The organism is Nocardia sp. NPDC046763 (assembly GCF_040645495.1).
Taxonomy (GTDB): Bacteria; Actinomycetota; Actinomycetes; order Mycobacteriales; family Mycobacteriaceae; genus Nocardia.
Genome location: NZ_JBEYYI010000045.1, coordinates 1 through 43,889, shown reverse-complemented (window position 1 = coordinate 43,889; position 43,889 = coordinate 1). Strand labels below are relative to the sequence as shown.

Below are 43,889 nucleotides of genomic sequence, written 5' to 3'. Positions count from 1 at the left end.
GTCCGAGTGGGATCGAACTTGCCGGCGCTGTCGCCGTAGATCTTGGGGTCCCGGTTGGCGCCGGCGGGGCACGAGAGTATTGGATCGCCTTCGGTGATCGTCACGTCGCCGAGCACGAAATCCTTCACCGCGTAGCGCAGCGGGGCATGCGCGATCGACGGCTCGAACCGCAACACTTCCTCGATCACATCCGCCCAGGGCAGACTGCCGTCGAGCGCCGCAGCCAGGTGGTCCGGGTTGGTGAGCAACAGATATATCGACTGGTCGATCAGGTCCACCGTCGTCTCGTGCCCGGCGTTGATCGTCAGATAGAGCGTCCCGACGAGTTCCTCGGCGCTGAAATCCTTTGCGGGATCGTCGGCGTCGGCGATGAGGGTGCTGGTCATGTCCTCAGCGGGGTTCTTGCGACGATACGCGACGAGGTCCTGCAGGAGCCCGATCATCGCCTCGTAGTTGGCTACGGCTTCCTCTTCGCTCGAGGCGATGTCGAAGATGCCGTCCACGCATTTCCGCAGTGGCCCGATCAGGTGCTCGGGAACTCCTACCAGCTCGTTGATCACACGCAGAGGCAGCGGGTAGGCGAAATGCTCGCGGATGTCGACAGGGTGGCTCTGCGGCGCGGCATCCAGACCCGTCACCAGTTCATCGGCGATCAGCTGGATGCGGGGCTCCAGCGCTGCGGTGCGCCTGTTGGTGAACGCCGGTGCCACGAAGTTGCGGAGCCGACGGTGTTCTGGTCCGTAGGCGGTGAACATCGACCGCGTATTCACCCAGTTGAGGAGCGGGAAGTCCTTGCCGATCTCGCCGTTCCGGAACGCCGGCCAGTGCTGGCGTGGGTCCTTGGAAACCTCTGAGCTGGAGAGAATCTCCTTGAGCATGGCCGCGTCGGTCACCGACCAGGCGGGCACTCCGCCCGGGAGCACGACCTTGGTGACCGGTCCCCGCTCGCGGATGCGGGCGATCTCACCCTGAATATCGGGACCTTCGGGATCGATGACGATGGGGTCGGTGTGGTTGTCCATGGCGAACTCCATTCTGACCGTAAACCGACAGGCGGGGGCTTGTGTTCAGTCCCCCTTGACCTCTGAGGCCCTGATTAACGTAGCCGTCAATACCGTTGGGCATCAACCATTTTCGGCAAAGCTGTGACGTATCAGCACGAATCGACACTCTCTTTGCCGTACGTCGGCCGCCTTGATGAAAGCAGGCCAGTGTCGGCGGGCATCCTTGGATACGCGTGGATCGAGCAGCAGTGTGCGTAGTATCCCCTGGTTGGTGACCGACCAGGCATGAAGTCCGCCGGGCAGGTCGGCCAGGGTGACCGGCCGCGGTCGTTGATCCGCTTCCACTGCCACCCAGACCAGGGCCGGTGAGGTGGACAGAACGCGGGGATAGCAGGCGGCCGTGAAGGTTTCGTCGGCCATGAGCCGGCCAGCGAGAACCAGTCCGTGTACGGCTACGGGTTGTCGGCGTCGATTTCGACCAGGCGGCTCGCGGATTGGGGAGCAGCGCGGAGCGCGATATTCACCGCGACAAGCGGTGTTCCTGCGGCGAAATTCCGTGTGCCGCAGAGCGGATCGATCAACCAGGTGCGGTCCGAGGGGTCGCCGGTGGTGCCTGACTCCTCGGCGAGGAAACGGTCGCCAGGGCGGGCGGCCCGAAGAATGTCGTGAATGGTCAGCTCGGCGGCGAGATCGGCCTGGGTGGCGAAGCCATCATCCTCTTTGTCAAAGCGGGTGATCGGGTCACGGAACTGATCCCGGACTACTCCGGGCGTGGCTTCCGCGGCTCGAATGGCAAGGGCGACATCGGATTCCTCCATGCCTCGTACCCTGCTAGGCTCGAATTTGAAATGGTTCAATGTCTGAAAACTGTTGTATCACTATGGAATTCGGCTACGCTCGCGATCATGTGAGCGGTAGAATTAGTACATGGATTCGAAGGGGGAAACACTCGACACGTGCGGCATCGCCGACCTGGCAGCCGCCGTCGAGACCTTGTCGAATTCCGTCCTGCACGGCAATCTGAACCCGTTTTCCGATGCTGATGTCGTGGAGTTGATGCAGCGCCTGGAAACCTGCAAACGTCAACTGTCGTCGCTGGATTCACGTCTGATCATCGAGGCGTGTAATCGTTCGCTGCCCGAAGGTGGTGGGGCGAAGGATGTGGTGCCGTTCCTGCGTCGGACGTTGGGGTTGTCGAGGTATGACGCGTCGGTGCGGGTGAAGATCACCCGCTGGTGCGGTGAATTCTTCGAACCCTCCGGTCACCTGCGCCCGCCCACGTTGGCGGCGACCGCGGAAGCCTTTGGGGCGGGCGCTATCTCGCGTGATCATGTCCGCAACATTGTCGACGTGATGACCCACCTGCCCGCGAACATTCCCGCCGAGTCCCGCGCCGAGGCCGAGGGCATCTTGGTGGGTCACTCTCGTGTCGGGTGGCCTGATGATCTGCCCAAGATCGGTCGCGAGATCCTGGCTCGTGTCGACCCGGACGGCACGGTTGTCTCCGACGCCGACCGCCGTCGCCGCCGGGGCCTGATCCTGGGTCGTCCCGGGGTGGATGGGATGTCGTGGGTCGAGGGCTGGATCACTCCTGAGTTGCGGGCGCTGCTCGATGCCGTCTTCGTCAAGCTGGCACGCCCGGGCATGTGCAACATCGACGATGCCGACAGTGTTGCCGCCACGGTCAAGGTCGTCGACTCGACGGTGTTGGAGGCGGCGGCGCGTCGTGACCGTCGCGATGCCGGTCAGCGCACCCACGACGCGTTGTTCGCGTTGCTGCAGCCCGGCCTCGACCCCGCCAAGCTGGGTTTGCACCGGGGTTTGCCGGTGCAGACCGTCCTGACCATGTCCGTCGCCGATCTCGAGCGTGGGGCCGGGGTCGCGACGACCGCTTCGGGTGGCCACGTGAGCATCAGCGAGGCGTTGAAGCTGGCCGAGGGCACCCGCCCGGTGCTGGCGGTCCTCGACGCGGACGGGTTGCCGCTGTTTCTGGGTCGCTGCCAGCGGCTGGCGACTCCGGCTCAGCGGTTGGCGTTGATCGCCCGCGACAAGGGTTGCACCCGCCCGGGATGTGACGCACCCGCGAGTATGTGCGCGGTGCACCACATCACCGACTGGGCCAAAGGCGGCCCCACCGATCTGAGCAACCTGACGTTGGTGTGCGATCGCTGCCACGCACTCGTGAACGACACCGCCGAGGGCTGGAAAACCGTTGTCATGGACAAGGATTCCCCCTATCGGGGGCGTACCGGTTGGATTGCCCCGAAACGTCTCGACCCCACCGGCACCCCGCGCGTGAACGACAGACATCACGTAGGGCAGTGGGTCGCGGCTGCGATCGAATCCAGTCGCCGGAGGTGGGGTTCACGGGCGGCGTGATTCCCGGACCGTTCATGTCGGGCTGGCATGCGCAGGGCACGGGGAGGTGTGGTTACGTCGCCTGCCCTGCCGGACTTGGGCTGACGCCGGGTTAGGAGCCGTAACCCGCCGATCCCGGCCCACGGACTGCACGCATCACCTTTTACAGACAAAGCACCGCAAACTCACAACTGGCCTGCGAATTCGGTCGACCGTCGACGATCTGCACGGCACCGCCGACCACCACCGGCACCCGCTGTCGGTAATGGCCCCCCGACCCCTCGGCCGGTCGGCCATCCCCGAATCTCGAACGCCTGCCCCGAAATTCCCGCCACCACCGCACCCGCCGACCGCGAGTAGGGCACCGCTGCCGCGTTTGCTGCCTCTGGGGTGGCTGCAGCTCCCGTGACTGCCACAGCGGCTTCATGCGCCAGGTCCCTCAGGCGGTAGGCGTTCTCTCTGCGAGCGGGCTCTTGCTGCCGTTGCTGCCGCGCCTCGCGTCACCGCTACCGTGTCTGCTGCTGCCGCTGCAAATGGGGTCCGACGCCGCGACTGTCAACGCCGCCGCGCCAGCCGTTGCCGCGATTGCCATTGTGCCGTGACTGTCACCGCCGCCACCGCTATCGCATTCCCGGCTTCATGCGCCAGGTCCCGCAGCGAGTAGCGTTCTCGCCCCAGGTGGGTGTTGCTGCCGCGACCGCCATCGCCTTTGACTGCTGCTGTCGGCGCTCCCCATGTGGCGACATCAACCCATGGAGCTTATGGAATACCTCTGCAACAACCCCACATGCGGCTTCGAAGACATCCCAAGTGAGAGGGCTGGTTGGTGGAGGTGCGTTCGTGAGCCCGCCCCCTCCCTTCTCCAGGCGTCGTCTTCTGGCTCTTTGTTTTCGGGGCCGCCGGAGGGTGACGAGTCTGCCGACGTGGAGGAGTCCGGTGATTCTGCCGAGCACCAAACCGTTCGAATCCAATGTTGGCCTGGGTCACCGGAACCGGCGGTCCGGGTGAAGGGGTGGGATTATGCGGCGGGCCGGATGATCGAATCCTGAACTCGCCCTGACAGTTTGATGGCGGTCAGTGTGCGAAGTGCCAGCGGGTGGCGCCATGGGGGTCGGTCAGGGCCACGCCTACTGCGGTGTGGATGGTGAGGCGGTAGAGGTGCCAGGGGGCGGGTCCGGCGCTCTGGGCGCTGTAGGGCGCGGTGACCGCGTCGCCGGATCGTTCTGCGGGCCAACCGCCGGCGCGGTACACGGCGGTGACGCGATCGAGTTCGGCGGGATCGATGATCCGATGGGCTTCTCCGGACAGCACGAGGTCTACGTCCGGGAATCGGATGGACAGTGTGCAGAACGGGTTGGCGGCCAGGTTGCGTGACTTCTTGCTGGCGGGCCCGCTGGTGAAGTAGATGTGGCCGTCGGCTTCGATGCCCCCGATCCCTGCTGAGCTCGGTTTGCCGGATGGGCTGACGGTGCCGAGGAACTGTGGCGTCTCGGGCAGCCCGATCCCCGCGTCGACTGCCTTCTGGACGCGGTCCCAGGGCAGCTCGGCCTTGCCATAGATGTTCAGGTCCTCTGCCGATACCGGATCTGCGAGCATCGTTCCTCCTCGGTGGGCTGATACGAGTCGAGACGGGCCGAGACCGTCGGAATCATCGGCCCGGGGCGATCAGGATGCGACGCGGCGGAGCTGGCCGATGGCCCGGGTGTCGTGGTCGACGGAGAACCAGAGGTTGAGGGCGTCGGGCGCGCGGATGGTGCGGATGTCCAACGTTTCGCCGTAGCGGATGGGCTTGTTGTATTCGAGGATGAATCGATGCGGACCCTGGACGAGATCAGTTGCGTCGGAGGTGAATTCGTGGACGGCGTGCCAGTAGGCCGTGTTGGTGATGTGCTGGAAGTGGTCGATGTCGGTGCGGCGCAGGGGGAATCGGGTGGCGGGCGTGGGCGGCTGGGGTTCGTCGAGCCATTGCCGCCAGCGCAGCCGGTGGTTGTCGGTGGTGGTGCACATGAGCTCGAAGAATTCGTCGGCCAGCCGTGACGGGCTCATCGTCTCCTTGTTCATGTGGATCCAGAAGCCTTCGGTTTCGACCAGGCCGCCGGTGTCGGAGTCGATACGGACCCGCATGGCGCACCAGCGCGGGGAGATGCCCGAGCACCAGCGGCGGATGCGCAGCTGGGTGGGCCAGGCGATGGGGCGCAGTACGTCGATGACGGTGCGGCGGACGATCCAGTGCGGGTGAGAGTCGAGGGCGCCGACGTGCACGAGATGGTCGACGCCGGCGTCCTGCAGATGGCGGGCGGTGCCGTCGATGCGCAGGTACTGGTTCTCGTCCATGTCGACGGTGCCGAGGCGGCGGGTGACGTCGAAGATGTGCCCGGAGCCGGGAACGGGGACGAGCGGCGTGGCCGACGGGTGTGCCGCGGTCAGGGTGGGATCGGCGACCTGGTTCATCATCGGCAGAACCTCCGGATCTTCCATCCGAGTGGCGGAGCGGGAGTGCACGGAACAACTGCGGCGGCGACGCTGCACCGGAATGTTTCCGAGCGTAGTGCAGAACCCGTAAAGACGGCGGCTGCGCGATTCGGCGTGCCCGCGTGGTGGGTAACGTCGTGATAGATCGATGTGGACGCATCGGAGCGGAAGAGGCGAGCGCAGATGGAATTGACGCCGGAGCAGGCCGACCGGGCCGCCGGGGTACTGCTGGGGACCGCGGCCGGAGACGCGTTGGGGGCGGGCTACGAGTTCACCGTGCCGGGTCCGGACGCGGAGATCCGGATGCGGGGCGGCGGCGCGTTCGGGTGGGCGCCGGGTGAGTGGACCGACGACACGGCCATGGCGGTCGCGGTGGCGCGGGCGGCCGCGCGGGTGGGGGACCTCTGCAGCCCGGAGGGGCTGGACGCCGTCGCGGCCGAATTCGTGGCCTGGTGGGATTCCGGACCCAAGGACATCGGCAACCAGACCCGTGAGGTGCTGGAGTGGCGTGATCGGACCGGGCGCGCCATGCAGATGCGCGCCCACGATCTGACCGGCCTGACGGCGGGCAATGGTTCGCTCATGCGTACCGCTCCGGTCGCTCTCGCCTATCTCGACGACGCCGAGAAGTGCGGCAAGGCAGCCAAACTCGTCAGTTCACTGACCCATTACGACATGCAGGCCATGCAGGCGTGCAAGCTCTGGACCCTGGCCATCCGCCACGCCATCCTGTTCGGCACCTATGACGGCCTGCGTGAGGCGCTGTCCCAGGTGGATACGGGTTTCTGGGAACCGTTGCTGGACAAGGCCGAAACCGGCAGCCCCGTCGACTTCCCCAAGAACGGCTGGGTGGTGCACGCCCTGCAGACGGCCTGGTGGGCCATCACCCACGCCGAAACCCTGCCCGCCGCACTGGAACTCGCGGTGCGCGCGGGCGGCGACACCGACACTACGGCGGCCATCGCGGGCGGCCTGCTCGGTGCTCGCTGGGGCGCCTCGGCCGTCCCCACCGAATGGCTGGAGCTGCTGCACGGCTACCCCGGCTACCGCACCACGGACCTGCACGCTCTCACCCGGCAGGTCACCGAGCGCTGAATTGCTCAGTCCGGCAGGCGGACTACGCCGTCGAGGTAGCGGCGGCAGCGGCCGGTGAGCCGCACCCGGTCGCCGGTGAGGGCGCAGTGCATGGCACCGCCGCGCCGGGAGAGCTGGCGGGCGGTGAGGCTGGTGCGCCCGAGTTCGCGACTCCACAGCGGGGTGAGCTGGGCGTGCGCCGACCCGGTGACCGGGTCCTCGGGAATGCCCTGGCCGGGCGCGAAGACCCGGGACACGAAGTCGACCTCGTCGCCGGTCGCGGTGAGGATGGCGGCGCGGTTCAACTCGGGAAAGGCCGAGAAGTTCGGACGGGATTCGCGCACTTCGTGTTCGGCGGTCACGACCAGCACCACATCGGTCCCGTCGAAAGCGCGCAGCGGCCGCACCCCCAGCGCCTGCGCCAGCTGATGCGGAAGTTCCTCGTGCACATCGATTTCCACCGACGACACCGACGGCAGGTCGAGCACCAGATCGTCCCGGTCCCGATCCACCCGCAACCACCCGCTGCGCGTATAGAAGTGGACCCGATCCGCCCCCGGATGCATGTCCTCCAGGATCTGCGAGGCCGCGGCCATGGTGGCGTGCCCGCACAGGTCCACCTCCACCGTCGGCGTGAACCACCGCAGATGGAAGGCGGGCGAGTTGTCCGGCGGCGCACCCGCTTCCGCCGGCAGCGCCGAGGTGTAGAAGGCCGTCTCGGCGAGATTGTTCTCCTCGGCCAGCCGCTGCAGCAGTTCGTCCGGCAGCCAGGACAGCAGCGGCATGACCGCGGCGGGATTGCCCGAGAACGGCGCGTCGGCGAATGCGTCGAGCTGATGCAGCAAGACCTCCATGGCGCTCAAGGTACCTGCGAATTCAATTACTGCCCAGGACGGCACCGCCCCGGCGAGCCGAATCATGCGACCAATTGGACCGTCATCGCAGGTCAACGCCGCTGGGATGGCCGCAATCCGGAACCGCCCCAACGTTTTCCCGGGCTGCGTCGCGGACGGCGGGTCGCACGATGCGATTCCCGATCAGGCCGTGGCTACCGTCCATTCGGCGGAGGGCACGACGGGCGATGTCCGGATCGTCGATATCGCGTCGGGTGCGGTCACGGCTGTCATCCCGGTCGATCCCATCACCCATCGCATCTACGCCCTCGCGGATGAGACGCTCCACATGCTCTCGCGCTGAACATGATTCGAGCCGGGGTCGCGGCACGGCCCCGGCTCGAAACGGCTTCTGGATCACGCGTCTTCGTCCGCCGGTACCCGCGTGTGGGGCGATTCGCCGAGGTACTTGGCGCTGAGCCACCAGGCAACCTCGACCAGGACGATGCCGATTCCGCCGCACAGGACGGCCAAACTCGTCAGCGCGACATTCGACGGGTCGAGTTTGAAGAAGTGGCGGGTGAACGGGACCGCGAACAGGATCAGGTATCCGGCGATGGAACCCGCCACCAGCAGGACCTTCCACCAGCTCCACGGGCGGGCGACGATGGCCAGCACCCACACCGCGATGATCAGCAGCGTGATCAGGGCGGTGGTGCCGGCCTGGATCTTCGCGGTCTCGCTGACGTCGGGCCCCTTGTAGGCGATCAGGTACGAGATGAAGGTCATCACGCCGATCACGACACCTGACGGGACCGCCAATCGCATGACGCGGCCGACGAATCCGGTGCGGGCACGCTCGTTGTTGGGCGCCAGCGAGAGGATGAAGGCGGGGATGCCGATGGTGAACCAGGCGGCGATCGTCACGTGGCGGGGCAGGAACGGGTAGCCGATGGCCTTGTAGCTGAAGATCTGCGACCCGATGCCCGCGATGCCGACCAGGAAGGCCAGCACCACCGAGTAGACGGTCTTGGTGAGGAACAGGTTGGAGACCCGCTCGATATTGCCGATCACCCGGCGGCCCTCGCCAACGACATAGGGCAGGGTCGCGAACTTGTTGTCCAGCAGCACGATCTGCGCCACCGAGCGGGTCGCCGGGCTGCCCGAGCCCATGGCGACGCCGATATCGGCGTCCTTCAGGGCGAGTACGTCGTTGACGCCGTCGCCGGTCATGGCGACGGTGTGGCCGCGCGACTGCAGCGCACCGACCATGGCGCGCTTCTGATCCGGGCGGACGCGGCCGAACACGGTCTTGTGCTCGAGCACGTCCGCCAGTTCGTTCTGATCGGTCGGAAGTTTGCGAGCGTCGACCGGGTCGTTGCCCCCGGGCAACCCCAGTGAGGACGCCACCGCGCCGACCGACACCGCATTGTCGCCGGAGATGACCTTGGTCGAGACATGCTGGGAGGCGAAGTATTCCAGCGTCCCCTTGGCGTCGGGCCGCACCTTCTGCTCGAGCACCACCAGCGCCGCCGGGGTGACCCGCCCGGGCGCGTCGTGCGCATCCACCGGCCGGTCGCTGCGGGCCAGCAGCAGGACGCGCAGCCCCTTGGCCCCGATGTCCTGTGCGGTGTCGGCGATCTCGGAGGCCGGGTCCAGCAGCACGTCCGGCGCACCCATCAGCCAGTTGCCGTGCTCGCCGTAGGACATGCCGCTCCACTTCTTGGCGGAGGAGAACGGCGCGACCCCGGTGGATTCCCAGCCGGGCGCGTCCGGCAGAGCCTCCTTGATGGCCAGCACGCTGGCATTGGGCCGCGGGTCGTCCGCGGCCAGCGCGGCGAGTACCTCACGTAGTGTCGCCTCCGGAATGTCGTTCACGGGTCGGACTTCCGCGAGCCGCATGCCGTTCTCGGTGAGGGTGCCGGTCTTGTCCGCGCACACCACGTCCACCCGGGCCAGCCCCTCGATGGCGGGCAGCTCCTGCACGAGGCACTTGCGCGCACCGAGCCGGACCACGCCGACCGCGAAGGCGATCGAGGTCATCAGCACCAGACCCTCGGGCACCATGGGCACCAGCGCGGCCACCATGCCGCTGACGGCGGGCCGCCAGGATTCCTTGGAGGAGAACAGCTGGTTGTAGATGGACAGCAGGCCCGCCGGAATCAGCAGGTAGGTAATGACTTTCAGAATGGTGTCGATGCCGCTGCGCAACTCCGACTTGACCAGCGTGAACTTGCTGGCCTCGTCGGCGAGCTTGGCGGCGTAGGCGTCCTTGCCGACCTTCGTGGCCCGGTAGGCGCCGCTGCCCGATACCACGAAGCTGCCCGACATGATCTGCGCGCCAAGGGTTTTGTCGATGGGGTCGGCCTCACCGGTGAGCAGCGACTCGTCGACCTCGAGCAGTTCGGTCTCGATCACCTCGCCGTCGACGACGATCTGGTCGCCGGGCCCGAGCTCGATGATGTCGTCGAGCACGATCTCCTGCGGCGCGACGGCGCCGGCGATGCCCTCGCGGCGCACCATGGGCTTGGCCTGCCCGACGATGGCCAGCTTGTCGAGGGTGTTCTTGGCCCGGACCTCCTGGATGATGCCGACCGCGCTGTTGGCGATGATCAGCAGCCCGAACATGCCGTCGATGAGCGAGCCGGTGGCCAGCACCAGGATGAACAGCACACCGAGGATCGCATTGATCCGGGTGAACACATTCGCCTTGACGATGTCCTTGACGGATCGGCTGGCCCGCTCCGGCACGTCGTTGGTCAGCCCGCCCCGCCGCCGCTGCTCCACCTCGGCGAAGGTGAGCCCGAGCGCGGGTGGGCTGGGTGGACTAGCTGCCTGCGCAGTAATCGACATGCCCTCCACAGTAAAGGGCGACCAAAGAAACTAGCCCGTAGCTGCCCGTCACGCACCGGACCGGCATGTGAGGATCATCCTATGTATTCGCTGTCGTGACGTTTGTTGCGCAGGCTAACGTAATCAGGTGGCCGAAGGACCGGGGAACGCAGACGCAGCGGTCGATACGACTCGGCGGGATCGGCCGGCGGGACACGAGGGCGCCCGGGACGCCGGCATCGCCTTCGGCATCGGGGCGTATTTCATCTGGGGACTGTTTCCAGCGTTCTTCGGACTGCTGTCCTTCGCGAGCGCGGGGGAGGTGCTGGCCGAGCGGATCCTCTGGACGCTGGTGGTCTCGCTGCTGGTGATGACGCTCGCCGGGCGGCTGGGGGAGCTGCGGCGAATCGATGCGCGGACCTGGCGGTTGGCGGCCGTGGCGTCGGCGGCGATCTCGATGAACTGGGGCGCGTACGTCTACGGCGTGATCTCGCATCACGTGGTGGAGTGTGCGCTGGGGTATTTCATCAATCCGCTGGTGACGGTGGCATTCGGTGTCATCGTCTTCCGGGAGCGGCTGCGGGCTCCGCAGTGGGTCGCGCTGGGGCTGGGCGCCACGGCGGTGATCGTGCTGACCATCGATTACGGTCGGCCCCCGTGGATCGCGTTGATCCTGGCCTGTTCCTTCGCTACCTATGGGCTGGTCAAGAAGGTGATTCGGCTCGACGCGCTACCCGGCTTGGCGGCAGAGGGATTGGCGGCCGCGCCGTTCGCGCTGATCGCGGTGATCGTGATCGCGGCGACCGGCAACGCGACCTTCGGTTCCTCGGTTCCGCATACGGGATTGCTCATGCTGACCGGCCCGGTCACCCTCGTGCCACTGGTGTTCTTCGCGCTGGCGGCTCCCCGAGTGCCGTTGTCCACCATGGGAATTCTGCAGTACCTCACGCCCGGACTGCAGCTGGCCTGGGGGGTGGCGGTGGGGCACGAGCCCATGCCCGCGTCCCGCTGGGCGGGGTTCGCGCTGATCTGGCTGGCACTGGTCATCTTCACCGTCGACGCCCTGCGCCGCTCCCGCCGCACGGTGGTCGCCGTCCCGGAATAGCGCGAAACCGCGCACCCCTCAATCGATGTGCGGTTTCATGTGGGCCGGTCAGGGTTTGCGAGCGCCCCGGGCCTTCTCCACGAACTCGTTGGTGCAGGTCACATCGAAGTCGATGCGGTCCTGCGTCGGTGCGACATTGCGCGAGTACTGGCCGAGAATGCGCAGGATGTTCTGCGCGCCTTCGGGTTTCATCAAGCCGTCGCCGCACCGCGGGCGACTGGACGCCGAGCCGCCCCGACTTTTGGGGGCCACTGCGCGCTGTGACGGTTTGCACAGGGCGCTTGGCGAAATCGGCGGCGGGTGGTTACCGTCGAGGGCGTGGCGATGCTCCTGTCGGCCGACTTGTACCGGTCCAGGGTCGGGATCGTCACGAACACAGGAGAATTCCTATCACTATCCAGTTCAACCACACCATTGTCGCGTGCAACGACAATCGGGTCTCCGCCGAATTCTGGGCGGACATCCTCGGGGTGGAGGTGGGCAAGCCGTACGGTCCGTTCATTCCAATTACCGTCGGGAACGGCGTCACCTTCGATTTCGCCAATCTGCCACCGGGTTTCGAGGGCGAGCCGCAACCGCAGCATTACGCCTTCCTGGTTTCCGAGGACGAATTCGACGCGGCCTACGACAAGATCAAGCGGTACGGCCTGACCTTCTGGGCCGATCCGCGTCAGCAGGGCGTCAACGAGATCAACCACAATGACGGCGGCCGGGGAATCTATTTCCTCGACCCCGTCGGGCACTACATGGAACTGATCACCGTCCCGTACGGCGGCTGGCCGCAGTAGCTCGCACGCGGATCACCGCGGTAACTGCTCACACGGCTACCGCGGTGCCCAATGCGAGTGCGACCCAGGGCTTCGGCCCCTGCTGGTAATACAGATCGATTTCGCGGATTTCGAAGCCCGCGGTCTCGATCAACCCGCGAATATCGCGGTCGAGGTGGCAGCCACCGGCCAGCGCCTTTTGCATCGGGTTGAACCGGTGCTGCCATTTCTGGACACCGGGATCCGGTGCGAGACCGTGCTCGACGAAATGAAAAGTGCCGCCGGGCGCCAACACCCGGCGCACCTCGGCGAGCGCGGCCTCGACATCCGGGATGGTGCACAGCGTCCACGTCGACAGCGCGGAATCGAAGCTGTCGTCCTCGAACGGCAGCGCCTGCCCGTCCAGGCCTGCGCGTTCCACCGGAACCGTCGCCGCCGCCAGCCGTCCGGCGGCCAGCCGCCACCCCAGGTCAGCGGGTTCGACGGCGCTCACCGATGTCACCGAGCCGGGGTAGAACGGCACATTGCGCCCGGATCCGAACCCGATCTCGACCACCCGCCCGTGCAGCCCGGCGCAGACCCGCTGCCGCTCGGGGTTCATCTGCTTCGAACCACAGCACAGGTCGACCAGCCTGGGCAGCACCCGATCTTCGTAGATTCCCACGACACCACTCTGGCAACCGGATCGCACGCACGCCACTACTTCGGGCGATGTGTACGAATCGGTCAGTGTGCGGTGGGGAATCGCTGCGTCAGCCAATCCGTCACGAAGGTCAGCACCTGCGGATCGATCGTCGTCTCGATCTTGGCGTACTCGTCGGGCGTGCCCTTGCCGGCGGGCTGCATGAGGTGATTGAGCCCGTCGAAGACGTGCACGGTCGCATCCGGATCGGCGGCCAGCAGCGTGCGCGCCGGGCCCTCGTTCTGGGCCGCGGGCACCTGGAGATCCTTGCTGCCGTAGAAGGCCAGCACCGGCACCCGCAGCGCCGACAGCGCCGGGGCCGGGTCGTAGCCGACCAGCGCCGCCATGTACGGCGTCACCAGTCTGTCGATTTCCGCGTCGGACAGCTTCTTGTCGGCGGGCAGGCTGTCGTTGTGCTGTCGCACAAAGGTCTTGGCGGCCTCCGGATCCCCGGAGCGCAGCAGGGTCGACAGGGTGGAGTTGAACGCCACCTGCTGATCGACCTGCTCCGCGGTGGCCCCTTGCGCGGTGAGGATCAGACGACTCTGTTCCACCAGCACATCCGAGCCCGGCACCGCTGGCCCCGCCATCATGATCACGAACGCCACCCCGCTGTCCGGCCGCATGGTGTACAGCGGCGCGAGATACCCGCCCTCGCTGTGCCCGAGCAGCCCGATCCGCTTGGCATCGATCTCTGGACGCCCGTGCAGGAAGGCCATTCCGGCGCCGATGTCGTCGGTCAGATCCCGGTAGCTCGAGGTGTCCAGGTGCCCGCCGGTCTTGCCGACGCCGCGCTTGTCGGTGCGCAGCACCGCGTACCCCGCACGGGTCAGGGTGTCGGCCAGCAGCAGGAACGGCTTGTGGCCCAGCAGCTCCTCATTGCGGTCGTTGGCTCCGCTGCCATTGATCAGCACGACCGTCGGGAACGGCCCGCCGACGTTCGGCTCGGTGAGCGTCCCGGCGATGGTGATGTTCCCGCTGGGGAAGCTGACATCCTCGGACTTGTACGGGAACGGCGGCTTCGGCTCCTGCGGCCGCGGCGGGCCCTCGACCTTGCCGCGCGTCAGGTTCAGCGGAAACGTCCTACCGGACTGGCTGAACTGTCCTTGGATGCTGTCGGCGCCCTTGTCGTACTTGCCCTGGAACGACGGGTTGCCCGGAATCTTGGTGATGGTCCAGGCCACGCCGCCGGCATCGTTCTTCACCCCGCTCAACGGCGCGGCATCGATACCCTGGGCCGGAATGTCGATGGTGGCCTTGTCCGTGCCGGTGAAGCTGACCCCGACGGCCAGCGGATGGTCGGGTATCTCGATGTTCCCGTGCCAGTCCCCGGTCACGCCGACGGTCGCGGCCTCCTGCTTCGACGACGAACACCCGGTCAGCGCCAGCACGATCACGAGCAGCACCACCGGAACCAACGACCATGCCCTCCGCATGGCCACAGCGTACGCAGCCCCCGCCCGTACACCCGGGAACTCGCCTTGATCTCGGTAGAGCTCGCTCCGATAACGCCGGTGTCACTACCCGGACACCCGGAATAACCACTGGACCAACGGGAATAACTCTCGCCACGTCTTCATTGCCGGTGTCACCCGGCGCTCGTACCGTGGAATTCGTGAGCAATGACGCTTCCCCGCCGGGTCTCATGGACCTGCCGGCCACGGTGGGCGGCTACGCGGCCGTCGAATTCGGTCCGCTGGTGCGCGCTTTCGCGCGGATGGTCGGTGGTCAGCCGGGTGCGGGGGGCGCGCTCACGGTGCACCTGCGCGGGGAACCGCTGGTCGAGATCTGGATCGGGGATGCCGCGCCGCGCCGGCCCTGGGACGCCGACACCGGCGCCATCGTCTTCTCCGCCACCAAAGGCATTGCGGCCACGGTCATCCATCGGCTCGCCGATCGCGGCCTCATCGACTACGACGCGCCGGTCGCCCACTACTGGCCGGAATTCGCCGCCAACGGCAAGGGGCGGATCACGGTGCGGCAGGTGCTGTCCCACCGCGCCGGGCTGTACGGGCTGCCCGAGATCGCCCGCGGTCTGGACGACGTGCTCGACCACCGCATGATGGAGGACCACCTGGCCGCCGCCAAACCCGATCATCTGCTGGGCATTCCGGCCTATCACGCCCTCACCTTCGGCTGGCTGCTGGCCGGCCTGGCGCGCGCGGTCACCGGCCGCGGCATGGCCGAGCTGTTCCGCACCGAAGTCGCCGAACCGCTGGGCACCGAGGGCATTCACCTGGGCAGCCCGCCGCCCGGGTCGACCACCAGCGCCGCCCTGCTGCACGGCAACAAGCTGTCCGCGGTCGGCACCAACTATGTCTCGCTGGTACTGGGCCGCGCCTACTCGCTGCCCGGTCCGCTCGGGGCGGTCGCCCGCGCGCTGTTCCTGCCCGGTCTGGATCAGCTGCTGGAGGGCGACGATCCGCCCATCCTGCGCACCGAACTGGGTGCGGGCAACGGCGTCTGCACCGCGACCGGCCTGGCCACCGTCTACGCCGCGCTCGCCAACGGGGGCATGCACCAGGGCCGCCGCTTCCTCTCGCCCGAAACCATCAGGGCCATGCGGCAGGTGGAGACGTTCCGGCTCGACCGCGCGTTGTTCTACATCCCGATGATGTGGCACATGGGCTATCACTCGCTGCCCGTCCCGGGAGCCCACGCGGGCTTCGGGCACATCGGTCTGGGTGGATCGTTCGGCTGGGCCGAACCCCGCCTGGGACTGTCGGTCGGATTCGTCCACAATCGGCTCGGCATCGGGTCGATGAGCCTGGACCAACTCGCGTCGGCATGGGTGCTGCCGCTGGTGGTGCGGGGCGCCCACGCGGCGCGCCGCACCACTACCCCCGCCGTGCCCGCCGCCGCTTCGGTCGCCTAGTCGCGGGCCGCTCCACGTGACGTCGAACACGACACGCGGAGCCCGCCACGCCGATTCGAGTGATCGCCGCCGCGTGCCTTCGGAACTCGTCGGTGGGGCCGCATAGTATGTCCGGGTGTCAGCCTCGTCGGGATCATTTGTCCATCTCCACAACCACACCGAGTACTCGATGCTCGACGGCGCGGCGAAGATCACGCCCTTGTTCAAAGAGGCGACACGGCTCGGGATGACCGCCGTCGGCATGTCCGACCACGGCAATATGTACGGCGCCTCGGAGTTCTACAACTCCGCCAAGAAGCAGGGCATCAAGCCGATCATCGGCATCGAGGCGTACATCGCGCCGGAGTCCCGGTTCAACACCAAGCGTGTGCTGTGGGGCGACCCGTCGCAGAAGAGCGATGACGTCTCGGGTTCGGGTTCCTACACCCACATGACCATGGTCGCCGAGAACGCGACGGGTCTGCGCAACCTGTTCAAACTGTCGAGTCTGGCCTCCATCGAAGGTCAGCTCGGCAAGTGGGCGCGCATGGACGCCGACATCATCGCCGAGCATGCCGAGGGCATCATCGCCACCACCGGTTGCCCCTCGGGCGAGGTGCAGACCCGGCTGCGCCTGGGCCACGAACGCGAGGCCCTCGAAGCGGCCGCCAAGTGGCAGGAGATCTTCGGGCCGGAGAACTTCTTCCTCGAGATCATGGACCACGGGCTGTCCATCGAACGCCGGGTGCGCGAGGGCCTGCTGGATGTCGGCAAGAAGCTGGGCATTCCGCCGCTGGCCACCAACGACTGCCACTACGTGCACGAGCACGACGCGTCCAATCACGAAGCGCTGCTGTGTATTCAGACCGGCAAGACGCTCTCGGACCCGACCCGCTTCAAGTTCGACGGCTCCGGCTACTACCTCAAGTCCGCCGAGGAGATGCGCGCCATCTGGGACGCGGAAGTCCCCGGCGCGTGCGACAACACGGTGCGGATCGGCGAGCGCGTCCAGTCCTACGACGACGTCTGGGCCCACCGCGACCGGATGCCGATCTTCCCGGTGCCCGAGGGCCACACCCAGGCCACCTGGCTCGAGCACGAGGTCATGGTCGGCCTGGACCGGCGCTTCCCGAGCGGGCCGCCGGAGGAGTACATCTCGCGCGCCAAGTACGAGCTCGGCGTCATCAACGAAATGGGCTTCCCCGCTTACTTTCTCGTCGTCGGTGACCTGATCACCTACGCGCGCTCGGTCGGCATCAATGTCGGCCCGGGCCGTGGTTCGGCGGCCGGTTCGCTGGTCGCCTACGCCATGGGCATCACGAACATCGACCCGATTCCGCACGGTCTGCTGTTCGAGCGCTTCCTCAACCCCGAGCGCGTCTCGATGCCCGATATCGATATCGACTTCGACGATCGCCGTCGCGGTGAAATGGTCCGCTACGCCACCGACAAGTGGGGCAGTGACCGGGTCGCCCAGGTGATCACCTTCGGTACGATTAAAACCAAAGCGGCGCTGAAGGACTCGGCCCGCGTGCAGTTCGGCCAGCCGGGCTTCGCCATCGCGGACCAGATCTCCAAGGCGCTGCCGCCGCCGATCATGGCCAAGGACATTCCGCTCTCCGGCATCATGGATCCCGAGCACGAGCGGTACAAAGAGGCCGCCGAGGTCCGCGAGCTCATCAACACCAACCCGGACGTCAACAAGATCTACGAGACCGCACGTGGTCTCGAGGGCCTGATCCGCAACGCCGGCGTGCACGCCTGCGCGGTCATCATGTCGTCCGAACCGCTCACCGACGCGATCCCGGTCTGGAAGCGCGCGCAGGACGGCGCCATCATCACCGGCTGGGACTACCCGTCGTGTGAGGCCATCGGCCTGCTGAAGATGGACTTCCTGGGTCTGCGCAACCTCACTGTCATCGGTGACGCGCTGGTCAATATCAAGGCCAACCGCGGCATCGAACTCGACCTCGACACGCTGCCCCTGGAAGACCCGGCCACCTACGAACTGCTCGCGCGCGGTGACACCCTCGGCGTGTTCCAGCTCGATGGTGGCGCCATGCGAGATCTGCTGCGCCGCATGATCCCCACCGGCTTCGAGGACATCGTCGCCGTGCTCGCGCTCTACCGCCCCGGTCCCATGGGCATGAACGCGCACAACGACTACGCCGACCGCAAGAACGGGCGGCAAGAGGTCAAGCCCATCCACCCGGAGCTCGAAGAGCCCCTGAAGGACATTCTGCGCGATACCTACGGCCTGATCGTGTATCAGGAGCAGATCATGCAGATCGCGCAGAAGGTGGCCGGCTACTCCCTCGGCCGAGCCGACATTCTGCGCCGCGCCATGGGTAAGAAGAAGGCCGAAGTCCTCGAGGCCGAATTCGAGGGCTTCGAAAAGGGCATGCTGGAGAACGGTTTCACCAAGCCCGCCATCAAGGCGCTGTGGGACACGATTCTCCCGTTCGCCGGTTACGCGTTCAACAAGTCGCACGCCGCCGGCTACGGCCTGGTCTCCTTCTGGACCGCGTACCTGAAGGCCAACTATCCCGCCGAGTACATGGCCGGTCTGCTCACCTCCGTCGGTGACGACAAGGACAAGGCCGCCGTCTATCTGGCCGACTGCCGCCGCCTGGGCATCCAGGTGCTGCCGCCCGACGTCAACGAGTCCGAACTCGAATTCGCCTCCGTGGGCAACGACATTCGCTTCGGCATGGGCGCGGTCCGCAATGTCGGTGCGAACGTGGTGGCCTCGATCATCGCGGCGCGCAAGGAGAAGTCGAAGTTCACCGACTTCTCCGACTACCTGAACAAGATCGACGCTATCGCCTGCACCAAGAAGGTCACCGAATCCCTCATCAAGGCAGGCGCTTTCGACTCGCTCGGGCATCCCCGCAAGGGCCTGCTGCTGGTGCACTCCGATGCCATCGACGCGGTCATGTCGACCAAGAAGGCCGAGGCCATCGGTCAGTTCGACCTCTTCGGCGGCCTCGACGACGGCGACGAGTCCATTGCCAGCGTCTTCAATGTGAAGGTCCCCGACGAGGAATGGGAGACCAAGCACAAGCTCGCCCTGGAGCGGGAAATGCTGGGCCTCTACGTGTCCGGACACCCGCTCAACGGCGTCGAGCACGTTCTCGCGGCCCAGTCCGACACCCAGATCCCCGCCATTCTCGAAGGCGATATCAAGGACGGCGCGCAGGTCACCATCGGCGGCATCTTCGCCAATGTCACCCGCCGCGTGAACAAGAACGGCTTGCCCTGGGCGTCGGCCCAGCTCGAGGACCTCACCGGTGGCATCGAGGTGCTGTTCTTCCCGCAGTCCTACTCCGTCTACGGCATGGACGTCACCGAGGACGCCATCGTCCTGGTCAAGGCCCGCGTCAGCGCCCGCGACGATCGCGTCTCCCTGATCGCCAACGACCTTGTGGTGCCGGACCTTTCGTCCATCGGCGTGGACAAGCCACTGTCGGTGGTCATCCCCACCCGCCTGTGCACCCCCGACAAGATCGGCGAGCTCAAGCGGGTGCTGTCCCGGCATCCGGGCACCGCGAACGTGCACATCAAGCACGTCGGCTCCCGGGATCGCACCACCATGCTGAAGGTGGCCGACAACCTGCGGGTCTCACCCTCCTCGGCCCTCATGGGCGACCTGAAGGCCCTTCTCGGCCCGGGCTGCCTCGGCGTGGCCTGATCTCGATACCGCCGTCGCATCGTGTGCCCCTCGCCTCGCCGAGGGGCACACGTGTTGTCACAGCCCGGTGAGCTGATGGGGAAACCGCATGAATCGGTCGAAGGGTACGGGGCCGAACGGCCCGAATCAGCGGAAGTTGCGCGTCCCGCCGATGATCCAGCGCAGCGTCGCGATCACCGTCGCGCCGAGCACCGCGGCCTGCGCCGATCCGGTGATCAGGGCGAGCGTCAGGCAGGCCACCACACCGGCGAACAAGGCTTCCAGCTTGTAGACCGGCCACGCCGTCCCGGCGATGTCCACGGAAGCGTGCGAGCGAAGCCGCTCGGTGTCCGTAGGGTGAACCACTGCCATACGGTAAGGGTAGACGTTGACCCAAAGTTCGGGCAACCGAAACCTCTGTCGGGAACAACACAGGAACGCGTGTGGTTGGCCAGTTCATGCCACTTATCGGAGAGTACGAACCCAGCCCGTCCGACTGGTCACGAGAGCAGGCCGAGCAGTACGAGAACTCCGGGGGCGCGGAGGCCAACCTCCTGCGCGGTGTGCCGATCATCCTGCTGACCACCCGCGGCAACAAGTCCGGCAAGCTCCGCAAGACCCCGCTCATGCGGATCGAGCACGACGGCGCGTACGCGGTGGTCGCCTCTCTGGGCGGCGCGCCCAAGCACCCGGTCTGGTACTGGAACGTCAAGGCCGATCCGCATGTGGAACTGCGCGACCGCGACGTGGTCAAGGACTACGACGCCCGCGAGGTCACCGGCGACGAGAAGACCCTCTGGTGGAAGCGGGCCGTCGAGGTGTGGCCCGACTACGCCGAATACCAGAAGAAGACCGACCGCGAGATCCCGCTGTTCGTCCTCGCCCCGCGCCCCTGAGCGCCGTCCGCCGTATCGCCGGGAAGCACGGCGGCCGGTGAGAGAAGGTCCCGGTTCGATGTGACCGGGACCTTTTCGTGGCGCTGCCGCAGGCCCGTTACATGCTCCCAGCTAGCATGTTCGGGTGTCTGATCCGCTTGTTGTTGCCGAGAAAGTGTCCGGTTCGCTGCCCGAATTGACGGCGGACGAGATCGATGCGGCCGCGAAGCGAATTTCGGAGATTATCGAGCCGACGCCGCTACAACGGATTCCGCGGCTGTCGGCGCTGGCCGGGGCCGAGGTCTACCTCAAGCGGGAGGACCTCACCGCCGTCCGCTCCTACAAGCTGCGCGGCGCCTACAACCTCATGGTGCAGCTGACCGCCGCCGAGAAGGCCGCGGGCGTGGTCACCGCCAGCGCCGGAAACCACGCGCAGGGGGTGGCTTTCGCGTGTAAGGCCATGGGCGTCACGGGTCGCATCTACGTGCCCACCACCACCCCGAAGCAGAAGCGCGACAGAATCCGCGTCCACGGCGGCGAATTCGTGGAACTCATCGCCATCGGCGACACCTTCGACGCGGCCGCCGCGGCCGCCGCCGACGATGTGAAGCGCACCGGGGCGACCATGGTCCCGCCCTTCGACGATCCGCGCACCGCGGCCGGGCAGGGCACCATCGCCGCCGAATTCCTCGAGCAGCTCGGCCGCGAGCCCGATCTGGTCGTGGTTCCGGTGGGCGGCGGTGGCTGCCTGGCGGGTATCGCCACCTATCTGCGGGAACGGTCGCCGCACTCCGCGATTCTCGCGGTGGAGCCGACGGGCGCGGCGTCCATGACGGCCGCGCTGGTGGCCGGCGGCCCGGTGACCCTGCCCGAGATCGACCCGTTCGTGGACGGCGCCGCTGTGCGCCGGGTCGGCGCGGTCGGTTACCAGGCGGTGGTGCGCTTCGGCGGCCAGGTTCGCTCGCACGCCTCGCTGCCCCTGCTGACCAGTACTGAAACCGGTTCGGGCGCAGGCTCTTTCCGCATGATTCACGTGGACGAGGGCGCCATCTGCACCGCCATGTTGGAGCTGTACCAGAACGAGGGCATCGTCGCCGAGCCGGCGGGCGCGCTCGCGTCGGCGGCGCTGCGCGAGGTCGAGATCGAGCCGGGTTCGACGGTGGTGGTGCTCCTCTCGGGCGGCAACAACGATGTCTCCCGCTACGGCGAGGTCATCGAGCGGTCGCTGGTGCATCAGGGCCTGAAACACTATTTCCTGGTGGACTTCCCGCAGGAGCCCGGCGCGCTGCGCCGCTTCCTGGACGAGGTCCTGGGTCCCGATGACGACATCACCGTGTTCGAGTACGTCAAGCGCAACAACCGCGAAACCGGCGCCGCCCTGGTCGGTATCGAACTGGGCACCCCGGAGGGCCTGGGACCGCTGCTCGAGCGGATGGACAAGGCGCCGATCCAGTGTGAGCGGCTGGATCCGAACTCGCCCGCCTACCGGTATCTGACCTGACCGGCGGCCCGTGTGATCCGACCCCTCGTTCGGATCACACGGGTCCGGTTGCCCCGGTGGGGCATTCAGGCGTGCAGGAGGTATCCCGCCGCCGAGCTGTGAATGATCCGCGGCCGGCCGAGCTTGCGGTCCAGGCGGGTGATCACCTCGTCCACGCCCACGGTCGAGGCGGAATCACCGCAGAAGGCGGCGATCTCGGCCGGGGTGACGAGGGTTCCGGCGCGCGCGGCTAGCAGTTCCAGCGCGCAGAATTCGCGGGTGGTCATGGTCAGCAGGATTCCGCGGCGGCGCACCCGGCGACGTAATCGGTCCACCACCAGATCCCCGATCGTGAGCACCGGCGAGTGCGGCGAGCGCCGCGGCGAGCACAGCGCCCGCACCCGCGCGGCGAGCTCGCCCAGCGAGAACGGCTTGGCCAGATAGTCGTCCGCGCCGCCCGCGTAGCCCTCGTTGCGATCGGCGGGGCTGTCGCGCGCGGTGATCAACAATGCGGGTGTGTGATCCCCCGATTCCCGTTGCCGCCGTACGAGTTCCAGTCCGTCGCCGTCTGGTAGCCCGCGATCCACGATGAGGCAGTCGTAGATCCGCACCCCGCACTGCTCGGCGGCGTCGGTGAGATTGCGGGCCAGATCGACGATGAATCCGGCCGCCCGCAGTCCGTCCGCGACCCGCTCGCCCAGCCGCTCGTCGTCCTCGCATACCAGGACACATACGCTGCGGGCGCTCACTCCTTCGTCGGACATGCCGCCACGGTGCCACAGGGATCGTGAACGAATCGTGAGCGATCGCGGCGCGAGCGCGGGGCGTCGACCCTGCGGGTAGAGGTACCTGTGAGGCGCGCGCCGGGATTAACGACCGCGTGGTGGCAGCGCGATAATCGGGTAGTTCACTACGCGTGAAACCGAACGGTCAGGACGGGAGGCTGACGTTCATGAAAAGGCTGGTCGTGTGTTGTGACGGCACCTGGAAGGCCGAGTCGAGCTCGACGGTGTCGAACATCGTGAAGATTGCGGAAGCGGTCAAGCTGACCGGGACGGACAGGGAGGGGAAGTCCGTCGGTCAGCGCATCAACTACGTCTCGGGCCCGGGCTCGCGCGGCTTCATGTCCGACAAGTTGCTGGGCGGCGCGTTCGGGCTGGGCCTGGAGGCCAATCTGTCGGCCGCCTACTGGCAGCTGGCCCTGAACTGGGAGCCCGGGGACGAGATCTACATCTTCGGCTTCAGCCGCGGCGCGTACACCGCCCGCAGCCTGGCGGGGATGATCAACCGGCTCGGAATCCTGACCTACGAGGCCATCATCGGGGGCCGATACCCGCAGGCGCTGGAGATCTACAAGACCCGCAAGAAGAACCCGGACGAACCCGATCCGCCGGAGTGGGCGGCCTTCCGCGCCGCGAACTGCCACCCCGAGAGGCCGGTCATCAATTTCCTCGGCGTCTTCGACACCGTGGGCGCGATGGGCGTCCCGGGCCTCACATCGCGGCTGCACAGCTTCCACGATGTGCGGCTCTCGCGCATCGTGCTGTGCGCGCGGCAGGCGCTGGCCATCGACGAGCGGCGGCGCGCCTTCGCGCCCTGCCTGTGGGAGATTCCCGACGATCAGCGCGATCTCTACAACCGTCCCGACCGAGTGAAACAGGTCTGGTTCGAGGGCGTGCACAGCGATATCGGCGGCGGCTACGCCGACTGCGGGCTGTCCGACATCACCCTGCGCTGGATGATCGCCGAGGCCGAGGCCGAGGGACTGGCCTTCGATCACGACCGCCTCGGCACCCTGCTCAGCAGTTGCCCGTTCGACGCCCTGCACCTGCATGATTCGCTGAGCCTGGGCTTCCGGGTACTGAACTACGCCCGTCTGACGACCAGCCTGCGCAGCCCGCGCTTCTACTGGGATTCGTGGCGCAAGCTGCTGCAGCCCGAGGACCAGCACAGCTTCCTGGCCGCCACCGTCCCGGACCGGAAGGGCTACCGCCCGGCCAATATTCACCGCTGGTGCGAGCATCGGGGTGGTCCGGTGCCGCCGGATCTCATCGAGCCCATCGACCAGGCGCCGCGCGCCCACCGGTGACGACCAGGGCGGCGGTCCGGAAAGATCCGCCGCCCGACCGGCCGGTCGCTCAGCGCACCAGCAGGGCCACCGGTAGCCGGGCGAACAGCTTCTCCAGCCGCGCGCGCCCGGAGAAGGTATGGCCGGTGAGCCGGTCGGTCCAGTGTCCCTGCGGCAGATCCAGCACCGTGTCGGCCCAGCCGCCCGCCTCGTCCAGCCGGATGCTGTGCCGGGTGACGGCCACGATCACCTCGGGGGTCTCCCCGGTGCGGCCGCGGGCGTAGGAGAGCAGGTGCTGGGCGCGGTCGCCGGCCGCGAACAGCGGGATGTAGGCGCCGCCGACGAAGCAGTCGGGGCGTTCGCGGCGCAGCCACAGCGCGTACGCCACGATCCACATCTTGACCGCGCCCGTCGGGTCGAGATCCGGTGTGCCGGTGAGGGATTGCAGCAGCAGGGAACGGTGGGTGAAGTCCACCGGGCGGCGATTGTCGGGATCGACGAGCGAGTCCTCCCACAGTTCGCAGCCCTGGTAGATGTCCGGGATGCCGGGGCCGCACAGTTGCAGCAGCTTCTGCGCCAGCGCGTCGGTCCAGGCGTGGCCGGCCAGGTCGGCCACGAACTCACCCAGTTCGGCGCCGACGGGTCCGTCGATGACGGTGTCGATCCAGCGGTGCACCGCCGTCTCGAACTCGACATCCGGTTCCTCCCAGGAGGATTGGGTGCCGGCCTCGCGAACCGCCTTCTCCGCGAACTGATGCAGCCGCTCGCGCAGCCCGGGCACCGCCGCGGCCGGGCGGCCGTCGGCGGGCCACACCCCGAACATGTTCTGCAGCAGGAACAGTGTGGTCGCGCCGTCGGGTCCGGGCGCGATCTCCTCCCAGGTGCTGACCGAGCGCGCCCAGATGTCGGGCACCTGCGAGAGCATGCCGATGCGGGCGCGCACATCCTCGCCGCGCTTGGTGTCGTGGGTGGACAGCGCGGTCATGGTGGCCGGCCAGCGTTGCGCGCGTTCGGCATTGGCGAGGTGGAACTCGATGGGCGAGCAGCCGAAGCGGGCCGGGTCCGCGCCCATCTCCTGCAGCGACACCAGCCGCGCGGCGCGGTAGAACATGGTGTCCTCCACGGCTTTCGCGCTCATCGCCCCGCCCACCTGATGGAAGCGGGTGGCGGCCTCGCCGCCGGTGGCCAGCGCGGTCACCAGCACCTGCAGCGGCGCGGTCAGCTCGGCATTGCGCCGCGCCACCTCGGCGACGACGGCCCCGACCATGCCCGCCAGCGGTGCGTAGTCGGTGCGGTAGACCGGCATGAACGACAGCACCTCGATGACGGCATTGGTGAGCGCCATGGTGTCGAAGGCGTCGGCGCGGGCGTCACGCTTGACCGCGGCGACCAGCCGCCGCACCTCGGGCACCAGCATGGTCTCGGCGACGGCGCGGCGAATCCGGTGTTCCTGCTCGGTGAACCAGGCTCGGTCGCTGCCGTGCCCGGTGAACTGCCGCGACAGGTCTGTGAGCTGTTTCTCGCCGTCCGGGTCGATGAGCACGCCGCCGATGTCGGCGAGGGAGTCGTAGCCGGTGGTGCCGTCGATGGGCAGGGTGGCGTCGAGCGGTTCACGATTGGAGAGCACCTTCTCCACCAGCAGCAGCCGTTGCGGCCCGATGAGCTGGCGCAGCCGCCGCAGGTACTCGGCGGGCTGGGCCAGTCCGTCGGGATGATCCACGCGCACACCGTCGATGAGGTCGTGCTCGCACCAGGCGGCCAGTTCCCGATGGGTGACCTCGAAGACCGCCGGTTCCTCCTGCCGGATTGCGGCCAGCCCGCCCACGGTGAAGTAGCGGCGGTATCCGCACAGCCCCGACTTCCAGTTGACCAGGCGGTAGTGCTGCTTGTCGTGAATGCGCAGCGCGTTCTCGCCGTCGGTGCCGGGCGCGATGGGGAAGCGCAGATCGTGCAGTGCCAGCATGGGTTCGGGCCCGGAGCGGTCCACGGTCAGCGCCGCCGGGTCGTTCTCCCCGGCCAGGACCGGAAGCGCGATGCGCCCGCCCGCGCCGTTGCCCGGCGTCCAGTCGATATCGAACCAGGTGGCGTACTTGGACTTCTTGCCCTGCCGCAGCACATCCCACCACCACTGGTTCTGTCGCGGATCGGCCACCGCCACATGGTTGGGCACCAGATCCACGATGAGTCCCATACCGCGGCTGCGCACTTCGTCGGCGAGGGCCTTGAGCCCGGTCGGCCCGCCCAGCCCGGCCGACACCGTGGTCGGATCGGTGACGTCGTAGCCGTGGGTGGAGCCGCGCGTCGCGGTCATGACGGGCGACAGGTACAGATGCGAGATGCCCAGCTGCTGCAGGTATTCGGCGATGGCGCGCGCGTCGGTGAAGGTGAGCGCGTCGGGTCGCAGCTGCAGGCGGTAGGTGCTGCGCACGGGCGTCTGCCGGGCGATGGGTCCGGTGAGGTGTTCGGGCGAGCTGGTCATGGCGGTATCGATCATGCCGTACGGCGCAGCACGAGTAGACAGCGTGCGGGCACTTGCACCGTTGCGGCAGCGGAGAAGACGGTGTCGGCGGCGGGGCGGCCGGTGGGCGTGGCGCAGTCCAGGGCGACCGACCAGGCATTACCGTGCCGGGCGTCGGGGAGGGCGAAGCCCAGGGCTTGGTCGTGAGCGTTGAAGCACAGCAGGAACGAGTCGTCGGCGATGCGTTCCCCGCGCGGGCCCGGCTCGTTGATGCCGTCGCCATTGAGGAACACCGCCAGCGAGCGGGCGAAGCCGGTCTCCCAGTGGGCGTCGGTCATGGCCGCGCCGCCGGGGGTGAACCAGGCGATATCGCCCAGGTCTTCGGGATCGGGCGCCGGATCGAAGAAGCGGCGCCGCCGGAACACCGGGTGCGCGGCGCGCAGCGCGACCGCGCGCCTGGTGAATTCGAGCAGATCGGCATTGGTGTCCATGAACGTCCAGTCCATCCACGACAGCGGAGAATCCTGACAGTAGACATTGTTGTTGCCGCGCTGGGTGCGGCCGAATTCGTCGCCGTGCAACAACATCGGGGTGCCCTGCGACAGCATCAGGGTGGCGAGCAGATTACGGGATTGCCGCGCGCGCAGGGCCAGGATCTCCGGATCCTCGGTCGGGCCCTCGACGCCGCAGTTCCAGGAGCGGTTGTAGTTCTCGCCGTCGTGATTGCCCTCGCCATTGGCGTCGTTGTGTTTCTCGTTGTAGGACACCAGATCCGCCAGCGTGAATCCGTCGTGCGCGGTCACGAAATTGATGCTGGCGCTGGGCCGGCGGCCGGTGGCCTCGTACAGATCCGAGGATCCGGTGAGCCGGGAGGCGAACTCGCCCAGCGTCGCCGGCTGCCCGCGCCAGTAATCCCGCACGGTGTCACGGTATTTGCCGTTCCATTCGGTCCAGGCCACCGGGAAATTGCCGACCTGATATCCGCCCTCGCCCACATCCCAGGGTTCGGCGATGAGCTTCACCTGGCTCACCACGGGATCCTGGTGCACCAGGTCGAAGAAGGTGGAAAGCCGGTCCACATCGTGCAATTCGCGGGCCAGGGTGGCGGCCAGGTCGAAGCGGAATCCGTCCACGCGCATGTCGAGGATCCAGTAGCGCAGCGAATCCATGATCAGCTGGAGGGCGTGCGGGTGGCGCATGTTGAAGCTGTTTCCGGTGCCCGTGTAATCCATGTAATGCTGCGGATCATCGTCCACCAGGCGGTAATACGCGGCATTGTCGATGCCGCGGAAGCTGATGGTCGGCCCGAATTCATTGCCCTCGGCGGTGTGGTTGTAGACCACGTCGAGGATCACCTCGATGCCGGCGGCGTGGAAGGCGCGCACCATGGTCTTGAATTCGGTGACCGCGGCGGCGGGGGAGGAGCCCGCCGCATAGCCCCGATGCGGCGCGAAATAGCCGAAGCTGTTGTAGCCCCAGTAATTCCGCAGTCCCCGGTCCAGCAGAATGCGGTCGTCGAGGAACTGGTGCACGGGCATGAGCTCCACAGTCGTCACGCCCAGCCCCCGCAGGTGCTCGAGGATCGCCGGATGCGCCATGCCCGCGAAGGTGCCGCGCAGTTCCGGCGGCACCTCCGGATGCGTGACGGTCATGCCCTTCACGTGCGCCTCGTAGATGACGGTCTCGTGGTACGGCCGTTTCGGCGAGCGATCGTCGGCCCAGTCGAAGTACGGGTTGACGACCACCCCGGTCATGGTGTGCCCGAGCGAGTTCTGCCCGAAGTTGTAGGGCGCGATGGCGGTTCCGAAATCGCCCTCGAACGCTTTGCCGTACGGGTCCAGCAGCAGTTTGCTGGGATCGCAGCGCAGCCCGCGCTTCGGATCGAAGCCCCCGTGCACCCGGAAACCGTACCGATGTCCGGGCCCGACGCCGGGCAGATAGGCGTGCCAGACATAGCCGTCCACCTCGTCGAGCGGCACCCGGGTCTCGCGGTGGTCCGCGTCGATCAGGCACAGCTCCACCCGGCGGGCCACCTCGGAGAACACCGAGAAGTTCGTCCCGGCGCCGTCGTAGGTCGCGCCCAGCGGGTAGGCGGTCCCCGGCCAGACACCGAGCGCGGTGGTGCCTGGAGTTGCGGGAGCCATGATCCAGACCCTAGCGGGCCGGATCGTCCTCCCGACCGAGTCCCCGCCAGGTCTGCCCGACCGGATCCCTGATCTGGTCCCGGGTGCGCTGGTCCGGCATCGTGCCGGTGGACGCCGGGGTTCGTGGTAACTTGAACGCCGTTCAAGCCCGCTCCTCGAAGGACTTCTCGTGGCATCGACCGAGCCTGTTGCGGCACTGACCGAGCCCGTCGGGGCGCCCTCCGGCGAGATCACCGCGATCGACGCCGCCCACGTGTGGCATCCCTACGGCGGCTTCCCGGCCACCACCGCGCCGCTGGTGGTCGCCTCCGCGTCGGGCACCCGGCTCACCCTGGCCGACGGCCGGGAACTGGTGGACGGCATGAGCTCCTGGTGGGCTGCCGTACACGGGTATCAGCACCCGGTGCTGGACGCCGCCCTGCTGGCGCAGTCACGGAAGATGAGTCACGTCATGTTCGGCGGCCTCACCCACGAGCCGGCGGCGCGGCTGTCGCAGCTGCTGGTCGAGCTCACGCCCGAGGGCCTGGACAAGGTCTTCCTCTGCGACTCCGGCTCGGTGTCGGTGGAGGTCGCGGTGAAGATGTGCCTGCAGTACCAGCGGGCGCTGGGGCGGCCGGAGAAGCACCGGTTGATGACCTGGCGTGGCGGCTACCACGGCGACACCTTCACCCCCATGAGTGTCTGTGATCCCGAGGGCGGCATGCACTCGCTGTGGACCGATGTCCTGGTCCCGCAGGTCTTCGTGAGCCCGCCGCCGGAAGCCTATGAGCCGCTGTACGTCTCGGAGCTGGAGCGGACTCTCGCCGCGCACGCGCACGAATTGGCAGCGGTCATCGTGGAACCCGTGGTGCAGGGCGCGGGCGGCATGCGCTTCCATGATCCGCGCTACCTGGCCGATCTGCGCCGACTGTGCGACGAGCACGGTGTCCTGTTGGTGTTCGACGAGATCGCCACCGGATTCGGCCGCACCGGAACGCTTTTCGCCGCCGAGCAAGCGGATGTCCGGCCCGACGTCATGTGCGTGGGCAAGGCCATCACCGGCGGCTACATGAGCTTGGCCGCCGCGCTGTGCACCACCGAGATCGCCGAAACCATCAGCCGCTCGCACGGCGGGCTCATGCACGGCCCGACCTTCATGGGCAATCCCCTGGCGTGCGCGGTCGCGGTGGCCTCGATCGAACTGCTGCTCTCGCGCGACTGGCAGAGCGAGGTCCGCGAGATCCAGGCCGGGCTCGCCGAGGGCCTGGCCCCCGCGCGTGATCTCCCGGCCGTCGCCGACGTCCGCACTCTCGGCGCGATCGGCGTCATCGAACTGAACCATCCCGTGGACATGCGCAAAACCACCCACGCCGCAGTCGAATCCGGTGTCTGGCTCCGCCCGTTCCGCAATCTCATCTACTGCATGCCGCCATTCATCAGCACCCGCGACGACGTCCGCCGCATCTCCGCCGCCATGTGCGCCGCCGCAGCCGTCTGACCATCAATTTCGCGCTGGCCTGACTCACCGCTACGGAACCAACACCGTGGTCTTCGCCTCCAACGCGCTCTACCCGGTGGACCTCATGCCGACGTGGCTGCGGGTCGTCAGTCACGTCAACCCGCTCAGTTACGAGGTGGACGCGCTGCGTGGCCTGCTGATCGGCACACAGGCCGACCTCTGGCTGGACTTCGGTGTACTGGCCGGGGCCGCCACCCTCGGCGTCGCCACCGCGTCGGCCCTGCTGGGCCGGCTGGTCCGGTAGGCCGACGCGGTCTCGGCTACCGGTGTGGTGCCGTGTCGGCTCGCGCGGTGCGAGCCGTCAACGGTTGGCCCGTCTTTCGCGTACCTTGTCTGAATTGTCACTGTCTGACAGGACTTCCCAGACCTTGAATACGCAGTGATAGTCGTCTGACCAGCCACGGGCGATCAGCATGAAGGTGTCGCCGTCTCGCAGGATGGTGCGGCGGCTGATCAACTTCGGATGATCGGGTTGGAATTTCGAGACGAGGTCCGGGACTTTCGCGAGGGCTTGTTCGCGGGTTCCCACCACCTCTGTGAGGATCTTCGGACTCCAGGTTTTGCTGTCGCCGAAGCCGGTCGTCTGCTCGACCACTATTGCCCATCGTGGCATCGCGCAGCCTCCTTACGACTTCCCAGCATAGCGCCGGGTACCGACACCCATGGCCCCTTGAACGGTGTTCAAGTATGCTTCCGAGCTGTGACTGCCGATCCCCTGAGCTGGCTCGACGCGCGCGCTGCCGAGCGCGTGGACGCCGGGCTGCGCCGTGAGCTGCGCCCCCGCACCTCCGACACGGTGACCATCGACCTGGCCTCCAACGACTATCTCGGGCTGGTGCGCCACCCCGAGGTGATCGAGGGCGCCGTCGCCTCGGTGCGGTACTGGGGCGCCGGCGCGACCGGCTCGCGCCTGGTCACCGGGACCACCGCCGAGCACGAAAAGCTCGAGACCGAGCTCGCCGAATTCGTCGGCGCGGAGGCCGGATTGGTGTTCGCCTCCGGCTACGCCGCCAACCTGGGCGCGGTTACCGCGCTGGCCGGTCGTGGCGCACTGGTGGTTTCGGACGCGGGCAGCCACGCCTCGCTGGTCGACGCCTGCCGGCTGTCGCGGGCGCGGGTGGAGATCGCGCCGCACTGCGACCCGGCGGCCGTGGACCGCCTGCTGTCCGAGCGCACCGAGGAACGGGCACTGGTCTTGACGGATTCGGTGTTCAGCGCCGACGGGGATCTCGCGCCGCTGACCGAACTGCACCGGGTGACCCGGGCCAATGGCGCGGTGCTCATCGTGGACGAGGCGCACGGCCTGGGGGTGCGCGGCGATGGCGGCCGCGGCCTGGTGCAGGAGTGCGGGCTGGCCGGCGAGCCCGACCTGGTGATCACCGCGACCCTCTCCAAAGCCTTTGCCGCCCAGGGCGGCGCGGTGCTGGCCAGCGAACGGGTGCGCGCCCACCTCATCGACGCCGCCCGCACCTTCATCTTCGACACCGGCCTGGCGCCCGCCGCCGTCGGCGCGGCCCGCGCGGCCCTGCAGCTGTTGCGCCGCGACCCGGAGATGGCCCAGCGGGTGCTCGACCGCGCCGCCGATCTGGCCCGCATCGCCGGTGTCGGCCAACCGGATTCGGCTGTCGTCCCGGTCATCCTCGGCGATGCCCAGGTCGCCTACGACGCCGCCCAGGCCTGCCGCGCCCGCGGCCTCAGCGTCGGCTGCTTCCGCCCGCCGTCGGTCCCCGAGGGCACCTCCCGCCTGCGCCTGACCGCCCGCGCCGACCTCACCGAGGCCGAGCTGGCCACCATCGCAACCGTTCTCGGCGAGGTCCTCGCCGAAGCCCGTGGGCGGCAGGTGGTCCCGGCATGAGCCGCCTCCTGCTCATCACCGGCACCTCCACCGACGTCGGCAAGACCATCGTCACCGCGGCCCTGGCGGCGACCGCCCGTGCCGCAGGTCTGGACGTCGCCGTCTGCAAACCGGCCCAAACCGGCGTGGCCCCCGGCGAATCCGGCGACCTCGCCGAGATCACCCGGTTGAGCGGGGTCACCCGCACCCTCGAACTGGCCCGCTACCCGGAGCCCCTGGCCCCCGATACCGCCGCCCGGCGCTGCGGCCAACCGCTGCTGACCCTGTCCGAGACCATCGCCGGCATCGAGTCCTGCGCGGACGCGGACCTCGTCCTGGTCGAGGGCGCCGGCGGCCTGCTGGTCCGCATCGGCGACTTCACCCTCCTCGACCTGGCCCAGAAACTCAGCGCCCCGGTACTCCTGGTAGCAGCCCCCGGCCTCGGCACCCTCAACCACAGCGAACTGACCACCCGAGCCCTGGCCGCCGCCGGCGTACCCTGCACCGGCCTCGTCATCGGATCCTGGCCCGCCACCCCCGATCTCGCCTCCGAGTGCAACCGCACCGACCTCCCCGCCGTAACCGGCGTCGACGTGGTCGGCTCCATCCCCTCCGGCGCCGGCTCCTGGCCCTCCCCCGATTTCACCACCGCCGCCCCCACCTGGTTCGACCCGACCTGGACCGCCGGCCACCTCCTGACCCGTGCCCAGCAATCGCCGGGGTGGGTCGGTGCCTCGTAGCACCGGTTGCGGGCTTTGCCGACAGTGACGCGAGTTCCGAGGAACTGGTCTGTCGACGCCCGGTAGCGTCGAACGTCCGAAACCCGGCAGTTGCCGAGGTGTCGTGTACTTCTGAAGATGCGTCATTTGTCAGCTGCGTCATTTGTCGCAGGAGCCGCCCGGGCGCCTCATGAATTCCTAACAGGCGGTTCGGCAGGCTGGCGGCATGGATGAGCCCGGGGTTGCACATGTGCTGCGGCGCACTACGTTCGGACCGTTTCCCGGGCAGGTGGAGTCGTTGGCGGGGCGCGGGGCCGAGGGCGTCGTCGATGCGGTGCTCGGTGCGAGACCGATACAGATTGCGATGCCGGTATTCGACGAGGAGGCCGATGCCGCTTCGGATGGGCCGGTCGGTGCGTGGCTGCGGGCGATGGTGGATCCGGCGGCCGGGGTGCACGAGAAGATGGTGTGGTTCTGGCACGGGCATTTCACGTCGAGTCATGACAAGGTCGACACCTGGGACCTGATGTGGCGGCAGCATCTGTTGTTCCGGAAATTCGCGCTGGGGAATTTCCGGGAGCTGGCGCAGGCGGTGACGGTGGACGGGGCCATGCTGCAATGGCTCGACGGTGCCGGATCGGTTGCACAGGCGCCCAATGAGAATCATGGGCGGGAGCTCATGGAGTTGTTCACCCTCGGGCGGGGGAGCTACACGCAGCGGGATGTGAGGGCCGCGGCGGTCGCATTGTCCGGGTGGAGTGTCGACGACCACGGGTCGGTGGCATTCGATCCGGAATCCGGGAACCAGCGGGCCGTGGAACTGCTGGGACGACAGGTGACCACGGTCCGAGATGCCGTCGACGTGCTGTGCGATCGGCCCGAGTGCGCGCGGTTCATCGCCGCGAAACTGCACCATTTCCTGGTCGGCCGGATCGCCTCGGAGCAGCGGCTGACCGAGCTGGCTGCCGTTTTCACGCAGGCGCGCTTGGAGATTCGGCCCCTGGTGGCGGCGATCCTGCACGATCCGTCGTTCACTGAGGCGCGGTACGCGCGCCCGCGCTATCCGGTCGAATGGGTCACCGCCACCCTGGCCGTGTGCGGGATCGACAATGCGGCAACCGCTTTCGAGACCATGACCGCGCTCGGCCAATCGCCGTTCTATCCGCCGAATGTGGCGGGCTGGCCGCCGGGGAATCGGTGGGTCGCGCCGGGTACGGCCGTCGCACGAGCGGCACTGGCGGTGAACGCGCCCGCGCTGACCGAGATCGCGGGGGCCGGCGACCCGGTCGCGGCCGCGTTCACCCGCGCCTCGATCTACGACCCGAGCCCCGGAACCCGCACCGCCGCCCGCGATCTGGCGTTCGAACTGCGCCGGAACCCGGAACAGACCGCGACGGCCCTGCTGGCCCTGGTCATCACCTCGCCCGAATTCACGCTGGCATGAACCGGAAGGACTTTTCCATGGTCTCGTTGAATCGGCGCACCGTGCTGCGGGCGGGTATCGGCGCCGGGGCGGTGGCCGCGGTCGGCGCGGTGGCGGGCCATCGGCTGCTCGGCTCGTCAGGCTCGCCGGAGGTCTGGAATCCGCCCGCGCCGATACGGGCGGCGGCGCTCGCCAAGCGGCGGCTGGTGGTGATCGAAATGGCCGGGGGCAGTGACGGATTGTCGATGGCCGTGCCCTACGCCGACTCCCGCTATCACGACCTGCGGCGCGGAACCGCGATCGCCGCCGAGCACGTGCACGCCATCGATGGCGCGCTCGGCTTGCATCCGCAGCTGAAAGAACTTGCCGCCGCGGGCGTCTCGGTGATTCCGGGCGTGGGCACCGCCAAACCCGATCTGTCGCATTTCGAGATGCTGCACCGCTGGGAGACCGGCGATCCCGAGGGCACTGCCCGGCCGGACACCGGATTCCTCGGGCGGCTCTGCGACCACCTCGGCGACCCGGCCGCACCGGCGGTGGGTGTGTCGCTGGGCATCGGCGCGACACCGGCGCTCGCCTGCGAACGGGTCACCACACTGTCCGTGGATGCCGGAAACGACGGCCTGTTCCCGGTTTTCGAGGACGAGAACATCCGCGCCGCCTGGCTGGCCGCCCAGCGGGCCATGGCGCACCCGGACCGCGCGGACGCGCCGCTCTTCGCCACCGCCCGGGCGGGCAGCGCGGCCGCGCTGCGGTTCTCGGATGTGGCGGCCACCCTTCCGGCGGCCGCGGACGGCTATCCGGGCAGTGACCTGGGTGTCCAATTACGTTTGGCCGCACGGCTGCTCGCCGACGACAACCACGGCCTGCGCATCGTGCACGTCCCCATGGGCGCGGACTTCGACACCCACTCGAAGCATTCGCGCCGCTACGAGATTCTGATGCGGGAGCTGGACGCGGGGCTCGCCGCCTTCCGCCGGGACCTGGCTGCCCGTGGCATCGCCGATCGCGTGCTCGTCGCCGCGTACAGCGAATTCGGCCGCCGTGTCCCGGTGAACGACTCGGACGGCCTCGATCACGGCGCGGCCGGGACCGCCTTGCTGCTCGGGCCCACCCACCCCGGCGTCTTCGGGGAGACACCGTCGCTGCGCACCCTCGACGCGGACGGCAATCTGCACGCCACGGTCGATATGACCGAGTTCTACGCCACCCTCGCCGAGAGCTGGTTCGGCGTCCCGGCCGGGGACGTCCTGCCCGGTTCCCCGCGTCCGCTGCCCGGGGTCGTGGCCGCGTGACCGGTACGGATGCTGTAATTGCGCAGGTGCGGGTACTCGTGTGTGAGGACGACAGGAATCTGGGCGACGAGGTCGCGGCCGGGCTGCGCGCGGCCGGTTTCGCGGTGGACCTGGCCCGCGATTACGCCGACGCCGACCTGAAGATCACCGTCAACACCTACGACTGCCTGGTCGTCGACCGCGGCCTGCCCGACGGCGACGGCCTCGACCTGGTGCGTGCCCATCGGGACTCCGGGCAGCGCACCCCGGTCGTCATGCTCACCGCCCGCGACGCCCTCGCCGACCGGCTCGACGGCTTCGCCCAGGGCGCCGACGACTATGTCGTCAAACCGTTCGCCATGGACGAACTGGCCGCCCGCGTGGGCGCGTTGTGCCGGCGCCGGGAGCTGCCCGCACCCACCCGCACGGTCGTCGGCACCCTCGTGGTGGACCGGCCGCGCCGCCGTGTCCACCGCGCGGGCACGCTGCTCACCTTGACTCCGAAGGAGTTCGGCGTCCTGGAGCTGCTCGCGGTGCGCGCCGGAACCGTCGTGACCCGCGCCGAACTCATCGAATGCTGCTGGGACGAAATGGCCGAACCCGCCTCCAATGTCGTCGATGTCGTGGTCGCCCAGCTGCGTCGCAAGCTCGGCTCCCCGCCCCTCATCGAAACCGTCCGCGGTGCCGGTTTCACTGTCACGCCGTGAAGATCCGGCGGCGCATGACGGTCCGTGGCCATCCCGGCAACGCGGGTACGCGACCGGACGCCGATCCCGGTGTGGCCGACCATGATTCGGCACGAGGCGGGCTCGCCCGCCGGCGGTGGAGCAGGCCCGGGCCACGACCGACCACACTGGGTCGGCTACGGCGCACGCGATGGCTGCTGACCGCGCTGTTCACCGCGCTGACCGCTGTCTGCCTGATCGTGCTCGCGTCCCTCGCGGCCTCCATCGATGGGCATTCGCGGGAGAAGGCCCTGGACGCGGGCGTCGACCGGGTGGTGACCGGGCTGGCGCGCGAGGTGTACTGGAACGAGGACGGCAGTGTCGATCTGGAGACCGTGCGCGGCGACGACGATCTGGCGAGCGGCCCCAGCGCCGTCGCGATTCTGGTCCGCGATCAGAACGGCCGATGGCAGGAACTGTTCGTGCACAGGCGATCCGGGCTGCCCGCGGACCTGACCGGACTCGCGCAGCGGGCTGCCGATGCCGAGGACACCCAGTGGCACAGCCGCACCGACCGCGATGGCAATCCGGTGCGACTGGCGGCGGCCCCGGCCTGGGACAACGACTCGACGGTCGGCGCCGTCGTTTTCGCGGGCGGCGACCCGGCGCCGGGGGAGAGCGACCACCGCAGCCTGGTCGTGGCCCTGTGGGGCGGCGGGCTGACCCTGGTGGCCCTGGCCGCCCTGGCCGGACACCTGTTGTCCGGGGTGAGCATGCGCCCGGCGGTGCGCATGCTCGACCAGCAGGAGCGCTTCCTGTCCGAGGCCTCGCACGAATTGCGCACGCCCCTGGCCACTTTGCGGCTCTACCTGGATGCGGCGCTGCGTGATCCGGCCGACGCCCGGCGCGCGGTCACCGACGCCCGCGCGCTCACCGACCGCATGGGACGGATGGTGGCCGGGCTGCTGGCCCGCACCCGCGCCGAAACCGGTGTGGGCGAACTGGATCGGCAGCGCCTGCACCTGGACCAGCTGGTGGAGGGTGTGGTCGCGGAATGCGGCGGGGACGTCACCCTCACCGCGGAACCCACTGCGGTGCGGGCTGATCCGGATCTGCTGGCCCTGGCGGTCCGCAATCTCATCGACAATGCCCTGGTACACGGCGGCACGCCCGTGGAGGTGCGGGTGGCGGCGGGGCAGGTGCTCGTGCGCGATCACGGGCCCGGCCTGGATCCCGCGCTCACCGATCCCTTCCGGCGTGGCGCGGTCGGGGCGCGCGGGCATCACGGTATCGGCCTGTCGCTGGTGCGGTGGGTGGCGACCGTCCATTCCGGTTCGGTGACCCTGGCTCCGGCGCCGGGCGGCGGCACCCTGGCCACGCTGGCCCTGCCGGTCGCGCCCGAGGACGTGCCGGACGGCTCGGCAGAGTTGTCGTGATCTTCATCACATCGGGCGTAGGGTGGCGCGGTGCCTTCCACTCGAGTCGAGAAGTTCGTCGGTGCCCCGCGTCCGAATGTCTTCCGGGCGCTCCTGGATGTGCATTCGGTGCGCACGTGGATGGTTCCCGACGGCATGACCAGTCGCATCCATGAGTTCGATCCCCGCGTCGGCGGGCGGATCCGTATCTCGCTGACCTACGACCTGCACACCCGCGCCGGAAAGACGACCTCGCACACCGACACCTTCCACGGTGTGTTCGCCCGGATCGTGCCCGATCGCGAGGTGGTGCAGACCCTCGAATTCGAAACGGACGACCCGGATCTGCGTGGCGAGATGACGGTGACCTACACCCTCGACGACGTCCCGGGCGGGACCCGCGTGACCGCGTACCACGAGAACCTGCCGCCGGGACTCTCGCCCGACGAGAACGAGATCGGCTTCCGCACGGCCCTGGCCAAACTCGCCGAGCACACCGAGCAGGTCGCCGAGGACTGACACCGCCCGCCCTCGAAATCCACTGACACCGCCCGCGAAATCGCCCTCGATCCATCGGCATTGCGCGGCGATGGCCGCCGCTCATCGAGATGGCCTGTGCGCTACCAGGAGATGACCGTCAGAACAAGCCTGGATGACCAGCCGGAAATTCGTACAGTTGATTGGTATGGCGCTGCCGGGTTTTCCGAATCCGTCCGCCGCCGCCGACTATGACGATCGGCGGCGTCGCGCGCGCCTGCGCACGACCCGCTCGGGCGTCGGCTGGGTCCGGTGGCGGCGGACCCGGCTGCTGGTCCTGCGGCTGAGCCTGGTGCCGCTGGTGGCGCTGGGCGCCTTCGCCGAATACATGGGTTTGGACGTGCTGCCGGAGCAGGCGCGACTGGCACGCACCGAACCCGCGGTGCTGCCCATCGCGGGCCCGTCGGATCCGCAGGCCGGCGACACCGCCGTCTTCGATCTGGTCGGGCTGGGTGTCCTCGACGCCAGTGACACCGCCCGGGCGCTGCCGTCACTGCGGCGGCTGGGATCGGTGTGGGCGGTGCGCTACGACAACGACGGTATCGACACCAAGGTCATCTCGGATCTGATCGTGAAGGTCACCGACGCGGCCAAGGTGCCGAACGTGGTGCTGACCGGGCACAGCATGGGCGGGGTCATCGCACTGGAGATCGCGAAGCACCTGCATCAGGACAGCAGGAAGCGGGTGCGGGCGGTGATCCTGGACTGCACGCCGGTGGATCTGAACGCGGTCCGCCCCGAGAGCCGCGACCAGGGCGAGGAAATGCTGCGCTGGATGGGCTGGGTGCCCGGTGCGCGGGAGAGCCGGCTGCTGCGGCTGATCGTGGAAACCTATGCCCGCCATGAGAGTTTCGTCGGCGGACGCTATGTGATCCGCGGCGACGAGTTCCGCGAGGCGGTCAAGAACGTTCTGCGCGACAAGATCCTGAACACCAATGCCGCCAGCAACGGCCTGATCGAGGCCCAGTTCAAGGCCATTGTGGCCGGCGGCGCGGTCGACGATCTGCGGGCGCTGTCCAAACCCGCTGCGGGCAAACCGCGTCCGGCCATCGTGTTCATCCGGCCGCACAACCCGTACGACGATCCGATCGTGGATGTGGAGTACTCGCACAAGGTGCTCATCGACCAGGTGGGCGGTGTGAACGGGACGCTGCTGGTGGTGACCACGCGAACCACCGGGCACGCCAACCCGATCGAGCGGCCGCAGGAGTACAACACGGTCATCGAGCAGCAGGTGGTGCCGTTCGTGCGGCAGGTGCAGGCCGACGAGGTGGTGGAGGCCTCGGTCGGACGCTGACCCGATCGGCGCGCGGGATCGCCGCGGTCAGCGCACCGGGTGGTCGCCCGCCGGGCGAATCCCCGAGGGCGGCACCGGATTCCAGCGTTCCAGCTGCGCGCGCACCTGTTCGGCGGCATCGATGCTCACGTGTCCGGCTGTGGCACGGTCTGCGCGGCAGGTGCGGAAGTGCACCGCGCACATACCGGAAAGCCACACTCGTAGCGGCGGCTTCAGCGGATCCGGGAACCCAGCAGGTGGCGGACGCCGCTGACGAACAACTGCAGCCCGAAGTCGAAACGGGCGGTGGCGTCGGGCATGTCGTAGAGCGGCGAGTTCTCCTCGGTCAGCGCGCCCGCGGAATCCATCTGGATGCGCGACTGCTCGTCCACCGTCTGACCGAGCACGTAGTACAGCAGCGTGTAGGCGGCGAGCTCGGCTTCCTCGCGCGTCATGCCCGCGCGAATCGCGGCGCTGGCCAGGCGTTCCCGGCCCTTGCTGGTGGTGAGGCGGGAAGCGTAAGTGGCCGAGACCAATTCGGCGCCGTCCCGATAGGCCAGCAGGCATTCGCGCAAGCGGTGCGCCAATTCGGTCATCTGCTTGGACCATTCGTCGGCCCCGACCGGTTCGTCCATGGGCGCGAGAATCCGGTCGGCGATCGCACCGAGCAGCGCCTGCTTGTTGGGGAAGTGCCAGTACAGCGCACCGGGCTGGACGTGCAGCGAGCCGGCCAGCCGGCGCATGGTCAGATCCGCCAGACCATACTGGTCGAGTATGGCGATGGCCCCGTCGACCACGTCCGTGCGATGGAGTTGCACTGAAAACCCGACCCTCTCGTGTTCCGGCTCACGTTCCGGACTGCTAGCCTACCCTGAACACCGTTCAAGTTGCTCGGCCACACCGGTCGGACGAAGGGATTCGCGCGGACATGACTCAGGCAGCCGTCACCACCGATGCTGTGACCACGGCAGGCGATGACATTCTCGCCATCGCCCGCGAGCAGGTGCTCGAGCGCGGCATCGGTCTGACCCAGGACCAGACCCTCGAGGTGCTGCGCCTCGGCGACGACCGGCTCGAGGAGCTGCTCGGCCTGGCGCACGACGTGCGCATGAAGTGGTGCGGGCCCGAGGTCGAGGTCGAGGGCATCATCTCGCTCAAGACCGGCGGCTGCCCGGAGGACTGCCACTTCTGTTCGCAGTCCGGCCTTTTCCAGTCCCCGGTGCGCGCCGCGTGGCTCGACATCCCGTCGCTGGTCGAGGCCGCCAAGCAGACCGCCAAGACCGGTGCCACCGAGTTCTGCATCGTGGCCGCGGTGCGCGGTCCGGACGAGCGGCTCATGGCGCAGGTCGCGGCGGGCGTCGAGGCCATTCGCAACGAGGTCGACATCCAGGTCGCCTGCTCGCTCGGCATGCTCAACCAGGAGCAGGTGGATCAGCTGGCCGCCATGGGCGTGCACCGCTACAACCACAACCTCGAGACCGCGCGCTCGCACTTCCCGAACGTGGTCACCACCCACACCTACGACGAGCGCTGGGACACCCTGCGGATGGTGCGCGAGGCGGGCATGGAGGTCTGCTCCGGCGGCATCCTCGGCATGGGCGAAACCCTGGAGCAGCGCGCCGAATTCGCCGCGCAGCTGGCCGAACTGGAGCCCGACGAGGTCCCGCTGAACTTCCTCAACCCGCGCCCGGGCACTCCCTTCGGCGACCTCGAGGTGCTGCCCGCCGCCGACGCCCTGCGCGCCGTCGCCGCCTTCCGTCTGGCCCTCCCGCGCACCATCCTGCGCTTCGCGGGCGGCCGTGAGATCACCCTCGGCGACCTGGGCGCCAAGCAGGGCATCCTCGGCGGCATCAACGCCGTCATCGTCGGCAACTACCTGACCACTCTGGGCCGTCCCGCCGAGGCCGACATCGATCTGCTCGGCGAGCTCAAGATGCCGATCAAGGCGCTCAACGAAACCCTCTGAGACGAGCGGGCTATGGAAAACCGGTACCGTGGCGGTACGGTCTCTGCGGCCCGCTTTACAGTGCACTGCTATTGAGACACGAAGGATCCATCGAGGTGATCGTGGACATCGAGGAGCGCTACAACCCTTTCACGGGTAAGCGGATCGTGCCGGGTCTGGATGATCCGGTTCCAGCGGCCGCCGCTCTGGGCCTCGAGCCCCCGCGCTTCTGCGAACAGTGCGGCCGCCGCATGATCGTGCAGGTCAGCCCCGACGGCTGGTGGGCGAAATGCTCCCGCCACGGTGTTCTCGACTCCGCGAGGCTGGAACACCGCTAGTGGCAACCACACTCACCGCCGAGCCGGGCGGACTGCGCGTCGACGTACTGATGCGGGAAGTACGCGCGGCGGCGGTGGTGTGCACCGCCCTCGTCGCGGTGAGCGCCCTGGCCGGGGTGGTGTGGGCGTTCCTCGCTCCCACCGAGCAGCTGCTGGTGGTCGAAACGGATCGCGGCACCGCCCTCACCGGCGAGAGCATGCATCGTTTCGACGCCCTCGCTATTTTCGTGCTGATCGGCATCGTGCTCGGTGTCCTCGGCACGGCCGCGGCCTGGCGCTGGCGCCGGGTGCGGGGGCCCGTGCTGCTATCGGGCATTCTGCTCGGATCGCTGGGCGGCGCCTTCCTGATGAAGGTGGTGGGGGAGGCCATCGCCGAGCAGTTGCACACCCGCCCCCAGCATCCCGCCCTCCACTCCATCGTGGATTTCGCTCCCGCCGTGGAGGGTTGGGCCGCGCTGATCGCCCAGCCGCTGGTCGCGGCCGTGGTGGCGCTCCTGCTGACCGCCCTCAGCACCTCCGACGATCTCGGCAGCGGCCAGTTCCTCCCGTTCGGCGGCAGCCGCCCCGATCCGGCCGTGCTCGCCGGGTCCCAGTACGGTTCCGCCATCACCTACGGCCCGTACCCCGGCGGCGGGCAGGCTTCCGGCCCGCGAGATCCCGTGGTGCCCTTCGAAGTCCGGGGCCCCGTCCCCGAATCCGACACCACCGGCTGATCCCGCGCAATATTCGCTGGAGCTCCAGCGTTGTACCCCTTTACCGTGTTCGAGTTCACCGAACCGATCCACCCTGGGGGACCTGTGAAAACCACACCCGCCGACAGCGGCGCGCCCGCCCCGGCGGAACGCCCGGACCTGACCGCGTGGCGGCAACGCCACGAACTCCGCAGATCCAATGCGTCCCAGCCCATCCCGAGCGCCCGGCGTTACCAGCGCACCACCAAACACCGCAATCGCGACGCGGACCGCTGATTCGACGGATCCACGCCGAGAGACTGTCGGGCGGCCGGCTACGCATGGGCTCACCCCACCCGGCCGTTTCCGAAGGTGCGCTGGTAGTCCGCGATCACCAACCGGCCGATGGCTATACCGCCGTCGTTCGGGGGAACCTGGCGGTGGCCGTAGACCTCGAAGCCGTCGCGTTCGAGTATGGCGAGGTTGTTGACCGGCAGGAATTCGTTGAGGGACACGCCGCCGCACAGCACCACCTGCCGGATGCCGGTTTCGCGGGAGATTTCGCGGCACCGGCGGCGCACCATGGCGACCACGCCGGAATGGGCGGCGGCTGATCCGGGGAGCGGGACGCCGGTGTCGAGGTCCTCTGCGATCGCGCGATCACCGGTCTGAAGTCGACTTCGGTTGTGGTGTAGTGCAACTCGTATCCGTCGACCATGTCGAGGTCGCGGACCGAATTTCGGGCTCATCGAAAACGCCAGGCGGCGGCGCGCTGGTTACCCGCGAGTAGCTTAGCTCAAGTTATGATGCGGCGAGCGACGAACGACCTTGCGTTCCTTCGTAAGTGAAAGGTCACCGTATGAGCCCCCTGCAAATAACGCTGGGCATCATCTCCATACTGATCGGTGTCCCCGCGTGGGCCGGGTTCATATTGGCGATACGTCGGATGGTGCGCACCATCCGGCTGGGGCAGCCGGCCCCGGACCGATTCGGGCCGTTCCTGCCCCGATTCGCCACCGTGGTAAAGGAATTCGCCGCGCACAGCCGCATGGTGAAGTTCCGGACCGTCGGCTGGGCGCACTGGCTCGTGATGGTCGGCTTCCTGATCGGGTTCGTCACCGTCTTCCAGGCCCAGGGGCAGATCTTCAGCCCCACCTTCACCTGGCCGTGGATCGGTGACACCATCGTCTACCACCTCCTCGACGAGTTGCTGGGCCTGGGCACCATCGTCGGCGCGCTGGTGCTGATCGCCATCCGGCAGCTGAACCACCCGCGCCGCCCCGCGCGGCTCTCCCGGTTCTCCGGCTCCAACTTTCTCGCGGCCTACTTCGTCGAGGGCGTCGTGCTCGTCGAGGGCATCAGCATGGTCGGCGTGAAGGCACTGGTCATCAGCTACACCGGCGAGCACCATGCCGCAAGCGACTTCGTCAGTATGAACATCGCCAAGCTGCTGCCCGCGAGCGCTTCCGCGGTGTCGGTCTTCGCATTCTTCAAGCTGATGTCCGCGCTGGTGTGGGTGATAGTGGTCGGCCGCAATGTCACCTGGGGTGTGGCGTGGCATCGGTTCGCTGCGTTCCCGAACATCTATTTCAAGCGTGAGGATGACGGTGGTGTCGCT

The 43,889-nt window shown here is 68.0% G+C and carries 40 protein-coding genes and 2 pseudogenes; 25 read left to right on the top strand and 17 right to left on the bottom strand.

Annotated elements, in window-relative coordinates:
• From ABZ909_RS41140 to ABZ909_RS41130, 3 genes are all read right to left on the bottom strand, one after another.
• On the bottom strand, nt 1-1,022 hold a 1,022-nt coding region (locus tag ABZ909_RS41140), incomplete at its 3' end, for a cytochrome P450 (protein ID WP_357011393.1).
• Between the two features lie 102 nt (nt 1,023-1,124).
• A complete protein-coding gene (locus tag ABZ909_RS41135; RefSeq protein ID WP_357011391.1) occupies nt 1,125-1,424 on the bottom strand; it encodes a hypothetical protein in 300 nt (99 codons plus the stop codon).
• A gap of 32 nt (nt 1,425-1,456) precedes the next feature.
• Nucleotides 1,457-1,822 (bottom strand): inositol monophosphatase family protein, encoded by a 366-nt coding sequence (locus ABZ909_RS41130; RefSeq protein ID WP_357011389.1) that lies wholly within the window; start codon nt 1,820-1,822, stop codon nt 1,457-1,459.
• Between the two features lie 109 nt (nt 1,823-1,931).
• Here ABZ909_RS41130 and ABZ909_RS41125 point away from each other — a divergent pair, with 109 nt between their 5' ends.
• The gene (locus ABZ909_RS41125) at nt 1,932-3,383 is read left to right on the top strand and encodes a DUF222 domain-containing protein (RefSeq protein ID WP_357011387.1); all 1,452 of its coding nucleotides are present in this window, start codon (nt 1,932-1,934) and stop codon (nt 3,381-3,383) included.
• Nucleotides 3,384-4,436: 1,053 nt separating this feature from the next.
• Here the strand turns inward: ABZ909_RS41125 and ABZ909_RS41120 are convergent.
• Together ABZ909_RS41120 and ABZ909_RS41115 are read right to left on the bottom strand one after the other, a co-directional pair.
• Nucleotides 4,437-4,958: a pyridoxamine 5'-phosphate oxidase family protein gene (locus ABZ909_RS41120; RefSeq protein WP_357011385.1), complete on the bottom strand. Its 522-nt coding sequence runs from the start codon at nt 4,956-4,958 to the stop codon at nt 4,437-4,439.
• Nucleotides 4,959-5,027: 69 nt separating this feature from the next.
• The gene (locus ABZ909_RS41115; RefSeq protein WP_357011383.1) at nt 5,028-5,816 is read right to left on the bottom strand and encodes an acyl-ACP thioesterase domain-containing protein; all 789 of its coding nucleotides are present in this window, start codon (nt 5,814-5,816) and stop codon (nt 5,028-5,030) included.
• Between the two features lie 201 nt (nt 5,817-6,017).
• Between ABZ909_RS41115 and ABZ909_RS41110 the strand changes: the two genes are divergently transcribed.
• Entirely contained in the window at nt 6,018-6,929 is a 912-nt protein-coding gene (locus ABZ909_RS41110) for an ADP-ribosylglycohydrolase family protein (protein WP_357011381.1), read from the top strand.
• Nucleotides 6,930-6,934: 5 nt separating this feature from the next.
• Here the strand turns inward: ABZ909_RS41110 and ABZ909_RS41105 are convergent, their stop codons facing one another.
• Nucleotides 6,935-7,762 (bottom strand): PhzF family phenazine biosynthesis protein, encoded by an 828-nt coding sequence (locus ABZ909_RS41105; RefSeq protein WP_357011379.1) that lies wholly within the window; start codon nt 7,760-7,762, stop codon nt 6,935-6,937.
• Between ABZ909_RS41105 and ABZ909_RS41100 the strand changes: the two genes are divergently transcribed.
• The gene (locus ABZ909_RS41100; RefSeq protein WP_357011377.1) at nt 7,761-8,105 is read left to right on the top strand and encodes a hypothetical protein; all 345 of its coding nucleotides are present in this window, start codon (nt 7,761-7,763) and stop codon (nt 8,103-8,105) included. The two genes, ABZ909_RS41105 and ABZ909_RS41100, sit on opposite strands and share 2 nt — an antisense overlap.
• Before the next feature lie 53 nt (nt 8,106-8,158).
• Here ABZ909_RS41100 and ABZ909_RS41095 read toward each other — a convergent pair whose 3' ends face one another.
• The gene (locus tag ABZ909_RS41095) at nt 8,159-10,594 is read right to left on the bottom strand and encodes a cation-translocating P-type ATPase (RefSeq protein ID WP_357011376.1); all 2,436 of its coding nucleotides are present in this window, start codon (nt 10,592-10,594) and stop codon (nt 8,159-8,161) included.
• Nucleotides 10,595-10,811: 217 nt separating this feature from the next.
• Here ABZ909_RS41095 and rarD point away from each other — a divergent pair, with 217 nt between their 5' ends.
• On the top strand, nt 10,812-11,678 hold the full coding sequence (gene rarD / locus ABZ909_RS41090; RefSeq protein ID WP_357011399.1) for an EamA family transporter RarD: 867 nt from the start codon (nt 10,812-10,814) through the stop codon (nt 11,676-11,678).
• A gap of 48 nt (nt 11,679-11,726) precedes the next feature.
• Here rarD and ABZ909_RS41085 read toward each other — a convergent pair whose 3' ends face one another.
• Nucleotides 11,727-11,873 carry a hypothetical protein gene (locus tag ABZ909_RS41085; protein WP_357011374.1) on the bottom strand — a complete coding sequence of 49 codons (147 nt, stop codon included), beginning with the start codon at nt 11,871-11,873 and terminating at the stop codon, nt 11,727-11,729.
• Between the two features lie 194 nt (nt 11,874-12,067).
• On the opposite strand from ABZ909_RS41085, the gene ABZ909_RS41080 reads away from it, so the two are divergent.
• Nucleotides 12,068-12,466: a VOC family protein gene (locus ABZ909_RS41080; protein WP_357011397.1), complete on the top strand. Its 399-nt coding sequence runs from the start codon at nt 12,068-12,070 to the stop codon at nt 12,464-12,466.
• A 28-nt stretch (nt 12,467-12,494) separates the two neighbouring features.
• Here the strand turns inward: ABZ909_RS41080 and ABZ909_RS41075 are convergent, their stop codons facing one another.
• Together ABZ909_RS41075 and ABZ909_RS41070 are read right to left on the bottom strand one after the other, a co-directional pair.
• Nucleotides 12,495-13,109, bottom strand: a complete 615-nt coding sequence (locus ABZ909_RS41075; protein ID WP_357011372.1) for a methyltransferase domain-containing protein — start codon at nt 13,107-13,109, stop codon at nt 12,495-12,497.
• Nucleotides 13,110-13,171: 62 nt separating this feature from the next.
• The gene (locus tag ABZ909_RS41070; RefSeq protein WP_357011370.1) at nt 13,172-14,563 is read right to left on the bottom strand and encodes an alpha/beta hydrolase; all 1,392 of its coding nucleotides are present in this window, start codon (nt 14,561-14,563) and stop codon (nt 13,172-13,174) included.
• A gap of 179 nt (nt 14,564-14,742) precedes the next feature.
• On the opposite strand from ABZ909_RS41070, the gene ABZ909_RS41065 reads away from it, so the two are divergent.
• On the top strand, nt 14,743-16,002 hold the full coding sequence (locus tag ABZ909_RS41065) for a serine hydrolase domain-containing protein (RefSeq protein WP_357011368.1): 1,260 nt from the start codon (nt 14,743-14,745) through the stop codon (nt 16,000-16,002).
• Nucleotides 16,003-16,117: 115 nt separating this feature from the next.
• Nucleotides 16,118-19,672, top strand: a complete 3,555-nt coding sequence (gene dnaE / locus ABZ909_RS41060; protein ID WP_357011367.1) for a DNA polymerase III subunit alpha — start codon at nt 16,118-16,120, stop codon at nt 19,670-19,672.
• Nucleotides 19,673-19,798: 126 nt separating this feature from the next.
• On the opposite strand, the gene ABZ909_RS41055 is transcribed toward dnaE, so the two are convergent.
• Nucleotides 19,799-20,023, bottom strand: coding sequence for a hypothetical protein (locus tag ABZ909_RS41055; protein ID WP_357011365.1), 225 nt, complete (start codon nt 20,021-20,023; stop codon nt 19,799-19,801).
• A gap of 86 nt (nt 20,024-20,109) precedes the next feature.
• Between ABZ909_RS41055 and ABZ909_RS41050 the strand changes: the two genes are divergently transcribed.
• Together ABZ909_RS41050 and ilvA are read left to right on the top strand one after the other, a co-directional pair.
• Entirely contained in the window at nt 20,110-20,547 is a 438-nt protein-coding gene (locus tag ABZ909_RS41050; RefSeq protein WP_357011363.1) for a nitroreductase family deazaflavin-dependent oxidoreductase, read from the top strand.
• Nucleotides 20,548-20,671: 124 nt separating this feature from the next.
• Nucleotides 20,672-22,027: a threonine ammonia-lyase IlvA gene (ilvA, locus tag ABZ909_RS41045; RefSeq protein WP_357011361.1), complete on the top strand. Its 1,356-nt coding sequence runs from the start codon at nt 20,672-20,674 to the stop codon at nt 22,025-22,027.
• Between the two features lie 65 nt (nt 22,028-22,092).
• Here ilvA and ABZ909_RS41040 read toward each other — a convergent pair whose 3' ends face one another.
• On the bottom strand, nt 22,093-22,770 hold the full coding sequence (locus ABZ909_RS41040; RefSeq protein ID WP_357011359.1) for a response regulator: 678 nt from the start codon (nt 22,768-22,770) through the stop codon (nt 22,093-22,095).
• Between the two features lie 188 nt (nt 22,771-22,958).
• Here ABZ909_RS41040 and ABZ909_RS41035 point away from each other — a divergent pair, with 188 nt between their 5' ends.
• Nucleotides 22,959-24,095 (top strand): DUF2235 domain-containing protein, encoded by a 1,137-nt coding sequence (locus tag ABZ909_RS41035; RefSeq protein ID WP_357011357.1) that lies wholly within the window; start codon nt 22,959-22,961, stop codon nt 24,093-24,095.
• Between the two features lie 49 nt (nt 24,096-24,144).
• Here the strand turns inward: ABZ909_RS41035 and treY are convergent, their stop codons facing one another.
• On the bottom strand, nt 24,145-26,553 hold the full coding sequence (treY, locus tag ABZ909_RS41030) for a malto-oligosyltrehalose synthase (RefSeq protein ID WP_357011355.1): 2,409 nt from the start codon (nt 26,551-26,553) through the stop codon (nt 24,145-24,147).
• Between the two features lie 11 nt (nt 26,554-26,564).
• Nucleotides 26,565-28,676 (bottom strand): glycogen debranching protein GlgX, encoded by a 2,112-nt coding sequence (gene glgX / locus ABZ909_RS41025; RefSeq protein WP_357011353.1) that lies wholly within the window; start codon nt 28,674-28,676, stop codon nt 26,565-26,567.
• A 169-nt stretch (nt 28,677-28,845) separates the two neighbouring features.
• Between glgX and ABZ909_RS41020 the strand changes: the two genes are divergently transcribed.
• The gene (locus ABZ909_RS41020; RefSeq protein ID WP_357011351.1) at nt 28,846-30,153 is read left to right on the top strand and encodes an adenosylmethionine--8-amino-7-oxononanoate transaminase; all 1,308 of its coding nucleotides are present in this window, start codon (nt 28,846-28,848) and stop codon (nt 30,151-30,153) included.
• 46 nt (nt 30,154-30,199) lie between these two features.
• Nucleotides 30,200-30,418: pseudogene (locus tag ABZ909_RS41015) on the top strand (ABC transporter permease); the annotation flags it as partial.
• A gap of 57 nt (nt 30,419-30,475) precedes the next feature.
• Here ABZ909_RS41015 and ABZ909_RS41010 read toward each other — a convergent pair.
• Nucleotides 30,476-30,769, bottom strand: a complete 294-nt coding sequence (locus ABZ909_RS41010) for a hypothetical protein (protein ID WP_354842875.1) — start codon at nt 30,767-30,769, stop codon at nt 30,476-30,478.
• A 105-nt stretch (nt 30,770-30,874) separates the two neighbouring features.
• On the opposite strand from ABZ909_RS41010, the gene ABZ909_RS41005 reads away from it, so the two are divergent.
• The 8 genes from ABZ909_RS41005 (at nt 30,875) to ABZ909_RS40970 (ending at nt 39,338) form a co-directional block, all read left to right on the top strand.
• Nucleotides 30,875-32,029 carry an 8-amino-7-oxononanoate synthase gene (locus ABZ909_RS41005; RefSeq protein WP_357011349.1) on the top strand — a complete coding sequence of 385 codons (1,155 nt, stop codon included), beginning with the start codon at nt 30,875-30,877 and terminating at the stop codon, nt 32,027-32,029.
• Nucleotides 32,026-32,748 carry a dethiobiotin synthase gene (bioD, locus tag ABZ909_RS41000; protein WP_357011347.1) on the top strand — a complete coding sequence of 241 codons (723 nt, stop codon included), beginning with the start codon at nt 32,026-32,028 and terminating at the stop codon, nt 32,746-32,748. Before ABZ909_RS41005 ends, bioD begins: the two co-directional genes overlap by 4 nt.
• 205 nt (nt 32,749-32,953) lie before the next feature.
• Nucleotides 32,954-34,171, top strand: a complete 1,218-nt coding sequence (locus tag ABZ909_RS40995; RefSeq protein WP_357011345.1) for a DUF1800 domain-containing protein — start codon at nt 32,954-32,956, stop codon at nt 34,169-34,171.
• A 17-nt stretch (nt 34,172-34,188) separates the two neighbouring features.
• Nucleotides 34,189-35,445, top strand: a complete 1,257-nt coding sequence (locus ABZ909_RS40990) for a DUF1501 domain-containing protein (RefSeq protein WP_357011343.1) — start codon at nt 34,189-34,191, stop codon at nt 35,443-35,445.
• Between the two features lie 26 nt (nt 35,446-35,471).
• Nucleotides 35,472-36,131: a response regulator transcription factor gene (locus ABZ909_RS40985; RefSeq protein ID WP_357011342.1), complete on the top strand. Its 660-nt coding sequence runs from the start codon at nt 35,472-35,474 to the stop codon at nt 36,129-36,131.
• Complete coding sequence (locus tag ABZ909_RS40980) at nt 36,128-37,525, top strand: HAMP domain-containing sensor histidine kinase (RefSeq protein ID WP_357011340.1); 1,398 nt, start codon at nt 36,128-36,130, stop codon at nt 37,523-37,525. The genes ABZ909_RS40985 and ABZ909_RS40980 overlap by 4 nt, the downstream gene beginning before the upstream one ends.
• Nucleotides 37,526-37,555: 30 nt before the next feature.
• Nucleotides 37,556-38,023: an SRPBCC domain-containing protein gene (locus ABZ909_RS40975; protein ID WP_357011338.1), complete on the top strand. Its 468-nt coding sequence runs from the start codon at nt 37,556-37,558 to the stop codon at nt 38,021-38,023.
• A 166-nt stretch (nt 38,024-38,189) separates the two neighbouring features.
• A complete protein-coding gene (locus tag ABZ909_RS40970; RefSeq protein WP_357011337.1) occupies nt 38,190-39,338 on the top strand; it encodes an alpha/beta hydrolase in 1,149 nt (382 codons plus the stop codon).
• Nucleotides 39,339-39,550: 212 nt separating this feature from the next.
• Here ABZ909_RS40970 and ABZ909_RS40965 read toward each other — a convergent pair whose 3' ends face one another.
• The gene (locus ABZ909_RS40965; RefSeq protein WP_357011335.1) at nt 39,551-40,135 is read right to left on the bottom strand and encodes a TetR/AcrR family transcriptional regulator C-terminal domain-containing protein; all 585 of its coding nucleotides are present in this window, start codon (nt 40,133-40,135) and stop codon (nt 39,551-39,553) included.
• Nucleotides 40,136-40,245: 110 nt separating this feature from the next.
• Between ABZ909_RS40965 and bioB the strand changes: the two genes are divergently transcribed.
• From bioB to ABZ909_RS40945, 4 genes are all read left to right on the top strand, one after another.
• Nucleotides 40,246-41,283 (top strand): biotin synthase BioB, encoded by a 1,038-nt coding sequence (gene bioB / locus ABZ909_RS40960; RefSeq protein ID WP_357011333.1) that lies wholly within the window; start codon nt 40,246-40,248, stop codon nt 41,281-41,283.
• Nucleotides 41,284-41,384: 101 nt separating this feature from the next.
• Nucleotides 41,385-41,600 (top strand): hypothetical protein, encoded by a 216-nt coding sequence (locus ABZ909_RS40955; protein WP_357011395.1) that lies wholly within the window; start codon nt 41,385-41,387, stop codon nt 41,598-41,600.
• Nucleotides 41,600-42,313 (top strand): DUF2567 domain-containing protein, encoded by a 714-nt coding sequence (locus tag ABZ909_RS40950; protein ID WP_357011331.1) that lies wholly within the window; start codon nt 41,600-41,602, stop codon nt 42,311-42,313. Before ABZ909_RS40955 ends, ABZ909_RS40950 begins: the two co-directional genes overlap by 1 nt.
• Before the next feature lie 84 nt (nt 42,314-42,397).
• Nucleotides 42,398-42,568, top strand: a complete 171-nt coding sequence (locus ABZ909_RS40945) for a hypothetical protein (protein ID WP_357011329.1) — start codon at nt 42,398-42,400, stop codon at nt 42,566-42,568.
• Nucleotides 42,569-42,618: 50 nt separating this feature from the next.
• Here ABZ909_RS40945 and ABZ909_RS40940 read toward each other — a convergent pair whose 3' ends face one another.
• Complete coding sequence (locus ABZ909_RS40940; RefSeq protein WP_357011327.1) at nt 42,619-42,864, bottom strand: hypothetical protein; 246 nt, start codon at nt 42,862-42,864, stop codon at nt 42,619-42,621.
• Nucleotides 42,865-43,130: 266 nt separating this feature from the next.
• Here ABZ909_RS40940 and ABZ909_RS40935 point away from each other — a divergent pair.
• Nucleotides 43,131-43,889, top strand: a pseudogene (locus ABZ909_RS40935) (Fe-S oxidoreductase); the annotation flags it as partial.

Excerpts from the sequence above, each read along its gene's own strand:
- ABZ909_RS41135 (WP_357011391.1), bottom strand. The coding sequence starts at position 1,424 with ATGGCCGACGAAACCTTCACGGCCGCCTGCTATCCCCGCGTTCTGTCC.
- ABZ909_RS41130 (WP_357011389.1), bottom strand. The coding sequence starts at position 1,822 with ATGGAGGAATCCGATGTCGCCCTTGCCATTCGAGCCGCGGAAGCCACG.
- ABZ909_RS41125 (WP_357011387.1), top strand. The coding sequence starts at position 1,932 with ATGGATTCGAAGGGGGAAACACTCGACACGTGCGGCATCGCCGACCTG.
- ABZ909_RS41120 (WP_357011385.1), bottom strand. The coding sequence starts at position 4,958 with ATGCTCGCAGATCCGGTATCGGCAGAGGACCTGAACATCTATGGCAAG.
- ABZ909_RS41115 (WP_357011383.1), bottom strand. The coding sequence starts at position 5,816 with ATGATGAACCAGGTCGCCGATCCCACCCTGACCGCGGCACACCCGTCG.
- ABZ909_RS41110 (WP_357011381.1), top strand. The coding sequence starts at position 6,018 with ATGGAATTGACGCCGGAGCAGGCCGACCGGGCCGCCGGGGTACTGCTG.
- ABZ909_RS41100 (WP_357011377.1), top strand. The coding sequence starts at position 7,761 with ATGGCGCTCAAGGTACCTGCGAATTCAATTACTGCCCAGGACGGCACC.
- ABZ909_RS41105 (WP_357011379.1), bottom strand. The coding sequence starts at position 7,762 with ATGGAGGTCTTGCTGCATCAGCTCGACGCATTCGCCGACGCGCCGTTC.
- ABZ909_RS41095 (WP_357011376.1), bottom strand. The coding sequence starts at position 10,594 with ATGTCGATTACTGCGCAGGCAGCTAGTCCACCCAGCCCACCCGCGCTC.
- ABZ909_RS41070 (WP_357011370.1), bottom strand. The coding sequence starts at position 14,563 with ATGCGGAGGGCATGGTCGTTGGTTCCGGTGGTGCTGCTCGTGATCGTG.
- ABZ909_RS41055 (WP_357011365.1), bottom strand. The coding sequence starts at position 20,023 with ATGGCAGTGGTTCACCCTACGGACACCGAGCGGCTTCGCTCGCACGCT.
- ABZ909_RS41050 (WP_357011363.1), top strand. The coding sequence starts at position 20,110 with ATGCCACTTATCGGAGAGTACGAACCCAGCCCGTCCGACTGGTCACGA.
- ABZ909_RS41040 (WP_357011359.1), bottom strand. The coding sequence starts at position 22,770 with ATGTCCGACGAAGGAGTGAGCGCCCGCAGCGTATGTGTCCTGGTATGC.
- ABZ909_RS41035 (WP_357011357.1), top strand. The coding sequence starts at position 22,959 with ATGAAAAGGCTGGTCGTGTGTTGTGACGGCACCTGGAAGGCCGAGTCG.
- treY (WP_357011355.1), bottom strand. The coding sequence starts at position 26,553 with ATGACCAGCTCGCCCGAACACCTCACCGGACCCATCGCCCGGCAGACG.
- glgX (WP_357011353.1), bottom strand. The coding sequence starts at position 28,676 with ATGGCTCCCGCAACTCCAGGCACCACCGCGCTCGGTGTCTGGCCGGGG.
- bioD (WP_357011347.1), top strand. The coding sequence starts at position 32,026 with ATGAGCCGCCTCCTGCTCATCACCGGCACCTCCACCGACGTCGGCAAG.
- ABZ909_RS40995 (WP_357011345.1), top strand. The coding sequence starts at position 32,954 with ATGGATGAGCCCGGGGTTGCACATGTGCTGCGGCGCACTACGTTCGGA.
- ABZ909_RS40990 (WP_357011343.1), top strand. The coding sequence starts at position 34,189 with ATGGTCTCGTTGAATCGGCGCACCGTGCTGCGGGCGGGTATCGGCGCC.
- ABZ909_RS40970 (WP_357011337.1), top strand. The coding sequence starts at position 38,190 with ATGGCGCTGCCGGGTTTTCCGAATCCGTCCGCCGCCGCCGACTATGAC.
- bioB (WP_357011333.1), top strand. The coding sequence starts at position 40,246 with ATGACTCAGGCAGCCGTCACCACCGATGCTGTGACCACGGCAGGCGAT.